The sequence below is a fragment of the Citrobacter sp. Cy070 genome, from assembly GCF_030332245.1.
GTDB lineage: Bacteria > Pseudomonadota > Gammaproteobacteria > Enterobacterales > Enterobacteriaceae > Citrobacter > Citrobacter youngae.
Map to the genome: position 1 here is coordinate 156,043 of NZ_JAOWIG010000089.1, position 57,671 is coordinate 213,713.

Consider the following 57,671-nt stretch of genomic DNA (forward strand, 5'->3'; position numbering starts at 1 on the left):
CGGTGGAGCTGCATGACAAAGTCATCGGGCATTATCTGAACATAAAACACTATCAATAAGTTGGAGTCATTACCCAGTTATTGTAACGGCATATTGAAGAGATAACTTGTGGATGGATTTTCTATCTTTATGATTTATTGGTTTTTATATTAATTCTGAATAGATTTGAGGTGCCGTGGGAAAAATGATTGATAAATAAATGTTAAGCATCGCGGTGTTAATGATATAAACATTTAATTAAATCTTAAATATACATTCACTTCGTGCATGATTGTGTATTTGTCATGGTTATGTTTATATTGTTTTCGACATTTAAACGTATGAATCATCGTGCAGCGACCTCTGCCCCACTGCGCTCGCATTGGTTTTTGTTCATTCAGGCCAGGGTCTTTATGTTTTCCTAATTTTAATGCTTTCCCTTTTTCTTATTTTATATGCATGGTAAATCATATTAGCGGAGGTTATTTCTGAGCTCCGTCTGGGAAAAGGGAGTTTTGAGTGACAGTGGAGTTAAATATGCCAGAAGTAAAAATAATAGATAAACCTAATCTTTTAGAGATGGGGAAACCGCAGCTGCGCATGGTTGACCTTAATTTATTAACCGTTTTTGATGCGGTGATGCAAGAACAGAATATTACTCGCGCAGCGCATTCTCTGGGTATGTCTCAGCCTGCAGTCAGCAACGCAGTCGCGCGTCTGAAGGTTATGTTTAATGATGAGCTCTTTGTGCGCTATGGCCGAGGCATCCAGCCAACTGCACGGGCTTTTCAGCTATTTGGCTCTATTCGTCAGGCGCTGCAATTGGTGCAGAATGAACTGCCAGGGTCCGGTTTTGAACCCACCAGCAGCTCACGTGTATTTAATCTTTGCGTCTGTAGCCCATTGGATAATATCCTCACGTCCTTGATTTACAATCGCGTTGAGCAAGTTGCGCCTAATATTCATGTTGTATTTAAATCCTCGCTCAACCAAAATACAGAACATCAATTACGGTATCAGGAAACAGAATTTGTTATTAGTTATGAAGAATTCCGCCGTCCTGAGTTCACCAGCATCCCGTTATTCAATGATGAAATGGTGTTAGTCGCAAGTAAAAAACACCCACGCATTAGCGGTCCATTACTGGAGAGTGATGTTTATAATGAACAGCATGCGGTAGTTTCTCTCGAACGCTTTGCGTCATTCAGTCAACCCTGGTATGACACTCAGGATAAACAAGCCTGCGTAGCTTATCAGGGAATGGCATTAATCAGCGTACTGAATATTGTATCCCAAACTCATTTGGTTTCTATTGCGCCACGCTGGTTAGCTGAAGAGTTCTCTGAGGCTTTAGAACTGCAAATATTACCGCTACCGTTAAAACTGAATAGCCGGACTTGTTATCTTTCCTGGCATGAAGCCGCTGGTCGGGATAAAGGACATCAATGGATGGAAGAGCTGTTAGTCTCCATCTGTAAGCAGTGACCTATGGCAGAGTAAATCCGATGATGCGTCTGGTTTATTCTGCTTTTTTATTTTTATTTGAAATTTTATGCTGAAATCTGCTTTTGTTTTTTGCCCGGGAGGGCGAAAAAATAGAGTAATCGCTGTAAGTGCTCATTTTTAAGCGATTATTTGTCATTTCATTTGCTTATACTGGTTTAATTCTCCGTTTATTCGATTCTTTCCTCCGTTTTATTCTTATCCGCCGTTACGCCACCACTTCAGTGTCAATTGCCATGCCTTATCGTCAGCGGTTAATGTGTTGTTAAACCGTTATTCATTATAAGAGTGGAGGCAAGCCATGGAGATGTTGTCTGGAGCCGAGATGGTCGTCCGATCGCTCATCGATCAGGGTGTGAAGCAGGTATTCGGGTATCCCGGGGGCGCAGTCCTCGATATTTATGATGCTTTGCATACGGTCGGTGGTATTGATCATGTGCTGGTCCGCCATGAGCAGGCAGCGGTCCATATGGCCGATGGTCTGGCACGTGCGACGGGGGAAGTGGGCGTTGTGTTGGTCACCTCAGGGCCGGGAGCAACCAATGCGATCACCGGTATCGCAACGGCGTACATGGACTCCATCCCGCTGGTGATCCTCTCCGGACAAGTGGCTACCTCTCTGATTGGCTACGATGCCTTCCAGGAGTGCGACATGGTGGGGATTTCTCGCCCGGTGGTAAAACACAGCTTTCTGGTTAAACAAACGGAAGACATCCCGCAAGTGCTGAAAAAAGCCTTCTGGCTGGCGGCAAGTGGTCGTCCGGGACCGGTGGTAGTGGATTTGCCGAAAGATATTCTGAATCCGGCGAAGAAACTGCCTTACAGCTGGCCGGAGTCGGTGAGCATGCGTTCGTATAATCCGACGACGACCGGGCACAAAGGACAGATAAAACGTGCTCTGCAGACGCTGGTAGCCGCGAAAAAACCGGTTGTGTACGTGGGGGGCGGGGCGGTGAATGCTGCCTGCCACGAACAGCTGAGGCAGATTGCTGAAGCACTAAATCTGCCGGTTGTCTCCTCACTGATGGGCTTAGGTGCGTTTCCGGCAACGCATCGTCAGGCGCTGGGCATGTTGGGTATGCATGGTACCTATGAAGCGAATATGACTATGCATCATTCGGATGTGATATTTGCGGTCGGCGTGCGCTTTGACGATCGTACAACCAATAATTTGGCAAAATATTGCCCGAATGCGACCGTGTTACATATCGATATCGACCCCACCTCTATTTCAAAAACCGTCACGGCGGATATTCCAATCGTGGGCGATGCTCTCCTGGTGCTGGATCAGATGCTTGAGCTGCTGGAGCAGGAGAAATCGCAGCAGCCGCTGGACGATAACCGTGACTGGTGGCAACAGATTGAGCACTGGCGCGCCCGTCAGTGCCTGAAATACGACACTCAAAGCGAAAGTATTAAACCGCAGGCGGTGATCGAAACCATCTGGCGTCTGACGAAAGGGGAGGCGTATGTGACCTCTGACGTTGGTCAGCATCAGATGTTTGCTGCGCTGTACTATCCGTTTGATAAACCGCGCCGCTGGATCAACTCAGGCGGTCTTGGCACCATGGGATTCGGTTTACCCGCAGCGTTAGGGGTGAAGATGGCACTGCCGAATGAAACGGTAGTCTGCGTTACCGGTGATGGCAGTATTCAGATGAATATCCAGGAGCTGTCGACGGCGCTGCAATATGAGCTGCCGGTGCTGGTACTCAACCTTAACAACCGCTATCTCGGCATGGTGAAACAGTGGCAGGACATGATCTATTCCGGGCGTCATTCGCAGTCTTATATGCAGTCGCTACCTGATTTTGTTCGTCTTGCTGAAGCATATGGGCATATTGGTATCCAGATAAATCATCCGGATGAGCTGGAAAGCAAACTGGGGGAAGCACTGGAACATGTGCGCAACCACCGGCTGGTGTTTGTTGATGTCACCGTCGATGGCAGTGAGCATGTCTACCCGATGCAAATTCGAGGGGGCGGTATGGATGAGATGTGGTTAAGCAAAACGGAGAGGACCTGATTATGCGCCGGATATTATCAGTATTACTGGAAAACGAGTCTGGGGCATTATCGCGCGTAATAGGCCTCTTCGCTCAGCGTGGTTACAACATTGAAAGCCTGACCGTCGCGCCGACTGACGATCCGACCTTATCACGGATGACGATCCAGACCGTGGGCGATGAAAAGGTCCTCGAGCAAATTGAAAAGCAGCTCCACAAACTGGTGGATGTTCTGCGCGTTAGCGAGCTGGGGCAGGGCGCTCACGTTGAACGAGAAATCATGCTGGTGAAAATCCAGGCCAGCGGTTATGGCCGGGAAGAAGTGAAACGTAACACGGAGATTTTCCGCGGGCAAATCATCGACGTTACGCCGTCGATCTACACCGTACAACTGGCGGGCACCAGCGATAAGCTGGATGCGTTTCTGGCAACGCTGCGTGAAGTCGCTAAAATTGTGGAAGTTGCCCGTTCCGGCGTGGTGGGACTCTCCCGAGGCGATAAAATCATGCGTTAATAGCCGATTGTAGGCCTGATAAGCACAGTGCCATCAGGCATCATCGTGGAGGTCATGCCGGATGGCGGCGTAAATGCCTTATCCGGCCTACAGGTAACGTACCCGTTTTCGCTGATGCTACCTGTTGCGCTTTTTTTTTGCGAAATCAGCAGTAACCAGAGACAAAAGCGGTTGCCGCAGTCATTATTCTGCGCTTAGATGTTAATAAATTTAACCCATGCCATCTTAAAGGTTATGGTTTGTACATTTTACGCAAGGGGCAATTGTGAAACTGGATGAAATCGCTCGGTTGGCCGGCGTTTCGCGAACGACTGCAAGCTACGTTATTAATGGCAAAGCAAAGCAATACCGCGTAAGCGACAAAACGGTCGAAAAAGTCATGGCGGTGGTGCGCGAACATAATTACCACCCTAATGCTGTGGCGGCCGGGCTCCGTGCTGGACGCACACGTTCTATCGGGTTGGTGATCCCGGACCTGGAGAATACGAGTTATACCCGCATTGCAAACTACCTGGAACGTCAGGCGCGTCAGCGTGGGTATCAACTGCTGATTGCCTGCTCTGAAGATCAGCCGGATAACGAAATGCGCTGTATTGAGCACCTTTTGCAGCGTCAGGTTGACGCCATTATTGTGTCTACCTCATTACCGCCGGAACATCCGTTCTATCAGCGCTGGGCGAACAGTTCATTCCCGATTGTGGCGCTGGATCGTGCGCTGGATCGTGAACACTTCACCAGTGTTGTCGGCGCAGACCAGGATGATGCGGAAATGCTGGCGGAGGAATTGCGTAAATTCCCTGCTGAAACCGTGCTCTATCTGGGGGCGCTCCCTGAATTATCGGTCAGTTTCCTGCGCGAACAGGGTTTCCGTACCGCGTGGAAAGACGATCCGCGTGACGTGCACTTCCTGTATGCCAATAGCTATGAGCGGGAGGCAGCAGCGCAGTTGTTTGATAAATGGCTGGAAACACATCCGATGCCTCAGGCACTGTTCACCACCTCATTTGCGCTATTGCAGGGGGTGATGGATGTGACATTGCGTCGCGATGGACAACTACCATCCGATTTAGCCATTGCCACGTTTGGCGATCACGAACTGCTCGACTTCCTGCAATGTCCGGTGCTGGCAGTGGCACAGCGCCACCGAGATGTGGCTGAACGTGTGCTGGAGATCGTCCTTGCAAGCCTTGATGAACCGCGTAAACCAAAACCAGGATTAACGCGCATTCGGCGTAATCTGTACCGCCGCGGCATCCTTAGCCGTAACTAAGTGGTTGCTATTGATGGCATTGGAGAGAATGCTTCGATGCCATCAAATATTTTATTCTCAGAAATAACCTTATTCTATTTAAGAATATTCTTTAGAATTATCTGAAATTTATTCTTTAATTATCCTAATTTAAAAATGCAACTATCCTTTTTTGGGTTATTGATACGTAACGGCGCGTTACGTTTGTATTATTTTGTTACATGCTTGTGTGGATTTGCCGAATTAACAAACACTTTGCCGCCGAATTGCGGCAATCTCTCACCTTCCTTGGCCGTACGGGCCGTACAGACCGATGAACTGGTACTGTTATCTCGCTGCATATTGTCCTAAAATGCCGCTCGCGTCGCAAACTGACACTTTATATTTTCCTCGGTTGATATTGAGTTGTTTTAAACAATGATGAGTTGTTGGATTTTTTTCTTACAAATATTCATGACGTTAATTTGCTTCGTTTGCTGTACGGAATTTGTTCAACGCAGATATTAGCCGTAAACAATGGGTTTTTTGCTCCGCTAAGCGCCGTGACTTGCTTGACAAGGTTTTCCTCCGCTCCGTAAACTCCTTTAAGTGGGAATTTGTGGGATAAAGTGGTAATCGGGGGTGAGACTGGCATGTTCCGGGGAGCAACGTTAGTTAATCTCGACAGTAAAGGGCGCTTATCGGTGCCTACCCGTTATCGGGATCAACTGCTCGAGAGCGCTACCGGTCAAATGGTTTGTACCATTGACATCCATCACCCGTGCCTGCTGCTGTACCCCCTGCCTGAATGGGAAATTATCGAGCAGAAGTTATCGCGTCTGTCGAGCATGAATCCAGTTGAGCGTCGCGTACAGCGCTTATTGCTGGGTCATGCCAGCGAATGTCAGATGGATAACGCCGGTCGCTTATTGATCGCGCCCATTCTGCGACAACACGCAGGGCTAACGAAAGAAGTGATGCTGGTTGGGCAGTTCAATAAGTTTGAGCTGTGGGATGAAACGACCTGGTATCAACAGGTCAAGGAAGATATCGACGCTGAGCAGTCTGTGACCGGCGCTTTGTCGGAACGATTGCAGGATTTGTCTCTATAAAATGACGGAAAATTATAAACATACAACGGTGTTGCTGGATGAAGCCGTAAACGGCCTGAATATTCGTCCAGACGGCATCTACATTGACGGGACATTTGGTCGCGGTGGTCACTCACGTCTGATCCTCTCCCAGCTTGGCGAAGAGGGGCGTTTACTGGCAATCGATCGCGATCCGCAGGCTATTGCCGTTGCTAAAACGATTACCGATCCTCGCTTCTCCATCGTACATGGACCTTTTTCTGCGTTGGCTGACTATGTCGCCGAACGCGGACTGACCGGTAAGATCGACGGGATTCTTCTCGATCTTGGGGTTTCATCTCCGCAGCTTGATGACGCGGAGCGCGGATTCTCATTTATGCGTGACGGTCCGTTAGATATGCGTATGGACCCAACACGCGGTCAGTCAGCGGCTGAATGGCTGCAAACCGCCGATGAAGCAGACATTGCCTGGGTGATTAAAACCTTTGGCGAAGAACGCTTCGGCAAACGCATTGCTCGCGCCATTGTCGAGCGCAATCGCATCGAACCGATGACTCGCACCAAAGAGCTGGCGGAAGTGATTGCGGCGGCAATGCCGGTGAAAGACAAATTCAAACATCCCGCGACCCGTACCTTCCAGGCGGTGCGCATTTGGGTGAACAGTGAACTGGAGGAGATAGAGCAGGCGCTAAAAAGCTCGCTCAGCGTGCTGGCACCAGGTGGTCGCCTTTCGATAATCAGTTTCCATTCGCTTGAAGATCGCATTGTGAAACGCTTTATGCGCGAACAAAGCCGTGGTCCTCAGGTTCCGGCTGGAATACCGATGACCGAAGCGCAGATCAAAAAGCTGGGCGGCCGTGAGTTAAGAGCACTAGGCAAGATGATGCCGGGCGAAGAAGAGGTAGCTGAAAATCCTCGTGCCCGTAGTTCAGTTCTGCGTATTGCAGAGAGGACGAACGCATGATCAGCAGAGTGACAGAAGCCCTCAGCAAAGTTAAGGGATCGATAGGAAGCAACGAGCGCCATGCCTTGCCTGGTGTGATCGGTGACGATCTTTTGCGGTTTGGGAAGCTGCCACTCTGCCTGTTCATTTGCATTATTTTGACGGCGGTTACCGTCGTGACAACAGCACACCATACGCGGTTACTGACCGCGCAGCGTGAGCAGCTGGTTCTGGAGCGAGATGCGCTGGATATCGAATGGCGCAACTTGATCCTTGAGGAGAACGCGCTCGGCGACCATAGCCGTGTTGAACGGATCGCAACGGAAAAGCTGCAAATGCAGCATGTTGATCCCTCACAAGAAAACATCGTAGTACAAAAATAAGGATAAACGCGACGCATGAAAGCAGCGGCAAAAACGCACAAACCAAAACGCCAGGAAGAACAAGCCAACTTTATCAGTTGGCGTTTTGCGTTACTGTGCGGCTGTATTTTGCTGGCACTGGGTTTTCTGCTGGGGCGCGTTGCCTGGCTGCAAATCATCGCGCCGGACATGCTGGTACGTCAGGGCGACATGCGCTCTCTGCGCGTCCAGGAAGTGTCCACCTCGCGCGGGATGATTACCGACCGTTCAGGACGTCCGCTGGCGGTGAGCGTTCCGGTGAAGGCGATTTGGGCCGACCCGAAAGAGGTGCATGACGCAGGCGGCGTGAGCGTTGGCGAGCGCTGGAGAGCGCTGTCGACGGCGCTGAACCTCCCGCTTGATCAACTGGCTTCCCGCATTAACGCCAACCCGAAAGGGCGCTTTATCTATCTGGCGCGTCAGGTAAACCCTGACATGGCTGATTACATCAAAAAACTGAAGCTGCCAGGTATCCATCTGCGCGAAGAATCCCGCCGTTACTATCCTTCCGGAGAAGTGACCGCTCACCTCATTGGTTTTACCAACGTCGATAGCCAGGGGATTGAAGGCGTTGAGAAGAGCTTCGATAAATGGCTCACCGGACAACCGGGTGAACGTATTGTACGTAAAGACCGCTATGGCCGCGTCATTGAAGATATCTCCTCTACCGACAGCCAGGCGGCGCACAACCTGGCGCTGAGTATCGATGAGCGTTTACAGGCGCTGGTCTACCGTGAACTGAATAACGCCGTGGCGTTTAACAAGGCTGAGTCAGGCAGTGCGGTGCTGGTGGATGTGAACACCGGTGAAGTGCTGGCAATGGCCAACAGTCCGTCTTACAACCCGAACAATCTCACCGGTACGCCGAAAGACGCGATGCGTAACCGTACCATTACCGACGTGTTTGAGCCGGGTTCTACCGTTAAACCGATGGTGGTGATGACCGCGCTGCAGCGTGGCGTGGTACGTGAAAATACCGTACTTAACACCATTCCTTACCGAATTAATGGCCACGAAATTAAAGACGTGGCGCGTTATAGCGAATTGACCCTTACCGGGGTTTTGCAGAAGTCGAGTAACGTCGGTGTTTCCAAGCTGGCGTTAGCGATGCCGTCCTCAGCGTTAGTAGATACTTACTCGCGTTTTGGGCTGGGAAAAGCGACCAATTTGGGGTTGGTCGGAGAACGCAGTGGCTTATATCCTCAAAAACAACGGTGGTCTGACATAGAGAGGGCCACCTTCTCTTTCGGCTATGGGCTAATGGTAACGCCGTTACAGTTAGCGCGAGTCTACGCAACGATCGGCAGCTATGGCGTTTATCGCCCGCTGTCGATTACCAAAGTTGATCCTCCAGTTCCGGGCGAGCGTATCTTCCCGGAAGCGACCGTACGCACCGTGGTGCACATGATGGAAAGCGTGGCGCTGCCTGGTGGCGGCGGCGTGAAGGCGGCGATTAAAGGCTATCGCATCGCCATTAAAACCGGTACGGCGAAAAAAGTCGGGCCAGATGGCCGCTACATCAATAAATACATTGCTTATACCGCAGGTGTTGCGCCTGCGAGTCAGCCGCGCTTCGCGCTGGTTGTTGTTATCAACGATCCGCAGGCGGGTAAATATTACGGTGGCGCCGTTTCCGCGCCGGTCTTTGGTGCCATCATGGGCGGCGTTTTGCGCACCATGAACATCGAGCCGGATGCGCTGACAACGGGCGATAAAAATGAATTTGTGAATAATCAAGGCGAGGCAACAGGTGGCAGATCGTAATTTGCGCGACCTTCTTGCTCCATGGGTGCCGGGTGCACCGGAGCGAGCACTGCGAGAGATGACACTCGACAGCCGTGTGGCTGCATCGGGCGATCTCTTTGTCGCAGTATTGGGTCATCAGGCGGACGGGCGTCGATATATCCCGCAGGCGATAGCGCAAGGTGTGGCTGCCATTATTGCAGAAGCAAAAGATGAAGCTGCTGACGGTGAAATCCGCGAAATGCACGGTGTACCGGTTATCTATCTGAGCCAGCTTAACGAACGCTTATCTGCACTGGCGGGCCGTTTTTACCATGAGCCTTCTGAAAAAATGCGTCTGGTCGGTGTGACCGGAACGAACGGTAAAACCACCACCACCCAACTGCTGGCACAGTGGAGCCAACTGCTTGGTGAAACCAGTGCGGTAATGGGAACGGTAGGTAATGGCCTGCTGGGTAAAGTGATCCCGACGGAAAATACCACTGGTTCAGCCGTTGACGTTCAGCATGTGCTGGCGGGTCTGGTTGAACAGGGCGCGACCTTTGGCGCGATGGAAGTTTCATCGCATGGTCTGGTGCAGCATCGCGTGGCGGCGCTGAAATTTGCGGCCTCAGTATTTACCAACTTAAGCCGTGACCATCTCGATTATCACGGCGATATGGAGCACTACGAAGCCGCGAAATGGCTGCTGTATTCCACGCACCATTGCGGGCAGGCCATTGTTAATGCGGATGATGAAGTCGGTCGTCGCTGGCTGGCTAAACTTCCCGATGCGGTTGCCGTGTCGATGGAAGACCACATTAACCCGAACTGTCACGGTCGTTGGTTAAAAGCGATTGACGTGGATTATCACGATAGCGGCGCGACGATTCGATTTGCTTCCTCATGGGGCGACGGCGAAATTGAAAGCCGCCTGATGGGGGCGTTTAACGTCAGCAATTTGCTGCTGGCGCTGGCCACACTGTTGGCGTTGGGGTATCCGTTAGCTGATTTACTGAAAACGGCGGCACGACTGCAGCCGGTTTGCGGGCGCATGGAAGTGTTCAGCGCGCCGGGCAAAACCACCGTGGTAGTTGATTACGCCCATACGCCGGATGCACTGGAAAAAGCGCTGCAGGCGGCCCGTCTGCATTGCACCGGCAAGCTGTGGTGCGTCTTTGGCTGCGGCGGCGATCGCGACAAAGGTAAACGTCCGTTGATGGGCGCCATTGCCGAGCAGTTTGCCGATGTCGTTGTGGTTACGGATGACAATCCACGCACCGAAGAGCCTCGCGCCATTATCAATGACATTCTGGCGGGTATGCTGGATGCCGGGCAGGCCAAAGTAATGGAAGGCCGTGCTGAAGCGGTCACTAGCGCCATCATGCAGGCAAAAGAAAATGACGTGGTGCTGGTCGCTGGCAAAGGCCATGAAGATTACCAGATTGTCGGTGCACACCGTCTCGACTACTCCGATCGCGTGACGGCAGCACGTCTGCTGGGGGTTATCGCATGATTAGCGTAACGCTCAGCCAACTGGCGGAGATCCTCCGTGGCGAACTGAAAGGGGCCGATCTGGCCCTTGATGCGGTGACAACCGATACGCGTAAAGTGACGCCAGGCTGCCTGTTTGTGGCACTGAAAGGCGAACGCTTTGATGCCCATGATTTTGCAGACAAAGCGCAAGAGAGCGGGGCCGGTGCGCTGTTGGTCAGCCGCCCGTTGGACACCAACCTGCCGCAGCTGATTGTTAACGATACGCGTCTGGCGTTTGGTGAACTGGCTGCGTGGGTACGCGCTCAGGTGCCGGCGCGCGTTGTCGCGCTTACCGGCTCATCCGGTAAAACCTCTGTTAAAGAGATGACGGCCTCCATTCTGAGCCAGTGTGGCAACACGTTATATACCGCGGGCAACCTGAATAACGACATCGGCGTACCGATGACGCTGCTGCGCTTAAACAACGATTACGACTATGCCGTGATTGAGCTCGGTGCCAACCATCAGGGCGAAATCGCCTGGACCGTCGGCCTGACGCGTCCGGAAGCGGCGCTGGTGAACAACCTGGCCGCCGCGCATCTGGAAGGCTTCGGTTCTCTGGCGGGCGTGGCGAAGGCAAAAGGTGAGATTTTTACCGGCCTGTCAGCGAACGGTATCGCCATTATGAATGCCGACAACAACGACTGGCTGAACTGGCAGAGCATTATTGGCGATCGCAAAGTCTGGCGTTTTTCGCCGAATGCGGCTAACAGCGACTTTTCGGCGGCCAACGTACATGTGACCTCACACGGCACGGAGTTTACGCTGCAAACCCCAACCGGAAGCATTGATGTTCTGCTACCGCTGCCGGGTCGCCACAACATTGCTAACGCCCTGGCAGCGGCTGCGCTCGCTATGGCGGTAGGCGCGACGCCAGAGGCGATCAAAGCGGGTCTGAAAGATTTGCAAGCGGTCCCGGGACGCCTGTTTCCGATTCAACTGGCAGAAAATCAACTGCTGCTGGACGACTCCTATAACGCTAACGTCGGCTCAATGACCGCAGCGGTACAGGTGCTGTCTGAAATGCCTGGCTACCGCGTGTTGGTGGTTGGCGATATGGCAGAGCTTGGCGCGGAAAGCGAAGCCTGCCACGTGCAGGTGGGTATCGCTGCGAAGGCGGCGGGTATCGACCGTGTGCTGAGTACAGGGAAACTGAGTCAGGCAATTAGCCATGCCAGCGGCGTTGGTGAGCATTTTGCGGATAAAACCGCGCTGGCCGCGCATCTTAAAGCGCTGATTGCAGAACATCAGATCATGACGATTTTAGTGAAGGGTTCACGTAGTGCCGCCATGGAAGAGGTAGTACGCGCATTACAGGAGAATGGGACATGTTAGTTTGGCTGGCCGAACATTTGGTCAAATATTATTCCGGCTTTAACGTCTTTTCCTATCTGACGTTTCGCGCCATCGTCAGCCTGCTGACCGCGCTGTTCATCTCTTTGTGGATGGGCCCGCGCATGATCGCCCGCTTACAAAAAATGTCCTTTGGACAGGTCGTACGTAACGACGGTCCGGAATCGCACTTCAGTAAACGCGGTACGCCAACCATGGGTGGGATCATGATCCTCACCGCGATAGTTATCTCCGTACTGCTGTGGGCATATCCGTCGAACCCGTACGTATGGTGCGTGCTGGTGGTATTGATTGGCTACGGCATTATCGGTTTTGTCGATGACTACCGCAAAGTGGTGCGCAAAGATACCAAGGGCCTGATTGCCCGCTGGAAGTACTTCTGGATGTCGGTCATTGCATTAGGGGTCGCGTTTGCGCTGTATCTGGCCGGTAAAGACACTCCGGCGACCGAGCTGGTGGTGCCGTTCTTTAAAGACGTGATGCCGCAACTGGGGCTGTTCTACGTGCTGCTGGCGTACTTCGTGATTGTCGGTACCGGGAATGCGGTAAACCTTACCGACGGCCTGGATGGACTGGCGATTATGCCGACCGTGTTTGTGGCCGCCGGTTTTGCGCTGGTGGCATGGGCGACCGGTAACATGAACTTTGCTAACTATCTGCACATTCCTTATTTACGCCACGCTGGCGAATTGGTGATTGTCTGTACGGCGATTGTCGGCGCAGGTTTAGGCTTCCTGTGGTTTAACACCTATCCGGCGCAGGTCTTTATGGGCGACGTCGGTTCACTGGCACTGGGTGGCGCGCTGGGCATTATTGCCGTACTGCTGCGTCAGGAGTTCCTGTTAGTGATCATGGGCGGCGTATTTGTTGTAGAAACGCTGTCGGTCATTCTGCAGGTGGGCTCCTTTAAGCTGCGCGGACAGCGCATCTTCCGTATGGCGCCGATTCACCATCACTATGAACTGAAGGGCTGGCCGGAACCGCGCGTTATTGTGCGCTTCTGGATTATTTCGCTGATGCTGGTGCTGATTGGCCTGGCAACGCTGAAGGTACGTTAATCATGGCTGATTACCAGGGTAAAAAAGTCGTCATTATCGGTCTGGGATTGACCGGGCTGTCCTGCGTGGATTTCTTTCTGGCGCGTGGCGTGACGCCGCGCGTGATGGATACCCGTGCGACGCCGCCTGGCCTGGATAAATTACCGGAAGCGGTTGAGCGTCATGTTGGCAGCCTGAATGATGACTGGCTGCTGGCTGCCGATCTCATCGTCGCCAGCCCTGGTATTGCCCTGGCGCATCCTTCGTTGAGCGCCGCTGCTGATGCAGGGATTGAAATTGTTGGCGACATTGAGCTGTTTTGTCGCGAAGCACAGGCGCCGATCGTCGCGATCACCGGGTCCAACGGTAAAAGCACCGTCACGACGCTGGTTGGCGAAATGGCGAAAGCGGCCGGAGTAAACGTCGGCGTTGGGGGTAATATTGGCCTGCCTGCGCTGATGCTGCTGGATGACGAACGCGAACTGTATGTTCTGGAACTGTCCAGCTTCCAACTGGAGACAACCTCCAGCTTACGGGCTGTCGCGGCCACCATTTTGAACGTCACTGAAGATCATATGGACCGTTATCCGTTTGGACTGCAGCAGTACCGTGCAGCCAAACTGCGCGTCTATGAGAACGCGAAAGTATGCGTGGTCAACGCCGATGATGCGCTGACCATGCCGATTCGCGGGGCGGATGAGCGCTGCGTGAGCTTTGGCATCAACATGGGTGACTATCATCTCAATCGTCAGCAGGGTGAAACCTGGCTGCGGGTGAAGGGTGAAAAAGTCCTGAACGTGAAAGAGATGACGCTTACCGGCCAGCATAACTATACCAACGCCCTGGCGGCGCTGGCACTGGCGGATGCTGCGGGTCTGCCACGGGCGTCGAGCCTGAAAGCACTGACCACCTTTACCGGTCTGGCGCACCGTTTTCAGTTGGTGCTGAACCATAACGGCGTACGTTGGATTAACGATTCTAAAGCCACCAACGTGGGCAGTACCGAAGCTGCGCTGAATGGCCTGCACGTTGACGGCACGCTGCACCTGCTGCTGGGCGGCGACGGAAAATCCGCTGACTTTATGCCGCTGCAACGTTACCTGAGCGGCAACAATATTCGTCTGTACTGCTTTGGTCGCGATGGCGCGCAACTCGCCGCTCTGCGACCTGAGATTGCGGAACAAACTGAAACCATGGAACAGGCGATGCGTCTGCTTGCGCCGCGCGTGAAGCCGGGCGATATGGTGCTGCTGTCGCCAGCCTGCGCCAGCCTTGACCAGTTCAAGAACTTTGAGCAACGTGGTGACGTCTTTGCCCGTCTGGCGAAGGAGTTGGGTTGATGCGCTTATCTCTCCCTCGTCTGAAAATGCCGCGCGTACCGGGACTGGGTGTCCTGGCGTGGATCTTCGCGGCACTTAAAGGCTGGGTGATGGCTTCGCGTGATAAAGACGCGGACAGCCTGATCATGTATGACCGCATGCTGCTGTGGCTGACTTTTGGTCTGGCAGCGATCGGTTTTGTGATGGTGACATCGGCATCGATGCCCGTAGGGCAACGCCTGGCAGGCGATCCCTTCCTGTTCGCTAAACGTGATGCGCTGTATATCTTCCTGGCGTTCTGTCTGGCGATGGTGACGCTGCGTCTGCCGATGGAGTTCTGGCAAAAGTACAGCACGACGATGCTGATAGCCTCAATCATCATGCTGCTGATTGTACTGGTGGTGGGGAGTTCCGTTAACGGGGCATCGCGCTGGATTGCGTTGGGCCCGCTGCGTATTCAGCCTGCGGAATTCACCAAGCTGTCGCTGTTCTGTTATCTCGCCAACTACCTGGTGCGTAAAGTTGATGAAGTGCGTAACAACCTGCGCGGCTTCTTAAAACCGATGGGTGTGATTCTGGTGCTGGCTATTTTACTGCTGGCGCAGCCTGACCTCGGTACGGTGGTGGTGCTGTTTGTTACCACGTTGGCGATGCTATTTTTGGCTGGCGCCAAATTGTGGCAATTCATCGCCATCATCGGCATGGGGATTTCGGCGGTCGTACTGCTGATCCTTGCCGAGCCGTATCGTATTCGCCGCGTAACTTCCTTCTGGAACCCGTGGGAAGATCCGTTTGGCAGCGGCTATCAGCTGACACAGTCTCTGATGGCTTTTGGTCGCGGTGAAGTGTGGGGCCAGGGATTGGGTAATTCAGTCCAAAAACTGGAGTATTTGCCGGAAGCGCACACCGACTTTATCTTCGCCATTATTGGGGAGGAGCTGGGTTATATCGGTGTGGTACTCGCTCTTTTAATGGTATTCTTCGTCGCTTTTCGCGCGATGTCGATTGGTCGTAAGGCGCTGGAAATTGACCACCGTTTTTCAGGTTTCTTAGCCTGCTCCATCGGGATTTGGTTTAGCTTCCAGGCGCTGGTAAACGTCGGCGCGGCGGCGGGTATGCTGCCAACGAAAGGTCTGACGTTGCCGTTGATCAGTTATGGTGGTTCAAGTTTGTTGATCATGTCGACAGCCATCATGTTTTTGTTACGTATTGATTATGAAACGCGTCTGGAAAAAGCCCAGGCGTTTACACGAGGTGCACGATGAGTGGTCAACCGAAGCGGTTAATGGTGATGGCGGGCGGTACCGGTGGACATGTCTTCCCGGGGCTGGCGGTTGCGCACCATTTAATGGCCCAGGGCTGGCAGGTTCGTTGGCTGGGCACCGCCGATCGTATGGAAGCGGACTTAGTGCCGAAACACGGCATTGAAATTGACTTTATTCGCATCTCCGGTTTGCGTGGCAAAGGTGTTAACGCGCTGCTTGCCGCCCCCGTGCGTATTTTTAATGCCTGGCGTCAGGCGCGCGCCATCATGAAGCAGTTTAAGCCTGATGTGGTGCTGGGTATGGGCGGCTACGTGTCCGGCCCTGGCGGTCTGGCGGCCTGGTCATTAGGCATTCCGGTAGTTCTGCATGAGCAGAACGGTATTGCGGGATTAACCAACAAATGGTTGGCGAAGATCGCGACGAAGGTGATGCAGGCCTTCCCTGGTGCTTTCCCGAATGCGGACGTGGTGGGGAATCCAGTGCGTACTGATGTCCTTGCACTGCCGTTACCCGAAGAACGTTTGGCTGGGCGTGAAGGTCCGGTGCGCGTGCTGGTTGTCGGAGGTTCGCAGGGCGCGCGCGTGCTGAACCAGACGATGCCTCAGGTCGCCGCAAAACTTGGCGACGCAGTGACTATCTGGCATCAGAGCGGTAAAGGCGCGCAGCAAACCGTTGAGCAGGCTTATGCCGATGCGGGACAACCGCAACACAAGGTCACTGAATTTATTGATGATATGGCGGCAGCCTACGCGTGGGCGGATGTTGTGGTCTGTCGCTCAGGCGCGCTGACGGTGAGCGAGATTGCTGCCGCAGGTTTGCCGGCGTTGTTTGTGCCGTTCCAGCACAAAGACAGACAGCAGTACTGGAATGCGCTGCCGCTGGAGAAAGCGGGCGCTGCCAAAATTCTTGAGCAGCCGCAGTTTACTGTGGATGCCGTCGCCAGCACCCTTGCCGGGTGGTCGCGAGAAACCTTATTAACCATGGCAGAACGTGCGCGCGCCGCATCCATACCGGATGCCACAGAGCGTGTTGCAACTGAAGTGAGCCGGGCTGCCCGGGTGTAATTGTGGTGATGCCTTTTGCATCGCATGAACTGAGAAGTTAATGGCTAAAGAATGAATACACAACAACTGGCAAAACTGCGTTCCATCGTGCCCGAAATGCGTCGCGTTCGGCACATCCACTTTGTCGGCATCGGTGGTGCCGGTATGGGCGGTATTGCCGAAGTTTTGGCCAATGAAGGTTATCAGATCAGCGGTTCTGACTTAGCGCCGAATCCGGTGACGCAGCAGTTGACGAATCTGGGCGCCACGATTTTCTTTAATCATCGACCGGAAAACGTGCGTGATGCGAGCGTGGTGGTGGTGTCCAGCGCTATTTCTGCGGATAACCCGGAAATTGTTGCGGCCCATGAAGCGCGTATCCCGGTGATCCGCCGTGCGGAGATGCTGGCAGAGTTGATGCGTTTTCGTCACGGTATCGCTATTGCCGGGACCCACGGTAAAACCACGACCACGGCGATGGTCTCCAGCATCTATGCGGAAGCGGGTCTGGATCCGACTTTCGTCAACGGCGGTTTGGTGAAAGCAGCAGGCGTCCATGCTCGTCTGGGTCATAGCCGTTATTTGATTGCCGAAGCGGATGAGAGCGACGCGTCGTTCCTGCATTTGCAGCCGATGGTGGCGATTGTCACCAATATCGAAGCTGACCATATGGATACCTACCATGGCGACTTCGAAAATTTAAAGCAGACGTTTATTAATTTCCTGCATAACTTGCCGTTTTATGGCCGTGCGGTGATGTGCGTTGACGATCCGGTTATTCGCGAGCTGTTACCGCGAGTTGGCCGTCAGACCACGACCTATGGTTTCAGCGATGATGCTGATGTGCGCGTCGAAGATTATCAGCAGATCGGCCCACAAGGGCACTTCACGCTGCTGCGTCAGGGGATGGCCGATTTACGTGTGACATTGAACGCACCGGGCCGTCACAATGCGCTGAACGCGGCGGCGGCGGTGGCAGTTGCAACAGAAGAAGGCATTGAAGACGAGGCTATTTTACGCGCGCTGGAAAGTTTCCAGGGGACCGGGCGTCGTTTTGACTTCCTCGGCGAGTTCCCGCTTGAGCCGGTGAACGGGAAAGCCGGAACTGCGATGCTGGTCGATGACTATGGCCATCACCCAACGGAAGTGGACGCCACGATCAAAGCCGCACGCGCAGGTTGGCCGGACAAAAATTTGGTGATGCTGTTCCAGCCGCACCGCTTCACGCGTACGCGCGATTTGTACGACGACTTTGCCAATGTGCTGACACAGGTTGATGCGCTGCTGATGCTGGACGTGTATGCCGCGGGCGAAGCCGCGATTCCGGGTGCAGATAGCCGCTCGCTGTGCCGTACCATTCGTGGTCGCGGTAAGATCGATCCTATTCTGGTGTCCGATCCGGCCCAGGTAGCGGAAATGCTGGCACCGGTATTAACCGGCAACGATCTGATTTTGGTGCAAGGTGCTGGAAATATCGGCAAAATCGCACGTTCCTTAGCTGAAATCAAACTGAAGCCGCAAAACCCGGAGGAGGAATAACATGGCTGATAAAATCGCGGTCCTGTTAGGGGGCACCTCCGCAGAACGAGAAGTGTCGCTGAATTCTGGCGCGGCTGTACTCGCCGGGTTGCGTGAAGGTGGTGTAGATGCCCATCCGGTTGACCCGAAAGAGGTTGATGTCACTCTTCTGAAATCAATGGGTTTTCAGAAGGTGTTTATTGCTCTGCACGGTCGCGGCGGTGAAGATGGTACGTTGCAGGGCATGCTGGAGCAGATCGGCCTGCCGTATACCGGTAGCGGCGTTATGGCATCGGCTATCTCAATGGACAAGCTGCGCAGCAAGCTGCTGTGGCAGGGGGCTGGATTGCCCGTTGCGCCATGGGTGGCATTGACCCGTGCTGAGTTTGAAAAAGGACTTAGCGATGAAGTGGTTACGAGAATTTCTGCGTTAGGCTTGCCGTTGATTGTGAAGCCAAGCCGTGAAGGTTCCAGCGTCGGGATGTCAAAAGTTGAAGAAGAAAATGCTTTGCAAACTGCATTAGCATTGGCTTTTCAGCATGATGAAGAAGTACTGATTGAAAAATGGCTCAGTGGGCCAGAATTCACAGTTGCGATACTCGGCGAAGAAATTTTACCGTCAATACGTATCCAACCCGCGGGAACCTTCTATGATTATGAGGCGAAGTATCTGTCTGATGAGACACAATATTTCTGTCCTGCAGGTCTGGAAGTTGGCCAGGAGGCCGAATTACAGGCGTTAGTCCTGAATGCGTGGAATGCATTGGGCTGTAAAGGCTGGGGCCGTATTGACGTCATGCTGGACAGCGATGGCCAGTTTTATCTGCTGGAAGCGAATACCTCTCCGGGTATGACCAGCCACAGCCTGGTGCCGATGGCGGCGCGTCAGGCGGGCCTGAGCTTCTCGCAGTTGGTGGTTCGAATTCTGGCGTTGGCGGACTGATATGTCGCAGGCTGCGCTGAACACGCGAAACGGTGATGAAGAAGAGGTAGCCTCCTCACGCCGCAATAATGGAACGCGTCTTGCAGGAATTCTGTTTCTGCTGACAGTGCTGTGCACCGTGTTTGTCAGCGGCTGGGTAGTGTTGGGATGGATGGAAGATGCGCAGCGTTTGCCATTGTCGAAGCTGGTATTGACCGGTGAGCGACATTACACGCGCAATGACGATATTCGTCAGTCCATTCTGGCGCTGGGCGCTCCGGGAACCTTTATGACTCAGGATGTGAACATCATTCAGAGTCAGATTGAACGCCTTCCCTGGATTAAGCAGGCGAGCGTCAGAAAGCAGTGGCCTGATGAATTGAAGATTCATCTGGTTGAATATGTGCCAATAGCGCGTTGGAATGACCAACATATGGTGGATGCCGATGGCAATACGTTCAGCGTCCCAACCGGTCGGGCCAATAAGCAGGTATTACCCATGTTGTATGGCCCGGAAGGCAGCGCGAGTGAAGTGTTGCAAGGGTTCCGCGATATGGGGCAGGTGCTGGCTAAGGATAGATTCACCCTGAAGGAAGCGGCGATGACCGCTCGTCGTTCCTGGCAGTTAACGCTTAATAACGATATTAAGCTCAATCTTGGCAGGGGCGATACGATAAAACGTTTGGCTCGCTTTGTGGAACTCTACCCGGTTTTACAGCAGCAGGCGCAAACCGATGGCAAACGGATTAGCTACGTTGATTTGCGTTATGACTCAGGAGCGGCAGTAGGCTGGGTTCCCTTGCCTCCTGAGGAATCTAATCAGCAACAGAATCAGGCACAGGCAGAACAACAATGATCAAGGCGACGGACAGAAAACTGGTAGTTGGACTGGAGATTGGCACCGCGAAGGTAGCCGCTTTAGTAGGGGAAGTTCTGCCCGACGGTATGGTCAATATCATTGGCGTGGGCAGTTGCCCATCGCGAGGTATGGATAAAGGTGGGGTGAATGACCTTGAGTCAGTGGTGAAATGCGTACAGCGCGCCATTGACCAGGCTGAACTGATGGCAGATTGCCAGATTTCCTCAGTGTATCTGGCGCTTTCAGGTAAACATATTAGCTGTCAGAATGAAATTGGTATGGTGCCCATTTCCGAAGAGGAAGTGACCCAGGAAGATGTGGAAAATGTTGTGCATACGGCAAAATCCGTACGTGTGCGCGATGAACATCGTGTACTGCACGTTATTCCACAGGAATACGCCATTGACTACCAGGAAGGCATTAAAAATCCGGTCGGGCTTTCCGGCGTGCGTATGCAGGCAAAAGTACATCTGATTACCTGCCACAACGACATGGCGAAGAACATCGTCAAAGCCGTTGAACGCTGTGGCCTGAAAGTTGACCAACTGATATTTGCCGGGTTGGCAGCCAGTTATTCCGTGTTAACGGAAGACGAACGTGAGCTGGGTGTCTGCGTGGTCGATATTGGTGGTGGTACAATGGACATCGCCGTTTATACTGGCGGGGCGTTGCGCCATACCAAAGTAATCCCTTATGCAGGGAATGTGGTCACCAGCGATATCGCGTATGCCTTTGGTACGCCGCCGAGCGATGCTGAAGCCATCAAAGTGCGTCATGGTTGTGCGCTGGGTTCTATCGTTGGTAAAGATGAGAGCGTTGAAGTGCCAAGCGTCGGTGGTCGTCCGCCACGCAGTCTGCAACGTCAGACTCTGGCTGAGGTCATTGAGCCGCGTTATACCGAGCTGCTTAACCTGGTCAACGAAGAAATTTTGCAATTACAGGAACAACTTCGCCAGCAGGGTGTGAAACATCATCTGGCGGCGGGGATTGTGTTAACCGGTGGTGCTGCGCAAATTGAAGGTCTTGCGGCCTGCGCTCAGCGCGTGTTTCATACGCAGGTGCGTATTGGTGCGCCGCTCAATATTACCGGTCTGACAGATTATGCCCAGGAGCCGTATTATTCAACGGCAGTGGGGTTGCTTCATTACGGGAAAGAATCCCATTTAAGTGGTGAAGCTGAAGTTGAAAAACGTGTAACGGCATCAGTTGGTTCGTGGATTAAACGACTCAATAGTTGGCTGCGAAAAGAGTTTTAATTTTTATGAGGCCGGCAATAATTACGGCCTCAGGCGACAGGCACATACACAACGTCATTCAAGTTGCATCGCGACGGCAACTGAGCGAATCTCCTGGAACATAGTTTACTATGTGACGGGAGTGAGTGAAGGCAGCCAACAAAGAGGCGGCTTGAAGGATAAAGTGTAAAACGGAGAGAGAAACTATGTTTGAACCTATGGAACTGACCAATGACGCGGTGATTAAAGTCATCGGCGTCGGCGGCGGCGGCGGTAATGCCGTTGAACACATGGTGCGCGAGCGCATCGAAGGTGTTGAATTCTTCGCGGTGAATACCGACGCTCAGGCGTTGCGTAAAACGGCGGTTGGACAGACCATTCAGATTGGTAGCGGCATCACCAAGGGTCTGGGCGCGGGTGCAAACCCGGAAGTCGGTCGCAATGCGGCAGACGAAGACCGTGAAGCTCTGCGTGCAGCGCTTGACGGCGCAGACATGGTGTTCATCGCAGCAGGCATGGGCGGCGGGACCGGGACCGGTGCAGCGCCAGTGGTTGCTGAAGTAGCAAAAGATTTAGGTATTCTGACCGTTGCTGTCGTGACTAAGCCTTTCAACTTTGAAGGCAAGAAGCGTATGGCATTTGCGGAGCAGGGTATCACCGAGTTGTCCAAACATGTGGACTCTCTAATTACTATTCCGAACGACAAACTGCTGAAAGTGCTGGGTCGCGGTATCTCCCTGCTGGATGCGTTTGGCGCAGCGAATGATGTGCTGAAAGGCGCAGTCCAGGGTATCGCTGAACTGATTACCCGTCCGGGCCTGATGAACGTCGACTTTGCAGACGTGCGCACCGTGATGTCCGAAATGGGCTATGCGATGATGGGTTCTGGCGTGGCGAGCGGTGAAGATCGCGCTGAAGAAGCGGCTGAAATGGCTATCTCTTCACCTCTGCTGGAAGATATCGATCTGTCTGGCGCGCGTGGCGTGCTGGTTAACATTACTGCGGGCTTCGACCTGCGTCTGGATGAGTTCGAAACCGTGGGTAACACCATCCGTGCATTTGCATCGGATAACGCGACTGTGGTTATCGGTACTTCTCTGGACCCGGATATGAACGACGAACTGCGCGTTACCGTTGTTGCCACTGGAATTGGTATGGACAAGCGTCCTGAAATCACTCTGGTGACCAACAAGCAGGTTCAGCAGCCGGTAATGGATCGTTACCAGCAGCACGGCATGGCGCCGTTGACGCAAGAGCAAAAACCGGTAGCGAAGGTGGTTAACGACAATACGCCGCAGACCACTAAAGAGCCGGATTATCTGGATATCCCTGCATTCCTGCGTAAGCAAGCTGATTAAGAATTAGCTGGAATTTGGGGATTGTGGCTCTTTGTGCTAAACTGGCCCACCGAATGTATAGTACACTTCGGTTGGATAGGTAATTTGGCGAGATTATACGATGATCAAACAAAGGACTCTTAAACGTATCGTTCAGGCGACTGGCGTCGGTTTACATACCGGCAAAAAAGTCACCCTGACATTACGCCCTGCGCCGGCCAACACCGGGGTCATCTATCGTCGCACCGACTTGAATCCTCCGGTAGATTTCCCGGCCGATGCCAAATCTGTGCGTGATACCATGCTCTGTACGTGTCTGGTCAACGAGCATGATGTGCGGATTTCAACCGTTGAGCATCTTAATGCTGCTCTGGCGGGCTTAGGTATCGATAACATCGTTATTGAGGTTAATGCCCCGGAAATCCCGATCATGGATGGTAGTGCTGCTCCGTTCGTTTACTTGCTGCTTGATGCAGGTATTGAAGAACTGAACAGTGCGAAGAAATTTGTCCGCATCAAAGAGACCGTTCGCGTCGAAGATGGCGACAAGTGGGCTGAGTTTAAGCCGTATAATGGTTTTACGTTGGATTTCACCATCGACTTTAACCATCCGGCGATCGACTCCAGCACCCAGCGCTATGCGATGAACTTCTCTGCTGATGCGTTCATGCGTCAGATCAGCCGTGCGCGTACTTTCGGCTTCATGCGTGATATCGAATATCTGCAGTCCCGCGGCCTGTGCCTGGGCGGCAGCTTCGATTGTGCCATCGTTGTTGACGATTATCGCGTACTGAACGAAGACGGCCTGCGTTTTGAAGATGAATTCGTTCGTCACAAAATGCTCGACGCGATCGGTGACTTGTTCATGTGTGGTCACAACATTATTGGTGCATTTACCGCGTATAAATCCGGTCATGCATTGAATAACAAACTGTTGCAGGCGGTCCTGGCAAAACAGGAAGCCTGGGAATATGTGACCTTCCAGGACGACGCAGAACTGCCTCTGGCGTTCAAAGCACCTTCGACCGTACTGGCATAACGACATACGTTGTCGTATAAATTCGACTGGTCAATCTGGCACTCTCTCCGGCCAGGTGAGCCAGTCGTTTTTTTTATCCTCCAATAGCTCACCGTCTTTTTCGATGCGACTTTTTTCCCGCTGTCAGATTAAAATACTGAGCGATCGCTGCTTTCTTAAGCATATTTACCCGCGACTTGCGTCATTACTGCTGTGGTGCGAACGCATTAATGGTAATATTTGTGCGCAAAAAATGGTTTTGCATTTATAACCCTAAACGCAGGGTAGATCAGGTGGCAATAACGTGAGTGGAATACTGACGCGCTGGCGACAGTTAGGCAGACGGTACTTCTGGCCGCATCTCTTATTAGGGATGGTCGCGGCAAGTTTTGGCCTGCCCGCGATCGGTAATGCTGCTGAACCTAATACCCCCGCGAAGGCGACCGCCAGCAATCACGATCAAGGCGCTAAAGTTAACTTTAACCAGCTTGCTTTGCTGGAAGCCACTAACCGTCGCCCGAATTTTACTGTTGATTATTGGCATCAACATGCCATTCGTACGGTTATACGCCATCTTTCTTTTGCTATGGCCCCTCAGGCGCTGCCAGTTGCCGAAGAGCCGTTGCCAATCCAGGCGCACCATCTTGCGTTACTGAATACGCTTAGCGCGATGCTGACGCAGGAAGGCAGACCGCCGGCGACAGTAAGTCGCGTGACATATGCCCATTTCACTTCTCAGGCCGCGTTTAGTGTTCCTGTCTGGATAAGCCAGCAGCAGGGTATCCGCGCTGGTCCTCAACGCCTCAGCTAAAAAAGAACCTTCCAACTTATAATTTTTGACTCCGCACCGCGGGGCGTTTGAGATTTTATTATGCTAATCAAATTATTAACGAAAGTATTCGGTAGCCGTAACGAGCGTACGCTGCGTCGTATGCGCAAAGTAGTCAACGTCATCAACGCGATGGAACCGGAGATGGAAAAACTCTCCGATGATGAGCTGAAAGCGAAGACCGCTGAATTCCGCGCCCGTCTGGAAAAAGGTGCCAGCGTGGAAAGCCTGATCCCGGAAGCATTTGCGGTAGTCCGTGAAGCGAGTAAGCGTGTGTTCGGTATGCGTCACTTCGACGTTCAACTGCTGGGTGGTATGGTCCTCAACGATCGCTGTATCGCAGAAATGCGTACCGGTGAAGGTAAAACACTGACCGCAACGTTGCCAGCCTACCTGAACGCATTAAGCGGGAAAGGTGTACACGTCGTTACCGTGAACGACTATCTGGCTCAGCGTGACGCCGAAAATAACCGCCCACTGTTTGAGTTCCTCGGTATGACCGTAGGTATCAACATGTCAGGTCTGCCGGCTCCGGCCAAGCGTGAAGCTTACAATGCTGACATCACTTACGGTACCAACAACGAATACGGCTTTGACTACCTGCGCGACAACATGGCGTTTAGCCCGGAAGAGCGCGTTCAGCGTAAACTGCATTATGCGCTGGTCGATGAAGTCGACTCCATCCTGATCGATGAAGCACGTACTCCGCTGATCATTTCCGGCCCGGCTGAAGATAGCTCGGAAATGTACAAGAAAGTGAACAAAATCATTCCAAACCTGATCCGTCAGGAGAAGGAAGATTCTGACACATTCCAGGGCGAAGGCCACTTCTCTGTCGATGAGAAATCGCGCCAGGTTAACCTTACCGAACGTGGTCTGGTTCTGATTGAAGAACTGCTGGTGAAAGAAGGCATTATGGATGAAGGCGAGTCGTTGTACTCTCCGGGCAACATTATGCTGATGCATCACGTGACTGCTGCACTGCGTGCACATGTGCTGTTCACCCGTGATGTAGACTACATTGTGAAAGACGGCGAAGTTATCATCGTCGACGAACACACCGGACGTACCATGCAGGGGCGTCGCTGGTCCGACGGCCTGCACCAGGCTGTTGAAGCCAAAGAAGGCGTAGAAATCCAGAACGAAAACCAGACGCTGGCTTCTATCACCTTCCAGAACTACTTCCGCTTGTACGAAAAACTGGCCGGTATGACCGGTACAGCAGATACCGAAGCGTTCGAATTCAGCTCTATCTACAAACTGGATACCGTAGTGGTGCCGACCAACCGTCCGATGATCCGTAAGGATTTGCCGGATCTGGTGTACATGACCGAAGCGGAAAAAATTCAGGCCATTATCGAAGATATTAAAGAGCGTACCGCGAATGGTCAGCCGGTGCTGGTGGGGACTATCTCCATTGAGAAATCTGAAGTGGTCTCTAACGAACTGACCAAAGCAGGTATCAAGCATAACGTGCTGAACGCCAAGTTCCACGCTAACGAAGCAGCAATCGTCGCACAGGCGGGCTATCCTTCAGCCGTGACCATTGCCACTAACATGGCGGGTCGTGGTACGGATATCGTGCTGGGCGGTAGCTGGCAGGCAGAAGTCGCCGAGCTGGAAAATCCGACAGAAGAACAAATCGCACAGATTAAAGCTGACTGGCAGGTGCGTCACGACGCGGTGTTGGCCTCCGGTGGTTTGCACATCATTGGTACCGAACGTCATGAATCTCGCCGTATCGATAACCAGCTGCGTGGCCGTTCCGGTCGTCAGGGGGATGCGGGTTCTTCTCGTTTCTACCTGTCGATGGAAGATGCGCTGATGCGTATTTTTGCCTCCGACCGCGTGTCTGGCATGATGCGTAAATTGGGTATGAAGCCAGGTGAAGCGATTGAACATCCATGGGTAACCAAAGCGATTGCTAACGCGCAGCGTAAAGTAGAAAGCCGCAACTTCGATATTCGTAAACAGCTGTTGGAATACGATGACGTTGCCAACGATCAGCGTCGTGCCATCTACAGCCAGCGTAATGAACTGCTGGATGTGTCCGACGTTAGCGAAACCATCAACAGCATTCGCGAAGATGTCTTCAAAGCCACCATTGATGCGTACATTCCGCCGCAGTCTCTGGAAGAAATGTGGGATATCCCGGGTCTGCAGGAACGTCTGAAAAACGATTTCGACCTCGAGATGCCGATTTCAGAGTGGCTGGATAAAGAGCCTGAGCTGCACGAAGAAACGCTGCGCGAACGTATTCTGGCAAACGCCGTAGAAGTTTATCAGCGTAAAGAAGACGTTGTGGGCGCAGAGATGATGCGTCACTTCGAAAAAGGCGTGATGCTGCAAACTCTCGACTCCTTGTGGAAAGAGCACCTTGCGGCGATGGACTATCTGCGTCAGGGTATCCACCTGCGTGGTTATGCGCAAAAAGATCCGAAGCAGGAATATAAACGCGAATCCTTCTCTATGTTTGCATCAATGCTGGAATCACTGAAGTACGAAGTGATCAGCACCCTGAGCAAAGTTCAGGTGCGTATGCCTGAAGAAGTAGAAGCGATGGAGCAGCAGCGTCGCGAAGATGCTGAGCGTTTAGCGCAGATGCAGCAACTGAGCCACAAAGATGATGAGTCTGCTGTCGCAGAAGAGCTGGCGGCACAAACCGGCGATCGTAAAGTGGGACGTAACGATCCGTGCCCTTGCGGTTCCGGTAAAAAATACAAACAGTGCCATGGCCGTCTGAGCTAAGAAAATAACTCACTGAAAAGGCGCAGAATTCTGCGCCTTTTTTATGGACGATAAATATGAAAGTACTGCAAATCGCTGTTGGAATTATTCGTAATAAGCACAACGAGATTTTTATCACTCAGCGTGCCGCCGATGCTCATATGGCAAATAAGCTGGAGTTCCCCGGCGGAAAAATAGAAGCGGGCGAAACGCCGGAACAGGCGCTGGTTCGCGAGCTACAGGAAGAAGTTGGTATTACGCCGACTCAAAGCTCATTGTTCGAAAAGCTGGAGTATCAGTTTCCGGACAGACATATCACGCTGTGGTTCTGGCTGGTTGAAAGCTGGGAAGGAGATCCATGGGGAAAAGAGGGGCAGCCCGCGCAGTGGATTGCGCAAGCCGCTCTGAATGCGCAGGATTTCCCGCCCGCGAATGCGCCGGTCATTGAAAAGTTGATTGCTGGCTAATGGTGTTGTAGGCCGGATAAGGCAACGCCGCATCCGGCAAATTATTGCGGGGACGCAACGCTTATCCGGCCTGCCGTTGTCGCTGAATTACTTCTGCTCTTCGCTCCAGTCATCGCTTTCTGACAGATCGCCGGAGCTTGGGATACGCTTCTCTTCCGCGGCCCATTCACCCAGGTCGATTAACTGACAACGTTTGCTGCAGAATGGACGAAACGGACTGACTTCTGCCCACACGACTGCTTTACCGCAGGTTGGGCAGTTTACGATAGTTTGTTCAGACATCTTAACTCCTTAACAGCACGCCAGATCGAAATCGAGGCGCTCAGGCACCTGACCATTCTCGCTATCCAGTGGCATAAAGCGAATGGCAAAGCGGCTCTTATGACCCGATATTTGCGGATAAAGCTGCGAAGCGAGCGGCAACTGTAAACGCAGTAGGTCTGCATCATCGCCGTTGTCCTGGTAAAAACCATTCAGGCTGGTTTGCTTACGAAACGGTGCTGAGTTGCGGATTAAATCCAGGACCAGAGACAATGCCTGGTTGAGCGGGTTCAGGCTGGCAAGCCAGGTCTCAACCTGTGTGTCACGCTGAGTCTGTGACAGATGCAGCCAGATATGTAAAGTCGGCAAATCAAAACTGCAGCATCCGCCGGGAATACTTAAACGCTGACGAACAAGGCCAATCAGACGGTCTTCACGCAGGGTTTGTCCGATGCGCGGGGCAGAAATCAGAATACTGCCCGCACTTTTTAATTGCTGACGTAAAGAGTCGATTCTGCTTTGGTCGACGCCCGGAACTTCAACCCAGGCCTGAAGTTTTCGCTGCTGTCTTTCCAGCTCTTTGAGGAGTTCAGTACGGACTTCGCCACGTTCAAATACATCCAGTAAATCCCCCACATTGCGGAAAAAATGCAGTGCACCTGCGTGATCCACAATGGGCAAATTAATGGAGAGTTGTTGGATCAGAAACTCAATGCGCAACCATGTACGCATCTTCTCATTGAGAGGGTGTTCAAAAAGGACCTGGGTGTGCATTACGGTTTTTCCTGTGAGACAAACTGCGACGCGAATTGCAAATAGAGTGCGTGCAGGCGGGCGACATCCGAGACGATAGCATCCGGTGCGCCATTATTATCAATAACATCATCTGCCACGGCAAGGCGTGCTTCACGTGTTGCCTGGGCAGCCAAAATTTGTTCAACGTGCTCGCGCGTAACATCATCGCGCTGCATGGTTCGCCTGAGTTGAGTCTCAGGGGTGACATCCACGACGAGTACACGATCGGCTTTTTTATACAGCGCGTTTTCTACCAACAAGGGGACGACCCATAACAGATAAGGAGAGGTCGCTTGCTGAAACTGACGCTGTGTTTCCTGCTGAATAAGTGGGTGGAGCAAGGCATTTAGCCATTTTTTCTCATCAGGATCGGAAAAAATGCGTTCGCGTAAAATGCGTCGCTGCAACGATCCGTCCGTGGCTATCACCTCGGAACCAAAATGTTCTGCAATCGCCTTAAGGGCGGGTGTGCCGGGTTCAACCACCTGGCGCGCAATAATATCTGCATCAATGATGTTTATTCCGAGGTCAGCGAACGCATTTGCAACGGTACTTTTACCACTGCCAATGCCGCCGGTTAAGGCTACCGTATACCTCATAGATGCAGATCCTGGAGTTTAAGTTTGATTATCAAACAGTTAAAAGTTAAGCGTGCGAAGGCGAGGCTGCTGCAGGATTAACCTACTATTCGCCAGGTAAATTTATGGGATTGTAGCGTAAAAAAAGAGAATTTCGCAGTCTTGCGCGGCATTGATTAGTGCGTATGATAGCGTCACTGGAGTTGTGAGTTTCGATTTTTCGCCATTAACCCCAGGAATCCGCACATGCGTATCGAAGAAGATCTGAAGTTAGGTTTCAAAGACGTTCTTATCCGCCCTAAGCGTTCTACTCTCAAAAGTCGTTCCGATGTTGAACTGGAACGTCAATTCACCTTTAAACATTCAGGTCAGACCTGGTCCGGCGTGCCGATTATCGCCGCGAACATGGACACCGTTGGGACGTTTGCCATGGCAACGGCGCTTGCCTCCTTCGACATCCTGACCGCTGTGCATAAACACTATTCTGTTGAAGACTGGGCCGCTTTCATTGCAGATTCCTCAGCCGATGTACTGAAACACGTGATGGTTTCAACCGGGACGTCGGACACTGATTTCGAAAAAACCAAACAGATTCTGGCATTGAATCCAGCGCTGAACTTTATCTGCATTGATGTGGCAAATGGCTATTCAGAGCACTTTGTTCAGTTTGTGTCGAAAGCACGTGCGGCCTGGCCGACAAAAACGATCTGTGCTGGCAACGTGGTCACCGGCGAGATGTGTGAAGAACTGGTGCTTTCCGGTGCTGATATCGTCAAAGTGGGCATTGGCCCAGGTTCTGTATGTACCACCCGCGTAAAAACTGGCGTTGGCTATCCGCAGCTTTCTGCCGTCATTGAATGTGCTGATGCAGCGCACGGCCTGGGTGGCATGATTGTCAGCGACGGTGGCTGCACAATGCCGGGTGATGTGGCAAAAGCGTTTGGCGGTGGTGCGGACTTCGTGATGCTCGGCGGCATGCTGGCCGGCCATGAAGAAAGCGGCGGTAAAATCGTTGAAGAGAACGGTGAGAAATTCATGCTGTTCTATGGTATGAGCTCTGAGTCTGCTATGACGCGCCATGTTGGTGGTGTTGCTCAGTATCGTGCCGCTGAAGGTAAAACCGTTAAGCTGCCTCTGCGCGGCCCGGTTGATAATACCGTTCGCGATATCCTTGGCGGACTGCGTTCTGCTTGTACTTATGTCGGTGCATCCCGTCTGAAAGAGCTGACCAAACGTACAACGTTTATTCGTGTACAGGAACAAGAAAACCGCGTTTTCAATAGCCTGTAAGAACAGGTCGTACTGTTAAACACCTGATGGCGCACAGCTTATCAGGCCTACGCTCATGCTCTGTGTAGGCCTGATAAGGCGTTTATGCCGTCATCCGACATTTAAATTTATCCCACACCACTCATTGCATCTCCCAGATGAAAAATCGGTAGATACATTGCCACAACCAGCGTACCGATAATCAACCCCGTAATGACAAGCAAGGCTGGCTCAAGTAATGACGCCAAATTTTCGGCCTGAGATAGCGTGTACTCGCTGTGATGTCGGGCGAGGTTTTGCAACATCGCATCCAGAGAGCCGGAAGCTTCACCGGTTCTCACCAGTTGCAAGCAAAGTGGACTAAATTCACCGCTATTTTTAAGCGCCAGCCATACCGGCTTCCCGGCACTGATATCGTGATGCACCTGTGCCAAACGTTGGGACCAATAAGGGCAGTTAAGGGTTTCAGTGACACTCTCCAGACCTTGCAGAAAGGGAATGCCCGCGTTTTGTGTTAATGCCAGTACGGTGAAGATCTGTGTAAGTTTTTGCCCCCTGACCATCGGCCCGATGATGGGGAAGTGCAGCAGTATTTTCTGACGCAGAATAAGCCAGTAGGGTTTCTGCTTTATCAACCCGTATGTTGTTCCCAGCACCAGACAGAGCAACCCTGCCAGCCATCCCCATCGACTGCTGTAGTGTGCCGCGGCCATAATCCACTGAGTGAGCGTCGGTAGCGGGGTGTTGAACGTGCGATAGATGGCGGCAAATTCAGGTAACACAAAATGCAGCATCGCCAGCACGACCATTATCGCCATGGCAAGAATGATAATGGGGTAGCGTAGTGCTTTTTTAACTTTATCAGCGAGTTGCTGTTGGTTTTTTTGCTGACGGGCAAGTTCAAAGCAGCAGTCATCCAGTTTGCCTGTTAGTTCTCCGGTGCGGATCATTGCCTGGTACAGCGGGGGAAATACGTGTTGCCACCGCGAAAGCGAGGCTGACAGCGCAATGCCTTGTTCCATATCGTAAGCCAGCGTGCGCAGTAATGCCTGCCACTGGTTGCTGGGATGCTGTTCAGCAAGCAGAGTTAACCCAGCGGAAAGCGTCAATCCCGCTTTAAGCAATGTTGCCAACTGGCGTATGGCTTCGGCACTGTTTGCTCTGCTCCAGTGCGAGGTTTTAACGCGCATCCGGTTAATGTGAATCGGCGTAATCTGCTGCTGTTCGAGCACAAACAGGAGCGATGGTCGGGTATCAGCCCATAGCATCCCTGCTACAGGTTGACCTTCGTGGGTTATTCCTTGCCAGCGCCAGAGGTGTTTAGTTGGCATGGGGCGTGCCCAGTACGCGGATCAGTTCTTCAAATGTCGTTAACCCTTGTTCCACAGCCTGACAGCCATCCTCGAAAAGAGTACTCATGCCCGCTTGCTGAGCATCCGATTCCACAACGTCTGCGGATGAACCATCGGCAATACGTTGCCGCAACGCAGGCGTAATGGGCAGTACTTCAAACAGAGCGGTTCGACCATAAAACCCGTGATAGCAGTGTTGGCAACCGGGTGCCTGCCAACGCGGTAGTGGCGTGGGCCAAAGTGTTGCCGGGAGTGTTATGGGAGTATCAAGTCGTCGCCGACAATGTGGGCATAATTTTCTGACTAATCGCTGCGCAACTATTAATGTCAGCGCGGAGGCAATCATCCAGCGTGCCACCCCCATTTGCTGCAGGCGTATCAGTGTTTCACTGGTGGAATTGGTATGCAGTGTCGAAAGAACCAAATGACCGGTTTGTGCGGCTTTCAGGGCAATCTCAGCTGTTTCGCCGTCGCGGATTTCGCCTACCATAATAATGTCGGGATCCTGGCGCAGTAGTGCACGTAATACACCCTGAAAATTAAGTCCGGCGCGAGGATGGATTTGTGTCTGATTGAGTCCTTCAATGGGGATCTCGACCGGATCTTCTACACTACAGAGATTCACATCGGGGGTGTTTCGGGTTTGTAGCGCACTGTACAGGGTAACCGTTTTGCCGCTCCCGGTCGGCCCGGTGACCAGAATCAAACCCTGTGGTTGCTGTAATGCTTGTGAAAACGCAGCCAACTGTGCCTCATGCATGCCCAGTGCGTTGACCTCCAGCGTTTGATTAACCTGATGAAGCAGGCGTAGCACTACTTTTTCACCCCATCGGCAAGGCAGCGTGGCGATGCGAAACGAAATGGGATCACCTGAAATCTCCACGGTAAATTGTCCATCTTGCGGGAGTCGGTGCTCGGCAATATCCAGACTGCCTAATACCTTTAATCTTGCAGTGAGAGCAATGCCCATCTCGGTTGTGACTTCCGGTAATGTGTGTAGTACGCCATCCACACGTATCCTGATCCGGTAGTGATTCTCCGCAGGTTCAATATGAATATCAGAAGCCCGTTGTGCCAACGCGGATTGAAAAACATGGTTCAGCAACCCTGTGGCAGTTGCGCTGCTTTCTGTGATGATGGCCGGGAGCATTTTACGCGGCGCGTGTGTGTGGCCCTCCATTTGCTGACGCGTCCAGCACACAATATCGATGCGTCGGGTCGTGGCAAAATGCAGTGCATCCAGCAGTTCGTGGGAAGGGGCATCCACAACGGCGATATGCACCGCGTCATTGTCTGCATCCAGTAATATGGCCTGATAGCGCTGGCACAGCGCCGTTAGTTGGGTGGTATTCATCTCTTTTCCTTAGTTGGCATCAAAACGAAAAACGTCTTCGCAAGCCTGTTGCAGCGCGCTGTCATTCTGGATAGCGCAGTTGCGATTCCAGCCCGTTATGCCGTTGGCATTGTCCCAACCCGGCGTCATGGTGATGCTTAGCCCGTTCAGGCTTTCCTGCCCGCTGAGGCTGACCACGCCTTTTTCCACGCTCATACCTGAGACATAGCGGGTGGTGGTCACAGAGGGGATGCCATTTGTCCCGGCATCACAGGTTTCTGTTCCGCCGTGCTCCAGCGCGCAGAGTTCGACGGCAGTACGGTAGGGGACAAAGGTTTGCAGCATGTCTGTCAGCGCGGCTTTGCGCAGATAGTTTTGATAAGCGGGGATACCGATAGCGCTGAGGATGGCAATGATGCCAATGACCACCATCAGTTCGATAAGCGTGAAGCCTCGTTGTTTGTCCATTGTTGATTTGCTCCTTGAGTTAGCTGGCGCTACTTTGGCAAATCGAAGGGATTTTAGGCGAGGGGCAAAAAATAGAACGAGAAGGCCGGTTCAGATGAATGTTACGAAATTACAGAATCAGACAACGTATTTGCGAAGATGCTCGAATAAACTGCCGATCGGCGGCGTATACGGCTGGGGGCTGTAGGCCCGATACGCGAAGCGCCATCGGGCAGAACAGTCAGCGATTAGCGAAAACGCATCGAGAGGTCGAGCGCGCGAACGTGCTTGGTCAGCGCGCCCACAGAGATGAAATCCACGCCGGTTTCCGCGAATTCGCGTAGCGTTTCATAGGTGACGTTACCAGAAACTTCCAGACGCGCCTGGCCGTTGGTACGTTTGACCGCTTCGCGCATTTGGTCGGTTTCGAAATTGTCGAGCATGATGATGTCCGCCCCGGCTTTCAGCGCGTCGTCCAGTTCATCCAGGCTTTCTACTTCGACTTCAACCGGCACATCCGGGTGCAGCCAGAAGGCTTTTTCCACGGCCTGTTTCACCGAACCAGACGCAATAATGTGGTTTTCCTTGATCAGGAAAGCGTCAGAAAGCCCCAGACGATGATTTGCGCCGCCGCCGCACAATACCGCGTATTTCAGCGCCGTACGCAGCCCAGGCAGGGTTTTACGCGTATCCAGCAGCTGGGTTTTTGTCCCCGCCAGCAGGTCGACGTATTTACGGACTTCACTCGCTACGCCAGACAGCGTTTGCACAAAGTTGAGTGCGGTACGTTCACCGGTCAGCAGTACGCGGGAAGGGCCGTCCAGTTCAAACAGCGGCTGATTAGCCTTAATGCTGTCGCCATCTTCGACATGCCAGGTGACGCTGACATCATCGCCAGCCAGTTGAATAAAGACCTCTTCCACCCAACGCTTCCCACAAAAAACGCCATCTTCACGGGTGATTACGGTAGCGTGGGAGCGCATATCTTCGGGTAAAAGCTGTGCGGTGATATCGTTATTGGCATCAACTTCTCCGCCTAAATCTTCACGCAGCGCCTGAGCGACAGCGGCAGGGATATCCAGATTTATGCGTTCCAACAGCGCGTCACGTCGGTAGTCAGGGTTATAGCGGCGAGGCGGCATGATAAAACTCCAAATTGCTAACGAATCATAAGGTGGAAACATGCTACCCTGAACCTGATATGAGCACCACCAATAAGGAGATTCTGCATGTTGTTAGACGAGGGCTGGCTGGCAGAGGCGCGACGCGTTCCCTCTCCTCATTACGATTGCCGCCCGGATGACGAAACCCCTTCTCTTCTGGTGGTGCATAATATCAGCCTGCCACCCGGTGAATTTGGCGGCCCATGGATCGACGCGCTGTTTACGGGCACGATTGATCCCAATGCCCATCCTTATTTTGCCGGAATCGCCCATTTGCGCGTTTCTGCCCATTGTCTGATCCGCCGTGATGGTGAGATCGTGCAGTATGTCCCCTTTGATAAACGCGCCTGGCATGCCGGCGTCTCGAGCTATCAGGGCCGCGAACGCTGTAATGATTTCTCAATTGGTATTGAGCTGGAAGGGACGGATACGCTGGCTTATACCGATGCGCAGTACCAGCAACTGGCTGCCGTGACGCAGACGCTGATTCAGCGTTATCCGGCGATTGCCAGTAACATGACTGGGCATTGCAATATTGCGCCGAGCGTAAGACCGATCCCGGGCCCTCATTTGACTGGGCAAGGTTTCGCGCCCTGGTCACCCCCTCGTCACACAAGGAGATGACATGACGCTGTTTACAACATTACTGGTGTTGATTGTTGAACGCCTGTTTAAGCTGGGTGAGCACTGGCAGCTTGATCACCGGGTTGAAGCTCTTTTCCGTCGGGTTAAGCATTTCTCGATGATGCGTACGGTAGGCATGACTCTTATTGCGATGGGAGTGACGTTTCTGCTACTGCGCGCACTTCATGGACTACTGTTTAACGTTCCGTTGCTGGTGGCGTGGATCTTAATTGGCCTGCTGTGCATCGGCGCTGGCAAGACGCGTCTTCATTATCATGCCTATCTGAACGCGGCGGCTCGCGATGACGCTCACGCCCGTGAGGCGATGGCCAGCGAATTGACGCTGATTCATGGCGTGCCGCCGGACTGCGATGAGCGTGAGTTTTTGCGTGAACTGCAGAACGCGCTGTTATGGAACAACTTTCGCTTTTATCTGGCGCCGTTATTCTGGCTGATCGTCGGTGGTCCGTGGGGACCGGTGACGCTGGTGGGTTATGCTTTTTTACGTGCCTGGCAGTCCTGGCTGGCGCGCTATCAGACGCCGCATCAGCGTCTGCAGTCGGGTATCGATGCGATCCTGCATGTGCTGGACTGGATCCCGGTGCGCCTGGCGGGCGTGGTCTATGCGCTGTTAGGACACGGCGAGAAAGCGCTACCGGCCTGGTTTGCCTCGCTTGCGGATATGCATACTTCGCAATATCAGGTGTTGACGCGTCTGGCGCAGTTCTCGCTGGCGCGCGAACCCCATACCGATAAAGTCGAAACGCCAAAAGCTGCCGTTTCGATGGCGAAGAAAACCTCGTTTGTGGTGGTGGTGGTCATTGCGCTGCTGACCATTTATGGGGCATTAGTATAGCGTTGTGCCGGATGGCGCTAACGCTTATCCGACCTACAATGAAAAAACGTGTAGGCCCGGTAAGCGTTAGCGCTACCGGGCAGTGCAACGGCTTAGTTCGTATCAGCAGGCGGCACGCCAAAATCTGGCATGCCGTTTTCGTCCCAACGCACGAGTTTCAGACGAGTGTGGCGGTTTGGGTCGTACAGCGGATCGCCTTCGATTTCGGTGTAATTTCTCGCGTGGTAGACCAGCACATCTTCACCTTCCGGCGTTTGCGTAAAGCTGTTGTGTCCTGGGCCGAACTGGCGGTTTTCGTAGCTGGTGGTAAAGACCGGGCGCGGTGATTTGTGCCAGTTCTGCGGGTTGAGTGGATCGGCGTTGAGGTCAATCCACAATAATCCCATACAGTAATTCTCATCGGTGGCGCTGGCGGAATAGCTGATAAACAGCTTATCGCCGTGAACCATGACGGCCGGACCTTCGTTGACCCAAAAACCCCGGCATTCCCAGTCATATTCAGGGTGACTGAGCATCACCGGCTCGCCTTTAATCGTCCATGGATTTTCCAGCTCTGCGAGATAGATATTGGAGTTCCCGGCGATATCGGGCGATTTCTGCGCCCACAGATACCACTGTTTTCCCTGATGGTTAAAAGTGGTCGCATCAAGCGCAAAGGTATCAAACTGCGTTTTAATCTGACCTTTCTCCGTCCACTTTCCGGTCAGCGGATCGGCGTCGGCACATTCGAGCGCAAACATGCGATGCTGGAACATGCCCAACGTATCGAGCGCCTGAGTGTGCGTGGCCGCAAAGTAGATGTACCACTTACCTGCCAGATGATGGATTTCAGGCGCCCAGATGAGTTGGCTCATAGGGCCGCTGTCCGGTTTGTGCCAGACAACAACGGGTTCCGCGGTGCGTAATTCCCCCAGAGAGTCAGCTCGGCGGATCTCCAGGCGATCGTATTCGGGCACTGAAGCAATGAAATAGTAGTGGCTACCGTCACGTAAAATAAACGGGTCGGCACGTTGTTCAATAAAGGGGTTAGGCCACTGATTCATCAGGCTTTCCTTACGGTTTCAGTTGTTTTTATCTCGTGGTATTCATTCAGTTCACGGTAATTGGCGCGGCGCTTTTCTAAATCTGTCTGGATTTGCTGCATGAACTCGCGGTCAACTTTCAGCAGGCGAACCACGCCTGCAGTAATCAGGTAGCCTACGCCCGGAATAATAGTGAACAACAGCATAATGCCGTTAATCGCGGAGTCGCTTTGCGCTTTAGCGCCTGCATCGTAGCCGTACCAGGAAAGCAGGAAGCCCACCATCGCGCCGGCAATCGCCAGCCCCAGCTTCAGGAAGAACAGGTTGCCAGAGAAGCTGATCCCGGTGATGCGTTTACCGGTTTTCCACTCGCCGTAGTCATCGACATCCGCCATCAGCGACCAGTGCAGCGGGGATGGGATCTGATGCAGGATGTTGAGCAGGAAGTAGAGCATCATAATCATCATGGTGGCTTTCGGATCGAAGAAGTAAAACGCGGCGGAGAAAATCGCCAGGATGATGTTGGTCCAGAAGAAGACTTTCAGTTTGCACCAGCGATCGGTTAATACCTTCGCGAGCATACTGCCGATCATCATGCCGACAACGCCAAGGCTGATAAACAACGTAGCGAACTGTGTGCTTTGCTGCATAACCCAGGTGACGTAGTACATGGTGGCGGCCATACGAATAAAGCCCGGACAGACGTTGCACAAGGTTAATAGCAGGATTTTCACCCACTGATCGTTCTTCCACACGTCTTTCAGATCGGCTTTCAAATCGTCGTTCGTGGGTACCGCAGGGCGTACACGTTCGCGCACGGTCGCGAAACAAAACAGGAACATGCACATACCAATGAAAGCCAGCACGGCCATCGCCATCTGATAGCCTTTGGCTTTATCTTCCCCGCCAAACCAGTCTGCCATTGGCAGTAGCGTGAGTGAGAGTAGCAGAGTTGCAATCCCGACCAGCACGAAGCGATACGACTGGCAGGCGACGCGTTCTTTCGGATCGTTGGTGATGACGCTACCGAGTGAACAGTAGGGAATGTTAATTGCTGTATAGGTAATAGAGAGCAGGAAGTAGGTGACAAACGCATAGATAACTTTGCTGTTATACGTCCACTCCGGAGTGGTAAACATCAATACGCTGAATAATGCGTAGGGGAAAGCCATCCACAGAAGCCATGGACGAAATCGACCATATTTACTGCGGGTACGATCGGCCATTGCACCCATAATAGGGTCAGTAACGGCATCAATAACGCGTACAGAAAGCAGCAATACGCCGACAAGTGCAGGCGCAAGACCAAAAATATCTGTGTAAAAATAGTTAACAAACAGCATGATAGCACCGAATATGATGTTGCATCCGGCATCGCCCATTCCATAGCCGATCTTTTCTTTCACCGACAGCTTTCTGGTTTCCATCAAGCGCACTCCATTAATGTGATATGGAGAGAATTATTGTCTGGTGTTGGTGTTTTTGCGTTGCAGGATAGCGCCGCTGATATGGACTAAACAGTCATCTGTGGGAAAGTGTGAGGCAGGTAACAACCCCCACCTGGTGCAGGTGGGGGGAAGGATTAATGCGCTTTCACGGCACCGGCCGTTTTCTGTTTGCACAGATAGCCAATGCCAAGAATGGCAATCCATACCGGGATCAGGTACACAGAGATCGCCATGCCCGGCGTCATCAGCATAATCACCAGTACTGCAGCCATGAAAATCAGGCACACCCAGTTACCCAGCGGATAGAGCAGTGCCGGGAAGCGGGTGGTAACCCCCTGCTGCTGTTTTGCTTTGCGGAACTTCATGTGCGCCAGGCTGATCATTGCCCAGTTGATCACCAGGGCGGAAACCACCAGCGCCATCAGCAGGCCAAAGGCGGATTCTGGCGCCAGATAGTTGATCAGCACACATAGAGCCGTAACCAGCGCAGAAACCAGAATGGTGTTCACCGGTACGCCGCGTTTGTCGACGTTCATCAGCGCTTTTGGCGCGTTGCCCTGTTGAGCCAGGCCGAACAGCATACGGCTGTTACAGTAGACACAGCTGTTATAGACAGAAAGGGCAGCGGTCAGCACCACGATGTTCAGCGCATTGGCAACAAAGGTGTCGCCCAGTTCGTGGAAAATAAGGACAAACGGGCTGGTATCAGCCGTAACACGCGTCCATGGCATCAGGGAAAGCAGTACAGCCAGCGAACCCACATAGAAAATCAGGATACGGTAAATGACCTGGTTGGTGGCTTTAGGAATGCTTTGCTCCGGGTTATCGGCTTCTGCTGCGGTGATCCCGACCAGCTCCAGCCCACCGAAAGAGAACATAATAATTGCCATCATCATTACCAAACCGGTGAAGCCGTGCGGCAGGAAGCCACCCTGGTCCCACAGGTTACTGACGCTGGCCTGCGGCCCGCCGTTGCCGCTGAATAGCAGCCAGCCGCCGAAGATGATCATCGCGACTACGGCAATGACTTTAATAATGGCAAACCAGAACTCCATCTCACCGAACACTTTCACATTGGTGAGGTTAATGGCGTTAATAATCACGAAGAAGGCGGCCGCAGAGGCCCAGGTTGGGATCTCCGGGTACCAGAACTGAATGTATTTACCCACGGCCGTCAGCTCAGCCATGGCAACCAAAACGTACAGCACCCAGTAGTTCCAGCCAGAGGCGAAACCTGCGAAACTGCCCCAGTATTTATAAGCAAAGTGGCTAAAGGAGCCTGCTACCGGCTCTTCAACCACCATTTCACCTAGCTGACGCATAATTAAAAAGGCGATAAAGCCGGCAATAGCGTAACCCAGAATAATCCCCGGCCCTGCAGACTGAATAACGGATGCGCTCCCGAGGAATAACCCGGTACCAATCGCGCCACCCAGCGCGATAAGCTGTATATGGCGGTTTTTAAGGCCGCGCTTTAGCTGATCGCCATGCTGTTGACTTTCCATCATGAAACCTCGTGTGTGGTTTTACTCTTCATCTTTCGAGTACTTATATTTTGAACCACGCAGTGACGCGTGTGTAAGTTTGCAATTCCGTTTGTTGTATTAATTTATTTACAGCAATGAATTATGAAATGTTGCCTAAAGACTTTTGTCTTGATCAGAATAATGTTATGCGAGCGCGAATGCACCTGCTTTATGCGGCGTGAGAGACGAGTTGAATAAAAAGAAACCATTTGTAAGCGCGAGTTTATCTACCACAAAATTTCCAATTTGAATTTTTATTCGAAAATAGTGATTGATAAATCGATAAATAAGCAGGTGAATCGGTTCAGATAATATATTTTTTCGTTTCAATTCGGTTAAAACTACCTCGGGATGGGTAAATTTAACATTTGTGCATAGTTACATGTTTGAAACGTTATTTCTGTAATGTTGTTAAAATATGCCTCCTTTACTGATTTCAATCAAAACCTGTATGGACAGAAGGTGAATACTTTGTTACTTTAGCGTCAAGAACATGAAATTGGTAAGACCAATTGACTCCGGGCAAATGGCTTAAGACAGGAAATCATGGCCTACAGCAAAATCCGCCAACCAAAACTCTCCGATGTGATTGAGCAGCAGCTGGAGTTTTTAATTCTTGAGGGGACACTTCGCCCCGGAGAAAAACTCCCACCGGAACGCGAGCTGGCAAAACAGTTCGACGTCTCCCGCCCCTCCTTACGCGAGGCGATCCAACGCCTTGAAGCGAAGGGGTTACTGCTTCGTCGTCAGGGCGGTGGCACTTTTGTTCAGAGCAGCCTGTGGCAGAGCTTTAGCGACCCACTGGTAGAGCTGCTCTCCGACCATCCTGAATCCCAGTTTGACCTGCTTGAGACGCGCCATGCGCTGGAAGGTATTGCAGCCTATTACGCTGCACTGCGCAGCACGGATGAAGACAAAACGCGTATCCGTGAACTCCACCATGCGATCGAGCTTGCGCAACAGTCCGGCGATCTTGACGGTGAATCTGATGCGGTACTCCAGTATCAAATTGCTGTCACCGAAGCGGCACACAATGTGGTGCTGCTCCATTTGCTAAGGTGTATGGAGCCGATGCTGGCCCAGAACGTTCGGCAAAACTTCGAATTGCTGTATGCGCGTCGCGAGATGCTGCCGCTGGTAAGCAGTCACCGTACCCGTATCTTTGAAGCAATTATCGCCGGGAAGCCGGAGGAGGCGCGTGAAGCGTCGCACCGTCACCTGGCGTTTATCGAAGAGATCCTGCTGGACAGAAGCCGTGAGGAAAGCCGTCGTGAACGCGCCTTACGCCGTCTGGAGCAACGAAAGAATTAGTGATTTTTCTGGCAGAACGTTAACCAGAAGATGTTGTAAATCAAGCGCGAATTAAAAGCGCGGCAACTAAACGCAGAACCTGTCTTATTGCGTTCTCTGGCGAGAACTCAATGGGACAGGTTCCAGATAACTCAACGTATTAGATAGATAAGGAATACCCCCATGTCAGAACGTTTCCCAAATGACGTGGATCCGATCGAAACTCGCGACTGGCTACAGGCGATCGAATCGGTCATCCGTGAAGAAGGTGTTGAGCGTGCTCAGTATCTGATCGACCAACTGCTTTCAGAAGCCCGCAAAGGCGGCGTGAAAGTAGCGGCAGGTGCAGGGGCCAGCAATTATGTAAACACTATTGCCGTTGAAGATGAACCGGAATACCCGGGCAATCTGGAGCTGGAACGTCGTATTCGTTCTGCTATCCGCTGGAACGCCATCATGACCGTACTGCGTGCGTCTAAAAAGGACCTCGAGCTGGGTGGCCACATGGCATCCTTCCAGTCCTCCGCAACGGTATATGACGTTTGTTTCAACCACTTCTTCCGTGCACGCAATGAGCAGGATGGCGGCGACCTGATTTACTTCCAGGGCCACATCTCTCCGGGCATCTACGCTCGCGCATTCCTGGAAGGTCGTCTGACTGAAGAGCAGATGAACAACTTCCGTCAGGAAGTACATGGCAAAGGCCTGTCTTCCTACCCGCACCCGAAACTGATGCCTGAATTCTGGCAGTTCCCGACCGTATCTATGGGTCTGGGCCCAATCGGTGCTATCTACCAGGCTAAATTCCTGAAGTATCTGGAACACCGTGGCCTGAAAGATACCTCTAAACAAACCGTTTACGCCTTCCTGGGCGACGGTGAGATGGACGAGCCAGAATCTAAAGGTGCGATCACCATCGCCACCCGTGAAAAACTGGACAACCTGGTCTTTGTTATCAACTGTAACCTGCAGCGTCTTGACGGCCCGGTCACCGGTAACGGCAAGATTGTTAACGAACTGGAAGGCATCTTCGCAGGTGCTGGCTGGAATGTTATCAAAGTCATGTGGGGCGGTCGTTGGGATGAGCTGCTGCGTAAAGACACCAGCGGTAAACTGATCCAACTGATGAACGAAACCGTTGATGGCGACTACCAGACCTTCAAATCCAAAGACGGCGCATACGTACGTGAGCACTTCTTCGGTAAATACCCGGAAACCGCAGCGCTGGTTGCTGACTGGACTGACGAGCAGATTTGGGCTCTGAACCGCGGTGGTCACGATCCGAAGAAAGTCTACGCTGCACTGAAAAAAGCGCAGGAAACCAAAGGCAAAGCAACTGTAATCCTCGCCCATACCATCAAAGGTTACGGCATGGGTGACACCGCCGAAGGTAAAAACATCGCTCACCAGGTTAAGAAAATGAACATGGACGGCGTACGTTACATCCGCGACCGTTTCAACGTTCCTGTGACCGATGAGCAGGTTGAAAACCTGTCTTACATCACCTTCCCGGAAGGTTCTGAAGAGCACACCTATCTGCACGCTCAGCGTCAGAAACTGCACGGCTACCTGCCTGCTCGTCAGCCGAACTTCACCGAGAAGCTGGAACTGCCGGCTCTGGAAGACTTCGGTGCGCTGCTGGAAGAGCAGAACAAAGAAATCTCCACCACTATCGCTTTCGTTCGTGCCCTGAACGTGATGCTGAAGAACAAGTCGATCAAAGATCGTCTGGTGCCGATCATCGCTGACGAAGCACGTACTTTCGGTATGGAAGGTCTGTTCCGTCAGATCGGTATCTACAGCCCGAACGGTCAGCAGTACACCCCGCAGGACCGTGAGCAGGTTGCTTACTATAAAGAAGACGAGAAAGGTCAGATCCTGCAGGAAGGTATCAACGAACTGGGTGCTGGCGCATCCTGGCTGGCTGCTGCGACCTCTTACAGCACCAACGATTTGCCGATGATCCCGTTCTACATTTACTACTCTATGTTCGGGTTCCAGCGTATCGGTGACCTGTGCTGGCAGGCTGGCGACCAACAGGCTCGCGGCTTCCTGATCGGTGGTACTTCCGGTCGTACGACGCTGAACGGCGAAGGTCTGCAGCACGAAGATGGTCACAGCCATATTCAGTCTCTGACTATCCCGAACTGTATCTCTTACGATCCGTCTTACGCGTACGAAGTTGCGGTCATCATGCACGATGGTCTGGAGCGTATGTACGGTGAGAAACAAGAGAACGTTTACTACTACATCACCACGCTGAACGAAAACTACCACATGCCGGCAATGCCAGCAGGTGCCGAGGAAGGTATCCGTAAAGGTATCTACAAACTCGAAACCCTCGAAGGTAAGAAAGGTAAAGTTCAGCTGCTGGGCTCCGGTTCTATCCTGCGTCACGTCCGTGAAGCAGCGCAGATCCTGGCGAACGACTACGGCGTAGGCTCTGACGTGTATAGCGTCACTTCCTTCACTGAACTGGCGCGTGATGGCCAGGATTGTGAGCGCTGGAACATGCTGCACCCGATGGAAACGCCGCGCGTTCCGTACATCGCTCAGGTGATGAACGATGCGCCGGCAGTAGCATCTACTGACTATATGAAACTGTTTGCCGAACAGGTTCGTACTTATGTACCGGCTGATGACTATCGCGTACTGGGTACTGACGGCTTCGGTCGCTCTGACAGCCGTGAAAATCTGCGTCACCACTTCGAAGTTGATGCTTCCTATGTGGTTGTAGCGGCCCTGGGCGAACTGGCTAAACGTGGCGAAATCGATAAGAAAGTGGTTGCTGACGCAATCATCAAATTCAACATCGATGCAGATAAAGTTAACCCGCGTCTGGCGTAAGAGGTAAAAGAATAATGGCTATCGAAATCAATGTACCGGACATCGGGGCTGATGAAGTTGAAATCACCGAGATCCTGGTCAAAGTAGGCGACAAAGTTGAAGCTGAACAGTCGCTGATCACCGTAGAAGGCGACAAAGCCTCTATGGAAGTTCCGTCTCCTCAGGCTGGTATCGTTAAAGAGATCAAAGTCTCTGTTGGCGATAAAACTGAGACCGGCAAACTGATCATGATTTTCGATTCCGCCGACGGTGCAGCAGCAGCTGCACCTGCTCCGGCAGAAGAGAAGAAAGAAGCGGCTCCGGCAGCAGCACCTGCTGCGGCGGCGGCGAAAGACGTACACGTACCGGACATCGGCGGCGACGAAGTTGAAGTTACCGAGATCATGGTTAAAGTGGGCGACACCGTTGCGGCTGAACAGTCTCTGATCACCGTTGAAGGTGACAAAGCGTCAATGGAAGTTCCGGCACCGTTCGCGGGTACCGTTAAAGAGATCAAAATCAACACCGGCGACAAAGTGTCTACCGGCTCCCTGATTATGGTCTTCGAAGTGGCGGGCGCAGCGCCTGCTGCAGCACCGGCTCAGGCGGCTGCTCCAGCAGCAGCGGCGGCTCCGGCTGCTTCCGGCTCGAAAGAAGTTAACGTACCGGATATCGGCGGTGACGAAGTGGAAGTCACTGAAGTGATGGTTAAAGTGGGCGATAAAATTGCCGCTGAGCAGTCACTGATCACCGTTGAAGGCGATAAAGCCTCTATGGAAGTGCCGGCACCGTTCGCGGGTACCGTAAAAGAAATCAAAATCAGCACCGGCGACAAAGTTAAAACCGGTTCTCTGATTATGGTCTTCGAAGTAGAAGGCGCAGCACCGGCTGCAGCCCCTGCACAAGCCGCTGCTCCGGCTCCGGCCGCTGCACCTGTTGCAGCACCGGCTCCGGCTGCTAAAGCGGAAGGCAAATCTGACTTCGCTGAAAACGATGCTTACGTCCATGCAACTCCGCTGATTCGTCGCCTGGCGCGCGAATTTGGTGTTAACCTGGCGAAAGTGAAAGGATCTGGCCGCAAAGGTCGTATCCTGCGCGAAGACGTTCAGGCTTACGTGAAAGATGCTATCAAGCGTGCTGAAGCGGCTCCGGCTGCAGCAGCAGGCGGCGGTATCCCGGGCATGCTGCCATGGCCGAAAGTGGACTTCAGCAAGTTTGGTGAAATCGAAGAAGTGGAACTGGGCCGTATCCAGAAAATCTCGGGTGCTAACCTGAGCCGTAACTGGGTGATGATCCCGCACGTTACTCACTTCGATAAGACCGATATCACCGATCTGGAAGCGTTCCGTAAACAGCAGAACGCCGAAGCTGAAAAACGTAAACTGGACGTGAAATTCACCCCAGTAGTCTTCATCATGAAAGCCGTTGCCGCAGCACTGGAACAGATGCCGCGCTTCAACAGCTCCCTGTCTGAAGACGGTCAGCGCCTGACCCTGAAGAAATACATCAACATCGGTGTGGCGGTAGATACGCCGAATGGTCTGGTTGTTCCGGTCTTCAAAGACGTGAACAAGAAGAGCATTACCGAGCTTTCTCGTGAACTGACCGTGATCTCCAAGAAAGCGCGTGATGGCAAGCTGACTGCTGGCGAAATGCAGGGCGGTTGCTTCACCATCTCCAGCATCGGCGGCCTGGGTACTACCCACTTCGCGCCGATTGTTAACGCGCCGGAAGTGGCTATCCTCGGTGTCTCCAAGTCCTCTATGGAGCCAGTGTGGAACGGTAAAGAGTTTATGCCGCGTCTGATGATGCCGATTTCGCTCTCCTTCGACCACCGTGTAATTGACGGTGCTGATGGTGCGCGCTTTATCACCATCATCAACAACATGCTGTCTGACATTCGCCGCCTGGTGATGTAAGCGAAAAAGCCGGCCCGACGGCCGGCTTTTTTCTGGTAATCTCATGAAGTCAGTGAGGTTATTGTGCGAAAGACAAATCGGTTGCCGTTTGTTGTTTCAAAATTGTTAACAATTTTGTAAAATACGGGCGGATAGAACGACCCGGTGGACGACGGGTATAAATTAAGAGGTCATGATGAGCACTGAAATCAAAACTCAGGTCGTGGTACTTGGGGCAGGCCCTGCAGGTTACTCTGCTGCCTTCCGTTGCGCAGATTTAGGTCTGGAGACCGTCATCGTAGAACGTTACAGCACCCTTGGTGGTGTTTGTCTGAACGTCGGCTGTATCCCTTCTAAAGCGCTGCTGCACGTAGCAAAAGTTATCGAAGAAGCCAAAGCGCTGGCTGAACACGGTATCGTTTTTGGCGAGCCGAAAACTGATATCGACAAGATTCGTACCTGGAAAGAAAAAGTTATCACTCAACTGACCGGCGGTCTGGCGGGTATGGCCAAAGGCCGTAAAGTGAAAGTGGTTAACGGTCTGGGTAAATTTACCGGGGCGAACACCCTGGAAGTTGAAGGCGAAAACGGCAAAACCGTGATCAACTTCGACAACGCAATCATCGCGGCGGGTTCCCGTCCGATCGAACTGCCGTTTATTCCGCATGAAGATCCGCGCGTGTGGGATTCCACCGATGCACTGGAACTGAAAACTGTTCCTAAGCGCCTGCTGGTTATGGGCGGCGGTATCATCGGTCTGGAAATGGGTACCGTGTACCATGCGCTGGGTTCAGAGATCGACGTGGTTGAAATGTTCGACCAGGTTATCCCGGCTGCCGATAAAGACGTGGTTAAAGTCTTCACCAAGCGCATCAGCAAGAAATTCAACCTGATGCTGGAAACCAAAGTGACAGCCGTTGAAGCGAAAGAAGACGGTATCTACGTTTCCATGGAAGGCAAAAAAGCCCCTGCCGAAGCTCAGCGTTACGATGCTGTGCTGGTAGCTATCGGTCGTGTACCGAACGGTAAAAACCTCGACGCGGGCAAAGCTGGCGTGGAAGTTGACGACCGTGGCTTCATCCGCGTTGACAAACAGCTGCGCACCAATGTGCCGCACATCTTTGCTATCGGCGATATCGTCGGTCAGCCGATGCTGGCGCACAAAGGTGTTCACGAAGGTCACGTTGCCGCTGAAGTTATCGCCGGTAAGAAACACTACTTCGATCCGAAAGTTATTCCATCCATCGCGTACACTGAACCAGAAGTGGCATGGGTTGGTCTGACCGAGAAAGAAGCGAAAGAAAAAGGCATCAGCTACGAAACCGCCACCTTCCCGTGGGCTGCTTCTGGCCGTGCTATCGCTTCCGACTGCGCAGACGGTATGACCAAACTGATTTTCGACAAAGAATCTCACCGTGTTATCGGTGGTGCGATTGTCGGTACCAACGGCGGCGAGCTGCTGGGCGAAATCGGTCTGGCGATCGAAATGGGCTGTGACGCTGAAGACATCGCGCTGACCATCCACGCGCACCCGACTCTGCACGAATCTGTGGGCCTGGCGGCAGAAGTGTTCGAAGGTAGCATCACCGACCTGCCAAACCCGAAAGCGAAGAAGAAGTAATCTTCCCGCTTTTGTGAAAACGCCTCTTCGGAGGCGTTTTTTTTGCCTTAAGATTCACCGCAATTTTCCCGGCAGTCTCTTAATGACGAGACAACCAATGCGTTGGCTGTTCAGGGCGCTACGGGATGCCAGGTTTTTTCAGGGCTGTACTCAGTCATCGCCTGTGCTTTCTGTTGTGATGCTTCGCCAAGGTTGGCCTGATAAACATTGTCATCGCCGCTAATCATAAAGCTCATTACTCCGGTGTGACCGTAGCTAATCGGCCATGCAATCATGGCGAAACCACTGGCTTTGTCCGGCAGTATGCGGAAACGATAACCGTGATAACCCGTGCCGGGTTCTTGTGGGCTGAAGGCGGGTCCCAGAGGGCTTGGCGCTTCGCCTGGTGTGACGGGCCAGTAAAGCCCATCTTTTTTACCTTCGCTACTGACAATTTTTTGCGCATACGATTTGTTCAGCGCGTAATAGCTTTGCTGCGCGTCAACGTAGGCGTGCAGCGCTTCGATGGCTGAAAGCTCGTTGCGACCGATCGTTCGAGTGAGGATCTCCTCCTGGGCTTCGGTCATATCGAACGCCCAACCTTTGCTGGTTTTCACCATCGGTATGGGTAACTGCCAGTCATCTTGCCCTACGTTGAGATGCGCCATATTGCCCTGCAGCACAATGTGATGGCTCACCTTCCAGTCGCGATTAAAGCGTGCCACTGCTTCCGGATCGGCCCCTTCTGGTGGCAAAAAATGTCGCCAGTTTTCACCCAGTAGCGCCGTGAGCTGCTTTTCATTTTGCTGCGCCACCGCAGCGGCAAATGCACTGGCCGCGTCTTCGGGGGAGGTGAACGCCTGTTGCGCATAGCTCACCAGCGGCAAGGAGAGCAACAGGGCGCTTAACATAATTTTTTTCATCATCGGCTCCGGTTAACGACGGCGAAATTCGTGGTGCTCAGAAAAATTTTCACGTGCCGCAGCGCGCTGCCCGCTGTTGAGGTTGCCCGCGCGACGGCTTTCCTGCCCACGCAGTTGCTGGGACTGCCACGACGGTGAGCGACTGTCATTCCCGCTGAAGACGTTTGAATGCGTATTCTGACGGGAGGCCAGACGTTGTTGCGAGTTGGATGATTCAACGCGTTGGCGAGCGGTTTCCCTTTGCTGCTGTGAAACCGGATGCTGCTGAGCTTTTGACTTCAGTTCAGAGCGGTGCTGCTGTTGCGTAGTGGATTTATTCAGCGTCTTCTGTGCTGCTTCACGACGGCTGTTGTTTTGTGTTTCGTCATAGCCACGATAGTTATTGCGCTGGGCAATTTGATTTAGCTGTGAAGAGGCTGCTTTGCGTTGAGCATCCCGCGATGTCTGACCCGACAAGTTTGCCGGGGAGGTCTGGCTACGCTGTTGGAACTGCGTCATTGCGGCCTGACGCTGGCTGTCTCGTGTGGCAGTGGTGGTCGGTGTATGTTGAGTGGCGCTTAATCCCCCGCTAACGTTGGTCTGATGAAAACGTTGTGCGACCGCGTCGTTCTGGTAAGGCACGCCGTTACGGTACGCAGGGTTATGCTGCCAGGCAATGTTTTGCCCTTTAAGGTTTTGTCCGGATATATGGTTGAAATTGTTAACATCAATATTGATGTTATCTCCGTTGTGCTGGTAGCCATTACCGCCGTGAGGGCCGTCATGGTCATGATAGTCATCATCATGGTGATGGTCGTCGTCATCCCAGTCGATGTTACTGAACAGTGCATACGTCGTCGCAACGCCCAGGCTATAGCCGAAACCTTTGACGAAGCTATCGGCAAACTGCTCGCCCGGAGGGGGCGGCAGATAGACAGGGGGGTAGGCGGTATTAGGCCAACTGCCGTAAACAACGGTTGGATTGTAGTTCGGCACATATACCACCTGTGGATCGGTCGGCTCAATTTTGATAACCGTCGAGGTGGGCGCGCTGCTGGTCACTTTCGTCGTTGATGATGACGGCGTCTGAATCACGGTTGTTTTCTGGGTGTTCGTGACCGTTTGCTGCGGAGTGGATTTTAGCGAGCCTGTTTGCTGAGCCAGCAAACGCAGGCGCTGTACGGCATCCATCACGTCCTGTGGTTGTGCCAGAAACGCATTCCCCAGGTTTTGTACCCAGTCAGGGTTTTCGCCCATCAAGGCCATCAATTGCGGAAATGCCACCAGCGACTTCACGCTGGGGTCCCATGACTGGCCGGACACTGCCTGAATGGCGGCGTCACCTTGCAGTGTCGGATTATCACGAGACCACTGAACCGCCTGCACCACGTTCGATGGATATGTTGAGGCCATCAGCACCTGAGACAGCAACGGGTCAGGGTACAGCGCAACAGGGGCAACCCACTGATCGAGTTGAGCTGTGGTATATGTTGTTGGCGCAACCGGGGCTACTGCGGGAGCCGCCGCAACGGGCGGTTGAGGCGCTGCTGCCGGGGCAGGCTGAGAGGGGGCTTCTGGTGTGCGGCTGTTTACATACAGTACGCCCGCACCGACAAATAACCCTGCACTGCACGCCAGAGCAATGATATGGGGCTTAAAGGGCAACGTCATTTTATCTCTCCCGACTCATTAAGAATCGTCATAGTCATTATGCCTGCCGCCAGTGGGTGCAGTGTTCCGTGAGTATAAAGAGACAATAGTTTAATTTTTGACGAATCTTGGGATCGCTAACGCAAGTTTATTACCAGGGAGCTAAATAATGTGACTAAACATTGCGGGCGAAATTATCATTCCCCTTCTGCCATGACGAAGAGCGTTAGACCATCCTTAACGATTCAGCCAATTTTTTATGTTGCTTTTTTGTAAACAGATTAACACCCAACGAAAATCCTGTTATTGTGCCTTTTGCGGTACCGGGCATTTACCCTACTAACTGCTGTCTCACAGGAGCGTGAAGAGAATCGCCCATATACAAAAGCGCCGCATTATGACAATGAGAGCGAGGAGATATCGTCGTGCTAGAAGAATACCGTAAGCACGTAGCTGAGCGTGCTGCCCAGGGGATTGTGCCGAAACCCTTAGACGCAACCCAAATGGCTGCACTTGTCGAGCTGCTGAAGACCCCGCCTGTGGGCGAAGAAGAATTCCTGTTAGACCTGTTGATTAACCGCGTTCCCCCTGGTGTAGATGAAGCCGCTTACGTTAAAGCCGGTTTTCTCGCCGCTGTCGCTAAAGGTGACACTACCTCTCCGCTGATCACGCCAGAAAAAGCCATCGAACTGCTGGGCACCATGCAGGGCGGTTATAACATTCATCCGCTGATTGATGCGCTGGATGATGCCAAACTGGCGCCGATTGCCGCCAAAGCGCTCTCTTCAACGCTGCTGATGTTCGATAACTTCTACGATGTGGAAGAAAAAGCCAAAGCGGGCAACGAATATGCGAAGCAGGTCATGCAGTCCTGGGCTGATGCCGAATGGTTCCTCAACCGTCCGGCTCTGGCTGAAAAAATCACCGTTACCGTCTTTAAAGTGACCGGTGAAACCAACACCGATGACCTCTCTCCGGCACCGGACGCATGGTCCCGCCCGGATATCCCGCTGCACGCGCTGGCGATGCTGAAAAACGCCCGCGAAGGTATCGAACCGGATCAGCCGGGCGTGGTAGGTCCGATCAAACAGATCGAAGAACTGCAGAAAAAAGGTTACCCGCTGGCCTATGTGGGTGACGTTGTCGGTACTGGTTCTTCGCGTAAATCAGCGACCAACTCCGTGCTGTGGTTTATGGGTGATGATATTCCTCATGTACCGAACAAGCGCGGTGGTGGCTTGTGTCTGGGTGGCAAAATTGCACCAATTTTCTTCAACACTATGGAAGATGCGGGCGCGCTGCCAATTGAAGTGGACGTAAGCAACCTGAACATGGGCGACGTGATTGACGTTTACCCGTTCAAGGGCGAAGTGCGTAACCACGAAACCAACGAACTGCTGGCTACCTTCGAACTGAAAACCGATGTGCTGGTTGACGAAGTACGTGCCGGTGGCCGTATTCCGCTGATTATCGGTCGTGGCCTGACCACCAAAGCGCGTGAAGCGCTGGGGCTGCCGCACAGCGATGTATTCCGTCAGGCGAAAGATGTAGCGGAAAGCAGCCGCGGCTTCTCTCTGGCACAGAAAATGGTTGGTCGCGCATGTGGCGTGAAAGGGATTCGTCCGGGCGCGTACTGCGAACCGAAGATGACCTCCGTAGGCTCTCAGGATACCACCGGTCCGATGACCCGTGACGAACTGAAAGACCTGGCGTGCCTGGGCTTCTCTTCTGACCTGGTGATGCAGTCGTTCTGTCATACCGCTGCGTATCCGAAACCTGTTGACGTGACCACCCACCATACTCTGCCTGACTTCATCATGAACCGTGGCGGCGTGTCGCTGCGTCCGGGCGATGGCGTAATCCACTCCTGGCTGAACCGTATGCTGCTGCCGGATACCGTAGGTACCGGTGGTGACTCTCATACCCGTTTCCCGATCGGTATCTCTTTCCCGGCGGGTTCTGGTCTGGTGGCGTTTGCGGCTGCGACCGGCGTGATGCCGCTGGATATGCCGGAATCTGTTCTGGTGCGTTTCAAAGGCAAAATGCAGCCGGGTATCACCCTGCGTGACCTGGTTCACGCCATTCCGCTGTATGCGATCAAACAAGGTCTGCTGACCGTTGAGAAGAAAGGCAAGAAAAACATCTTCTCTGGCCGCATTCTGGAAATTGAAGGTCTGCCGGATCTGAAAGTTGAGCAAGCATTTGAACTGACCGATGCCTCCGCGGAACGTTCCGCTGCCGGTTGTACCATCAAGCTGAACAAAGAGCCGATCGTTGAGTATCTGAACTCTAACATCGTTCTGCTGAAATGGATGATCGCCGAAGGTTACGGCGATCGCCGTACGCTGGAACGTCGTGTGCAGGGCATGGAAAAATGGCTGGCGGATCCGCAGTTGCTGGAAGCTGATGCTGACGCAGAATACGCGGCAGTGATCGACATCGATCTGGCGGATATCAAAGAGCCGATCCTGTGCGCGCCGAACGATCCGGACGACGCGCGTCTGCTGTCTGACGTGCAGGGTGAGAAGATCGACGAAGTGTTCATCGGTTCCTGCATGACCAACATCGGTCACTTCCGTGCGGCGGGTAAGCTGCTGGATGCGCATAAGGGCCAGTTACCGACCCGTCTGTGGGTGGCTCCACCAACGCGTATGGATGCGGCACAGCTCACCGAGGAAGGCTATTACAGCGTCTTTGGTAAGAGCGGGGCGCGTATTGAGATCCCAGGCTGTTCATTGTGCATGGGTAACCAGGCGCGCGTGGCGGACAACTCAACCGTGGTGTCGACTTCTACCCGTAACTTCCCGAACCGTTTAGGGACTGGGGCGAACGTCTACCTGGCTTCTGCGGAGCTGGCAGCGGTCGCGGCACTGATTGGCAAACTGCCAACGCCGGAAGAGTATCAGACCTATGTGGCACAGGTAGATAAAACGGCTGTCGACACCTACCGTTATCTGAACTTCGACCAGCTGTCTCAATACACCGAGAAAGCCGATGGTGTGATTTTCCAGACCGCGGTGTAATGCGCTAACGCGTTTTGTCTAAAAACGCATCAATGCCCGGAGAAGTCTGCTTCTCCGGGCATTTTTATTTCTATTCCTTATACCCGCTACGCTTTTTTTCTGCCGCGCTGCTGCGATAATTACAGCAAGGCGCAATGCGGTATTGGCGCATTGCCGGGAGCAGAGGAAGACATTATGGATTACGAATTTCTGCGCGATATTACCGGGGTGGTAAAAGTGCGTATGTCCATGGGCCACGAGGTGGTGGGGCACTGGTTTAATGAAGAAGTGAAAGAGAACCTGGCCTTACTGGATGAAGTGGAACAGGCGGCGCGTGCGGTGAAGGGCAGTGAGCGCTCCTGGCAGCGAGCAGGGCATGAATACACGCTCTGGCTGGATGGTGAAGAGGTGATGGTTCGTGCTAATCAGCTGGAGTTCACCGGAGATGAAATGGAAGAAGGGATGAACTACTACGACGAAGAGAGCTTTTCACTTTGCGGCGTAGAGGATTTTCTTCAGGTCGTGGCCGCATATCGTGAATTTGTGCAACAGCGTTAATTCATGCGGAGCCAGCGGGCTCCGCTATGCCTGTTACTTCACGTACGCCAGCAGGCTTAACGAGTCACGCGCCAGCGCTTTGCATTTTTTTGCCGTTGGGATGCCGATACCGCTGAGATCGCGATAGCTGTCCTCACCCAGTGCCTTCATGTTGAAGGTGTCGTAATTACTCAGGTCCCACTGGTTTTGCTGGGCAAAAAAGACCAGTGCGCGACGAATCTGCCCGTTAGGCAAATTCTGGTATCCACAGTCATTTTTCAGAAAAACAAAAACTGCCGTTAAATCGGCCATATCTTCGGCTTCGGACTCACTCAGCGCATAGCTGTTTGCGCATACGGCCATCAGGCTGCCGAACAAAACTGTTCTGAAAAACGTCTTCATTGCTTCTACCACTGCATCACGGAAATTAAACGTTAGCATACTGCGAGCGAAGCGACGACCTTTATTATCAGCCGTTCACTTGACCTTCCCGTAGGGGGAGGGCTTATGCTTAAAAGATAGCCTGCTTAAGCTGCTGAATATAAGGAAATGAATATGCAACGTCGTGACTTTTTAAAGTATTCCGTGGCGCTGGGCGTCGCGTCAGCTTTACCTTTGTGGAGCCGCACCGCTTTTGCGGCTGACCGCCCTGCGTTACCCATTCCAGACCTGTTAACTGCGGATGCTTCTAATCGCATACAACTGATTGTGAAAGCCGGGCAGTCGACGTTTGCGGGGAAAACCGCCACCACCTGGGGATATAACGGTAACCTGCTCGGACCCGCAGTAAAACTGAATACAGGTCAGGCGGTGAGCGTGGATATCCATAATCAGCTGGCCGAAGAGACGACGTTGCACTGGCATGGGCTGGAAATCCCTGGAGAAGTCGATGGCGGGCCGCAAGGTGTTATTCCGGCGGACGGGAAGCGTTCAGTGACCTTTACCCCCGCGCAACGGGCTGCAACCTGTTGGTTCCATCCGCATCAACACGGGAAAACCGGACGTCAGGTTGCGATGGGCCTGGCTGGGTTGGTACTGATTGAAGATGACGAGATCCGCAAACTATTGCTACCGAAGCAGTGGGGTATCGACGATGTGCCGGTGATTATTCAGGACAAACAGTTTTCCGCTGACGGACAAATTAATTATCAGTTGGATATGATGACCGCCGCCGTCGGTTGGTTTGGCGATACGCTGCTAACCAATGGGACGATTTACCCACAACATGCCGCGCCTCGCGGCTGGTTGCGCTTGCGTCTGCTGAATGGCTGTAACGCACGCTCACTGAATATCGCGGCCAGCGATAACCGTCCCCTGTACGTGATTGCCAGTGATGGTGGATTGTTAGCTGAGCCGGTAAAAGTGACCGAACTACCGATGCTGATGGGTGAGCGTTTTGAAGTATTGGTGGATGTGAGCGACGGAAAAGCTTTCGATCTGGTCACATTGCCTGTCAGTCAGATGGGGATGGCGATCGCGCCATTTGATAAGCCACATCCGGTGATGCGCGTTCAGCCGCTGCTGATTACCGCCTCCGGCACGCTGCCGGATACGCTGACAGCTATGCCGGCGCTGCCGTCGCTTGATGGGGTGACGGTACGCAAACTGCAGCTGTCTATGGATCCGATGCTCGACATGATGGGCATGCAAATGCTGATGAAGAAATACGGCGGGCAGGCCATGGCAGGGATGGATCATGGGAAGATGATGGGCCATATGAGTAACGACAATATGGGCCACGGAAACATGGATCATGGCAATATGAACCACGGTGAGATGGGGAATATGCAGCATGGCGGCATGGGCAACATGAAGCAGGATGGCACATTCGATTTCCATAATGCCAACCGGATTAACGGGCTGGCGTTTGATATGAATAAACCGATGTTTGCCGCGACGAAAGGCCAGCATGAACGCTGGGTCATTTCTGGTCAGGGCGACATGATGCTGCACCCGTTCCACATTCACGGCACGCAGTTCCGCATTTTGTCTGAAAATGGCAAAGCGCCTGCTGCGCACCGTACGGGATGGAAAGACACTGTGCGGGTAGAGGGCGGCGTCAGCGAGGTACTGGTGAAGTTTGACCACGATGCGCCGAAAGAACATGCCTATATGGCGCACTGCCATCTGCTGGAGCACGAAGACACCGGCATGATGCTCGGTTTTACGGTTTAAACAACGACGTCTCTGCGCTTGCCCGGCCTGCAGGATATTTCTTGTCGGCTGGGTAAGGCACATCCCCTGCATATTCTGCCATTGAACATAAAGTAATCGCCTTTGGGGCCGATAATCATCACATACCCAATGTGAGTTCAATGGATGAAAAAACGTGATTAAAAATATTCGTGTTATTACCGGTATTCTGCTGGTTCTCGCCATTTTCTGTTTACTGCAGGCCGTTACGGGAAGCCTGTTTTACTCTGCGGTAAACAATGACAGGCATAATTTCCAGAACTCAGGCACCCTCAACGCTCAGCAAGAAAATCTGAGTGACAGCGTCAATACGTTGATTAAAACCCGTGTTACGGTGACGCGCGTCGCCATCCGCTTTTTAAAAAATCAGCGCGATCCCGCCTCGTTGGCCGCGATCAACACGCTGCTCAATACCGCCAGTGATTCAATGAAGAAGGCCGAAGGCTATTTCGCCCAGTATCAGGGATTACCGCAGGTGACAGGGCAAGATCCGCAGATCGCCAGTGAAATGGAAAAGCAGTATCGCCAGATGCACGAAGTGATGAAATTATCGATTGAGTATCTGCGAGCGAATAACTATCAGGCTTATGGCGATCTTGATGCCCAGAAAGCGCAGGATGAGATGGAAACGAGCTATGAGCACTGGCGAAACGAGAATAATGCGCTGCTGCAGCATGCTGCTGCGGAGAATCAGCTTAGTTTTTCCCGTATGCAGTGGACACTGGGAGGCATCGTTCTGGTTGTGCTGATCGTTCTGGGCATGATCTGGAGCGGGTTGCAACACATCCTGCTTAAACCGCTGGCGCAGATTATGGAGCATATTCGCGTCATTACCGGTGGAGACTTAACCCATAAGCTCAATGTTGAAGGTCGCAACGAAATGGGCCGACTGGCGATGGGGTTGGAAGAGATGCAACAGTCGCTGATTTCGACAGTCACTGCCGTACGCAATAGCTCGGAGTCAATTCATACCGGGGCCGCTGAAATATCCTCGGGCAACAACGACCTTTCTTCGCGCACCGAGCAGCAGGCGGCCTCGCTTGAGGAAACGGCCGCCAGCATGGAGCAGTTGACCGCGACAGTGAAGCAGAATACGGACAATGCGAAACAGGCAACCCAATTGGCGAAAAACGCCTCTGATACTGCCGCTCGCGGTGGTCGTGTTGTTGATACCGTTGTGCATACGATGAGTGAAATAGCGGACAGCTCGCAGCAAATCGCGCAGATCACGAACGTTATCGACAGTA

The 57,671-nt window shown here is 52.8% G+C and carries 46 protein-coding genes and 1 pseudogene (1 of these 47 running past the window's edge); 34 read left to right on the forward strand and 13 right to left on the reverse strand.

Translation table 11 applies throughout. From position 1 onward, the window contains the following. The first annotated feature begins 516 nt into the window (after positions 1–516). The 23 genes from leuO to mutT all read left to right on the forward strand — a co-directional run bounded on the left by leuO (position 517) and on the right by mutT (position 27,852). Positions 517–1,464: a transcriptional regulator LeuO gene (gene leuO, locus OGY19_RS20585; RefSeq protein WP_101741376.1), complete on the forward strand. Its 948-nt coding sequence runs from the start codon at positions 517–519 to the stop codon at positions 1,462–1,464. A 319-nt stretch (positions 1,465–1,783) separates the two neighbouring features. After that, complete coding sequence (gene ilvI, locus OGY19_RS20590) at positions 1,784–3,508, forward strand: acetolactate synthase 3 large subunit (RefSeq protein WP_115600973.1); 1,725 nt, start codon at positions 1,784–1,786, stop codon at positions 3,506–3,508. A 2-nt stretch (positions 3,509–3,510) separates the two neighbouring features. Beyond that, complete coding sequence (ilvN, locus tag OGY19_RS20595) at positions 3,511–4,002, forward strand: acetolactate synthase small subunit (RefSeq protein ID WP_003829566.1); 492 nt, start codon at positions 3,511–3,513, stop codon at positions 4,000–4,002. 265 nt (positions 4,003–4,267) lie between these two features. Beyond that, positions 4,268–5,272, forward strand: a complete 1,005-nt coding sequence (gene cra / locus OGY19_RS20600) for a catabolite repressor/activator (RefSeq protein ID WP_005124558.1) — start codon at positions 4,268–4,270, stop codon at positions 5,270–5,272. 611 nt (positions 5,273–5,883) lie between these two features. Further along, entirely contained in the window at positions 5,884–6,342 is a 459-nt protein-coding gene (gene mraZ / locus OGY19_RS20605) for a division/cell wall cluster transcriptional repressor MraZ (protein WP_003018792.1), read from the forward strand. A 1-nt stretch (position 6,343) separates the two neighbouring features. Further along, positions 6,344–7,285, forward strand: a complete 942-nt coding sequence (rsmH, locus tag OGY19_RS20610; RefSeq protein ID WP_003018789.1) for a 16S rRNA (cytosine(1402)-N(4))-methyltransferase RsmH — start codon at positions 6,344–6,346, stop codon at positions 7,283–7,285. After that, positions 7,282–7,647: a cell division protein FtsL gene (ftsL, locus tag OGY19_RS20615; RefSeq protein ID WP_000625651.1), complete on the forward strand. Its 366-nt coding sequence runs from the start codon at positions 7,282–7,284 to the stop codon at positions 7,645–7,647. Before rsmH ends, ftsL begins: the two co-directional genes overlap by 4 nt. Before the next feature lie 15 nt (positions 7,648–7,662). After that, entirely contained in the window at positions 7,663–9,429 is a 1,767-nt protein-coding gene (ftsI, locus tag OGY19_RS20620) for a peptidoglycan glycosyltransferase FtsI (protein WP_003018783.1), read from the forward strand. Next, positions 9,416–10,903 (forward strand): UDP-N-acetylmuramoyl-L-alanyl-D-glutamate--2,6-diaminopimelate ligase, encoded by a 1,488-nt coding sequence (gene murE, locus OGY19_RS20625; RefSeq protein WP_048212698.1) that lies wholly within the window; start codon positions 9,416–9,418, stop codon positions 10,901–10,903. The genes ftsI and murE overlap by 14 nt, the downstream gene beginning before the upstream one ends. Then, positions 10,900–12,258: a UDP-N-acetylmuramoyl-tripeptide--D-alanyl-D-alanine ligase gene (murF, locus tag OGY19_RS20630; RefSeq protein WP_115600971.1), complete on the forward strand. Its 1,359-nt coding sequence runs from the start codon at positions 10,900–10,902 to the stop codon at positions 12,256–12,258. The genes murE and murF overlap by 4 nt, the downstream gene beginning before the upstream one ends. After that, the gene (mraY, locus tag OGY19_RS20635) at positions 12,252–13,334 is read left to right on the forward strand and encodes a phospho-N-acetylmuramoyl-pentapeptide-transferase (protein WP_003018774.1); all 1,083 of its coding nucleotides are present in this window, start codon (positions 12,252–12,254) and stop codon (positions 13,332–13,334) included. The genes murF and mraY overlap by 7 nt, the downstream gene beginning before the upstream one ends. Before the next feature lie 2 nt (positions 13,335–13,336). Then, positions 13,337–14,653, forward strand: coding sequence for a UDP-N-acetylmuramoyl-L-alanine--D-glutamate ligase (murD, locus tag OGY19_RS20640; RefSeq protein WP_115600970.1), 1,317 nt, complete (start codon positions 13,337–13,339; stop codon positions 14,651–14,653). After that, entirely contained in the window at positions 14,653–15,897 is a 1,245-nt protein-coding gene (gene ftsW / locus OGY19_RS20645) for a cell division protein FtsW (RefSeq protein WP_115600969.1), read from the forward strand. Before murD ends, ftsW begins: the two co-directional genes overlap by 1 nt. After that, a complete protein-coding gene (murG, locus tag OGY19_RS20650) occupies positions 15,894–16,961 on the forward strand; it encodes an undecaprenyldiphospho-muramoylpentapeptide beta-N-acetylglucosaminyltransferase (protein ID WP_115600968.1) in 1,068 nt (355 codons plus the stop codon). The genes ftsW and murG overlap by 4 nt, the downstream gene beginning before the upstream one ends. 51 nt (positions 16,962–17,012) lie before the next feature. Next, entirely contained in the window at positions 17,013–18,479 is a 1,467-nt protein-coding gene (gene murC / locus OGY19_RS20655) for a UDP-N-acetylmuramate--L-alanine ligase (RefSeq protein WP_115600967.1), read from the forward strand. A gap of 1 nt (position 18,480) precedes the next feature. Further along, a complete protein-coding gene (locus OGY19_RS20660) occupies positions 18,481–19,401 on the forward strand; it encodes a D-alanine--D-alanine ligase (protein ID WP_116360674.1) in 921 nt (306 codons plus the stop codon). Between the two features lies 1 nt (position 19,402). Beyond that, entirely contained in the window at positions 19,403–20,236 is an 834-nt protein-coding gene (gene ftsQ, locus OGY19_RS20665) for a cell division protein FtsQ (protein ID WP_101741386.1), read from the forward strand. Continuing rightward, a complete protein-coding gene (ftsA, locus tag OGY19_RS20670; protein WP_003018755.1) occupies positions 20,233–21,495 on the forward strand; it encodes a cell division protein FtsA in 1,263 nt (420 codons plus the stop codon). Before ftsQ ends, ftsA begins: the two co-directional genes overlap by 4 nt. 185 nt (positions 21,496–21,680) lie before the next feature. Beyond that, entirely contained in the window at positions 21,681–22,832 is a 1,152-nt protein-coding gene (gene ftsZ / locus OGY19_RS20675) for a cell division protein FtsZ (protein ID WP_003018753.1), read from the forward strand. A gap of 100 nt (positions 22,833–22,932) precedes the next feature. Beyond that, positions 22,933–23,850 (forward strand): UDP-3-O-acyl-N-acetylglucosamine deacetylase, encoded by a 918-nt coding sequence (lpxC, locus tag OGY19_RS20680; protein ID WP_048212691.1) that lies wholly within the window; start codon positions 22,933–22,935, stop codon positions 23,848–23,850. Between the two features lie 283 nt (positions 23,851–24,133). Continuing rightward, positions 24,134–24,640: a secA translation cis-regulator SecM gene (gene secM, locus OGY19_RS20685; RefSeq protein ID WP_061067247.1), complete on the forward strand. Its 507-nt coding sequence runs from the start codon at positions 24,134–24,136 to the stop codon at positions 24,638–24,640. Positions 24,641–24,700: 60 nt separating this feature from the next. Beyond that, positions 24,701–27,406: a preprotein translocase subunit SecA gene (gene secA, locus OGY19_RS20690; RefSeq protein WP_115600965.1), complete on the forward strand. Its 2,706-nt coding sequence runs from the start codon at positions 24,701–24,703 to the stop codon at positions 27,404–27,406. Between the two features lie 56 nt (positions 27,407–27,462). Beyond that, the gene (gene mutT, locus OGY19_RS20695; RefSeq protein ID WP_115600964.1) at positions 27,463–27,852 is read left to right on the forward strand and encodes an 8-oxo-dGTP diphosphatase MutT; all 390 of its coding nucleotides are present in this window, start codon (positions 27,463–27,465) and stop codon (positions 27,850–27,852) included. 87 nt (positions 27,853–27,939) lie between these two features. Here mutT and yacG read toward each other — a convergent pair whose 3' ends face one another. The 3 genes from yacG to coaE are packed head-to-tail and all read right to left on the reverse strand — an operon-like array spanning position 27,940 to position 29,507. After that, positions 27,940–28,134, reverse strand: a complete 195-nt coding sequence (gene yacG, locus OGY19_RS20700) for a DNA gyrase inhibitor YacG (protein WP_005124648.1) — start codon at positions 28,132–28,134, stop codon at positions 27,940–27,942. 9 nt (positions 28,135–28,143) lie between these two features. Continuing rightward, positions 28,144–28,887 carry a cell division protein ZapD gene (gene zapD / locus OGY19_RS20705; RefSeq protein ID WP_048212687.1) on the reverse strand — a complete coding sequence of 248 codons (744 nt, stop codon included), beginning with the start codon at positions 28,885–28,887 and terminating at the stop codon, positions 28,144–28,146. Continuing rightward, a complete protein-coding gene (gene coaE / locus OGY19_RS20710) occupies positions 28,887–29,507 on the reverse strand; it encodes a dephospho-CoA kinase (protein WP_048212686.1) in 621 nt (206 codons plus the stop codon). The genes zapD and coaE overlap by 1 nt, the downstream gene beginning before the upstream one ends. Positions 29,508–29,732: 225 nt before the next feature. Here coaE and OGY19_RS20715 point away from each other — a divergent pair, with 225 nt between their 5' ends. Beyond that, positions 29,733–30,776, forward strand: a complete 1,044-nt coding sequence (locus tag OGY19_RS20715; protein ID WP_286597146.1) for a GMP reductase — start codon at positions 29,733–29,735, stop codon at positions 30,774–30,776. A 107-nt stretch (positions 30,777–30,883) separates the two neighbouring features. On the opposite strand, the gene hofC is transcribed toward OGY19_RS20715, so the two are convergent. The 4 genes from hofC to nadC form a co-directional block, all read right to left on the reverse strand. Then, the gene (hofC, locus tag OGY19_RS20720; protein ID WP_101741390.1) at positions 30,884–32,086 is read right to left on the reverse strand and encodes a protein transport protein HofC; all 1,203 of its coding nucleotides are present in this window, start codon (positions 32,084–32,086) and stop codon (positions 30,884–30,886) included. Beyond that, entirely contained in the window at positions 32,076–33,461 is a 1,386-nt protein-coding gene (gspE, locus tag OGY19_RS20725; protein ID WP_115600963.1) for a type II secretion system protein GspE, read from the reverse strand. The genes hofC and gspE overlap by 11 nt, the downstream gene beginning before the upstream one ends. Before the next feature lie 9 nt (positions 33,462–33,470). Continuing rightward, entirely contained in the window at positions 33,471–33,908 is a 438-nt protein-coding gene (gene ppdD, locus OGY19_RS20730) for a prepilin peptidase-dependent pilin (RefSeq protein WP_101741392.1), read from the reverse strand. A gap of 227 nt (positions 33,909–34,135) precedes the next feature. Next, the gene (gene nadC, locus OGY19_RS20735) at positions 34,136–35,029 is read right to left on the reverse strand and encodes a carboxylating nicotinate-nucleotide diphosphorylase (RefSeq protein WP_048213473.1); all 894 of its coding nucleotides are present in this window, start codon (positions 35,027–35,029) and stop codon (positions 34,136–34,138) included. An 87-nt stretch (positions 35,030–35,116) separates the two neighbouring features. Between nadC and ampD the strand changes: the two are divergent. After that, positions 35,117–35,679 (forward strand): annotated as a pseudogene (gene ampD / locus OGY19_RS20740) (1,6-anhydro-N-acetylmuramyl-L-alanine amidase AmpD). Beyond that, positions 35,676–36,530: a beta-lactamase regulator AmpE gene (gene ampE, locus OGY19_RS20745; RefSeq protein WP_115600962.1), complete on the forward strand. Its 855-nt coding sequence runs from the start codon at positions 35,676–35,678 to the stop codon at positions 36,528–36,530. The pseudogene ampD and the gene ampE overlap by 4 nt, the downstream one beginning before the upstream one ends. Before the next feature lie 92 nt (positions 36,531–36,622). Here ampE and OGY19_RS20750 read toward each other — a convergent pair whose 3' ends face one another. The 3 genes from OGY19_RS20750 to aroP form a co-directional block, all read right to left on the reverse strand. Continuing rightward, positions 36,623–37,573 (reverse strand): glycoside hydrolase family 43 protein, encoded by a 951-nt coding sequence (locus OGY19_RS20750; RefSeq protein WP_115600961.1) that lies wholly within the window; start codon positions 37,571–37,573, stop codon positions 36,623–36,625. After that, positions 37,573–38,979, reverse strand: a complete 1,407-nt coding sequence (locus OGY19_RS20755) for a glycoside-pentoside-hexuronide (GPH):cation symporter (protein WP_115600960.1) — start codon at positions 38,977–38,979, stop codon at positions 37,573–37,575. Before OGY19_RS20755 ends, OGY19_RS20750 begins: the two co-directional genes overlap by 1 nt. A 155-nt stretch (positions 38,980–39,134) precedes the next feature. Then, positions 39,135–40,508 carry an aromatic amino acid transporter AroP gene (gene aroP / locus OGY19_RS20760; RefSeq protein ID WP_086523581.1) on the reverse strand — a complete coding sequence of 458 codons (1,374 nt, stop codon included), beginning with the start codon at positions 40,506–40,508 and terminating at the stop codon, positions 39,135–39,137. Positions 40,509–41,072: 564 nt separating this feature from the next. On the opposite strand from aroP, the gene pdhR reads away from it, so the two are divergent. From pdhR to lpdA, 4 genes are all read left to right on the forward strand, one after another. Beyond that, positions 41,073–41,837, forward strand: coding sequence for a pyruvate dehydrogenase complex transcriptional repressor PdhR (pdhR, locus tag OGY19_RS20765; protein ID WP_003018699.1), 765 nt, complete (start codon positions 41,073–41,075; stop codon positions 41,835–41,837). Between the two features lie 162 nt (positions 41,838–41,999). Continuing rightward, positions 42,000–44,663, forward strand: a complete 2,664-nt coding sequence (gene aceE / locus OGY19_RS20770; RefSeq protein WP_040229997.1) for a pyruvate dehydrogenase (acetyl-transferring), homodimeric type — start codon at positions 42,000–42,002, stop codon at positions 44,661–44,663. A 14-nt stretch (positions 44,664–44,677) separates the two neighbouring features. Continuing rightward, positions 44,678–46,561, forward strand: a complete 1,884-nt coding sequence (gene aceF / locus OGY19_RS20775; RefSeq protein WP_101741396.1) for a pyruvate dehydrogenase complex dihydrolipoyllysine-residue acetyltransferase — start codon at positions 44,678–44,680, stop codon at positions 46,559–46,561. A gap of 175 nt (positions 46,562–46,736) precedes the next feature. Beyond that, positions 46,737–48,161 (forward strand): dihydrolipoyl dehydrogenase, encoded by a 1,425-nt coding sequence (lpdA, locus tag OGY19_RS20780; protein ID WP_003018686.1) that lies wholly within the window; start codon positions 46,737–46,739, stop codon positions 48,159–48,161. 110 nt (positions 48,162–48,271) lie between these two features. On the opposite strand, the gene OGY19_RS20785 is transcribed toward lpdA, so the two are convergent. Continuing rightward, positions 48,272–49,066, reverse strand: a complete 795-nt coding sequence (locus OGY19_RS20785) for a DUF2950 family protein (RefSeq protein WP_048212676.1) — start codon at positions 49,064–49,066, stop codon at positions 48,272–48,274. A 9-nt stretch (positions 49,067–49,075) separates the two neighbouring features. Continuing rightward, a complete protein-coding gene (locus OGY19_RS20790) occupies positions 49,076–50,713 on the reverse strand; it encodes a DUF3300 domain-containing protein (RefSeq protein ID WP_061067257.1) in 1,638 nt (545 codons plus the stop codon). A gap of 404 nt (positions 50,714–51,117) precedes the next feature. On the opposite strand from OGY19_RS20790, the gene acnB reads away from it, so the two are divergent. Next, complete coding sequence (gene acnB, locus OGY19_RS20795; RefSeq protein ID WP_115600959.1) at positions 51,118–53,715, forward strand: bifunctional aconitate hydratase 2/2-methylisocitrate dehydratase; 2,598 nt, start codon at positions 51,118–51,120, stop codon at positions 53,713–53,715. 174 nt (positions 53,716–53,889) lie between these two features. Continuing rightward, complete coding sequence (gene yacL, locus OGY19_RS20800; protein ID WP_043018447.1) at positions 53,890–54,252, forward strand: protein YacL; 363 nt, start codon at positions 53,890–53,892, stop codon at positions 54,250–54,252. Between the two features lie 33 nt (positions 54,253–54,285). Here yacL and OGY19_RS20805 read toward each other — a convergent pair whose 3' ends face one another. Continuing rightward, entirely contained in the window at positions 54,286–54,633 is a 348-nt protein-coding gene (locus OGY19_RS20805; RefSeq protein ID WP_003018667.1) for a YacC family pilotin-like protein, read from the reverse strand. Between the two features lie 153 nt (positions 54,634–54,786). Here OGY19_RS20805 and cueO point away from each other — a divergent pair, with 153 nt between their 5' ends. Beyond that, positions 54,787–56,406, forward strand: a complete 1,620-nt coding sequence (gene cueO / locus OGY19_RS20810; protein ID WP_115600958.1) for a multicopper oxidase CueO — start codon at positions 54,787–54,789, stop codon at positions 56,404–56,406. 154 nt (positions 56,407–56,560) lie between these two features. Continuing rightward, a protein-coding gene (gene tcp, locus OGY19_RS20815; protein WP_061067262.1) for a methyl-accepting chemotaxis citrate transducer crosses the window boundary here: on the forward strand, positions 56,561–57,671 show its 5' portion. The gene runs 545 nt beyond the window's last position; 1,111 of the gene's 1,656 nt are visible here — the first part of the coding sequence; it begins with the start codon at positions 56,561–56,563; its stop codon lies beyond the right edge, outside the window.

Excerpts from the sequence above, each read along its gene's own strand:
- aroP (WP_086523581.1), bottom strand. The coding sequence starts at position 40,508 with ATGATGGAAAGTCAACAGCATGGCGATCAGCTAAAGCGCGGCCTTAAA.
- murF (WP_115600971.1), top strand. The coding sequence starts at position 10,900 with ATGATTAGCGTAACGCTCAGCCAACTGGCGGAGATCCTCCGTGGCGAA.
- yacL (WP_043018447.1), top strand. The coding sequence starts at position 53,890 with ATGGATTACGAATTTCTGCGCGATATTACCGGGGTGGTAAAAGTGCGT.
- ilvI (WP_115600973.1), top strand. The coding sequence starts at position 1,784 with ATGGAGATGTTGTCTGGAGCCGAGATGGTCGTCCGATCGCTCATCGAT.
- ilvN (WP_003829566.1), top strand. The coding sequence starts at position 3,511 with ATGCGCCGGATATTATCAGTATTACTGGAAAACGAGTCTGGGGCATTA.
- ftsQ (WP_101741386.1), top strand. The coding sequence starts at position 19,403 with ATGTCGCAGGCTGCGCTGAACACGCGAAACGGTGATGAAGAAGAGGTA.
- lpdA (WP_003018686.1), top strand. The coding sequence starts at position 46,737 with ATGAGCACTGAAATCAAAACTCAGGTCGTGGTACTTGGGGCAGGCCCT.
- mraZ (WP_003018792.1), top strand. The coding sequence starts at position 5,884 with ATGTTCCGGGGAGCAACGTTAGTTAATCTCGACAGTAAAGGGCGCTTA.
- pdhR (WP_003018699.1), top strand. The coding sequence starts at position 41,073 with ATGGCCTACAGCAAAATCCGCCAACCAAAACTCTCCGATGTGATTGAG.
- cueO (WP_115600958.1), top strand. The coding sequence starts at position 54,787 with ATGCAACGTCGTGACTTTTTAAAGTATTCCGTGGCGCTGGGCGTCGCG.
- yacG (WP_005124648.1), bottom strand. The coding sequence starts at position 28,134 with ATGTCTGAACAAACTATCGTAAACTGCCCAACCTGCGGTAAAGCAGTC.
- rsmH (WP_003018789.1), top strand. The coding sequence starts at position 6,344 with ATGACGGAAAATTATAAACATACAACGGTGTTGCTGGATGAAGCCGTA.
- OGY19_RS20785 (WP_048212676.1), bottom strand. The coding sequence starts at position 49,066 with ATGATGAAAAAAATTATGTTAAGCGCCCTGTTGCTCTCCTTGCCGCTG.
- murC (WP_115600967.1), top strand. The coding sequence starts at position 17,013 with ATGAATACACAACAACTGGCAAAACTGCGTTCCATCGTGCCCGAAATG.
- hofC (WP_101741390.1), bottom strand. The coding sequence starts at position 32,086 with ATGCCAACTAAACACCTCTGGCGCTGGCAAGGAATAACCCACGAAGGT.
- OGY19_RS20790 (WP_061067257.1), bottom strand. The coding sequence starts at position 50,713 with ATGACGTTGCCCTTTAAGCCCCATATCATTGCTCTGGCGTGCAGTGCA.
- OGY19_RS20755 (WP_115600960.1), bottom strand. The coding sequence starts at position 38,979 with ATGGAAACCAGAAAGCTGTCGGTGAAAGAAAAGATCGGCTATGGAATG.
- OGY19_RS20660 (WP_116360674.1), top strand. The coding sequence starts at position 18,481 with ATGGCTGATAAAATCGCGGTCCTGTTAGGGGGCACCTCCGCAGAACGA.
- OGY19_RS20805 (WP_003018667.1), bottom strand. The coding sequence starts at position 54,633 with ATGAAGACGTTTTTCAGAACAGTTTTGTTCGGCAGCCTGATGGCCGTA.
- aceE (WP_040229997.1), top strand. The coding sequence starts at position 42,000 with ATGTCAGAACGTTTCCCAAATGACGTGGATCCGATCGAAACTCGCGAC.
- coaE (WP_048212686.1), bottom strand. The coding sequence starts at position 29,507 with ATGAGGTATACGGTAGCCTTAACCGGCGGCATTGGCAGTGGTAAAAGT.
- secA (WP_115600965.1), top strand. The coding sequence starts at position 24,701 with ATGCTAATCAAATTATTAACGAAAGTATTCGGTAGCCGTAACGAGCGT.
- murG (WP_115600968.1), top strand. The coding sequence starts at position 15,894 with ATGAGTGGTCAACCGAAGCGGTTAATGGTGATGGCGGGCGGTACCGGT.
- lpxC (WP_048212691.1), top strand. The coding sequence starts at position 22,933 with ATGATCAAACAAAGGACTCTTAAACGTATCGTTCAGGCGACTGGCGTC.
- mraY (WP_003018774.1), top strand. The coding sequence starts at position 12,252 with ATGTTAGTTTGGCTGGCCGAACATTTGGTCAAATATTATTCCGGCTTT.
- ampE (WP_115600962.1), top strand. The coding sequence starts at position 35,676 with ATGACGCTGTTTACAACATTACTGGTGTTGATTGTTGAACGCCTGTTT.
- OGY19_RS20750 (WP_115600961.1), bottom strand. The coding sequence starts at position 37,573 with ATGAATCAGTGGCCTAACCCCTTTATTGAACAACGTGCCGACCCGTTT.
- ftsL (WP_000625651.1), top strand. The coding sequence starts at position 7,282 with ATGATCAGCAGAGTGACAGAAGCCCTCAGCAAAGTTAAGGGATCGATA.
- zapD (WP_048212687.1), bottom strand. The coding sequence starts at position 28,887 with ATGCACACCCAGGTCCTTTTTGAACACCCTCTCAATGAGAAGATGCGT.
- nadC (WP_048213473.1), bottom strand. The coding sequence starts at position 35,029 with ATGCCGCCTCGCCGCTATAACCCTGACTACCGACGTGACGCGCTGTTG.
- ftsW (WP_115600969.1), top strand. The coding sequence starts at position 14,653 with ATGCGCTTATCTCTCCCTCGTCTGAAAATGCCGCGCGTACCGGGACTG.
- OGY19_RS20715 (WP_286597146.1), top strand. The coding sequence starts at position 29,733 with ATGCGTATCGAAGAAGATCTGAAGTTAGGTTTCAAAGACGTTCTTATC.
- leuO (WP_101741376.1), top strand. The coding sequence starts at position 517 with ATGCCAGAAGTAAAAATAATAGATAAACCTAATCTTTTAGAGATGGGG.
- ftsI (WP_003018783.1), top strand. The coding sequence starts at position 7,663 with ATGAAAGCAGCGGCAAAAACGCACAAACCAAAACGCCAGGAAGAACAA.
- ftsA (WP_003018755.1), top strand. The coding sequence starts at position 20,233 with ATGATCAAGGCGACGGACAGAAAACTGGTAGTTGGACTGGAGATTGGC.
- murD (WP_115600970.1), top strand. The coding sequence starts at position 13,337 with ATGGCTGATTACCAGGGTAAAAAAGTCGTCATTATCGGTCTGGGATTG.
- mutT (WP_115600964.1), top strand. The coding sequence starts at position 27,463 with ATGAAAGTACTGCAAATCGCTGTTGGAATTATTCGTAATAAGCACAAC.
- ftsZ (WP_003018753.1), top strand. The coding sequence starts at position 21,681 with ATGTTTGAACCTATGGAACTGACCAATGACGCGGTGATTAAAGTCATC.
- gspE (WP_115600963.1), bottom strand. The coding sequence starts at position 33,461 with ATGAATACCACCCAACTAACGGCGCTGTGCCAGCGCTATCAGGCCATA.
- ppdD (WP_101741392.1), bottom strand. The coding sequence starts at position 33,908 with ATGGACAAACAACGAGGCTTCACGCTTATCGAACTGATGGTGGTCATT.
- aceF (WP_101741396.1), top strand. The coding sequence starts at position 44,678 with ATGGCTATCGAAATCAATGTACCGGACATCGGGGCTGATGAAGTTGAA.